Here is a 57,671-nt window from a genome sequence, read left to right on the forward strand (position 1 = left end):
GAGGCAAGTTCAAGCACTCCAGTTTCTGAAGCTTCTAACAGTGAAGTGATCTCAGAGTCTTCAGTTTCAGAAACACCAAAGAGTGAAGCAAGCTCAACTGCTCCAGCCTCTGAGTCACCAAAGAATGAGGAAACTTCAGTAGCTTCATCTACTAGTCAGGTTGACGTAGCAATTACTTCTGACAGCCCAGAGAAATCTCCAACTTCAGAAAGCACACAAAAAGATCCGATAAGTGAGGTTTCTTCAGAAGTTATTGAAAAAGGTTCAACAAGTCAGGTTGATGTCAAAGTTTCTGAATCTCCAACAATAGCACGTACATCTGAAGTTGTCAGCATCTTACCAAATAGTCAGGTCGCTTATAACAATGACCTAAAAATCTCTGTAACAAGCAGTCAGCTCGCCTCAGAAGCTATTCGCTATAATTCTCTTTTGAATGAGAAGTCTGTGGATATGATTGCAAGTAAAGTTATGGCGGTTATGGCCTCTGAAACATTAGCCTCAGAAGCGGCATCACTTACAAGCTCTGAAGGTGTTGCCAAAGAGATTAGCAGTGATTTGTCAGAATTGGCGGAAAGCAAGAAGGATGACACACCTAAGAATGTCGCTCGTATTGATAAAGCAACTGAGGCAAAACAGGTGGCCAAGAGTTCTGAAAGCCAAGCTAGCACTTCAAAAGAAAAAGGTAAGTCTAATACGACAACGGTCTTCCTTCTTGTCGGAGTTGCTGCAGCACTAAGTATATCTACAGTTTATCTTACAAAACAAGGTAAAAAAGCAGGTAAATAATAGGTAAGAAACATCCATTAAATTGGGTGTTTTTGTTTTTAAGCAAGCTCTAAGATACCTAATATCATTATTCTTTATTTTTAATCATCCACTTTGATTTGGTCCTGTATAATTAAAGTGATAAGAAAAATTAAGGAGTTAAGATGATGAAAGAAAAAAGAAATAGTAGGATTCGTTTATTTGCTCTTCTTGTTTTAGTATTTACTTTAGGATTCGGATTTTCATTTGATACTAGCAAACAATCTTCGGCTGTGAGCTCTCAAGTGGTTCAAGCGGATGAGAACAATGGTATCTTGACTTTTAATGGTCAAAAGCAGTTTGTCATGGAGGAGAAGGACCAGCTAGGACGTGCCCACAGTGCTCATATACAGTTACAAGATAAGGACGAGCCGAAGAATAAGCGTCCCGGTAAAATAAAATATGATCCTGTAGGATGGCATAACTATAAGTTTTATTATGGTGACGGTAAATCAAAATCTTGGCTAATGAATCGAGGGCATTTGATTGGCTATCAGTTTTCTGGTGTCAATGACGAGGGCAAGAATTTAGTACCTATGACTGCCTGGTTGAATTCTGGAAATTATAAAGGAACCGACGAAGGTAATCAGTCAGGAATGCTTTATTACGAGAATCGTTTGGATAACTGGCTAGCACTACACCCTAACTATTGGTTAGACTATAAGGTAACAGCTATCTACAGTGGAGACGAGTTGTTGCCTCGTCAAGTAGAACTTCAGTATGTTGGTATTGATAGTTCTGGAAATCTCTTGGAAATTAAACTTGGTGGAGATAAGGAGACTCTTGACAGTCAGGGAGTTACGCATGTTATCTTGGATAACCAATCACCAAATGCAGAAATCAATTATGCAGATGGGACAGCGACAAATACGGTTACTGAATTTACTGAAGCGCCATCTGAGCCTAGTTCTGAGAGTTCACAGGTGACTGAACAACCAAGTTCTGAGCCAGAGCCTGTGCAACCTGCACAAGAAGAAAGTCGAACAGTTTATGTGGCGCGTCATGGTACAGCAGATGTTTATTGGTATGACATCAACAGTATGCCTAGCAATACCAACAAAGCAAATGTCGTTACAATGACAGAAGCAGATGCCCTAGCCCAAGGTAAACGACACACGTCTAAAGAGTAATACAAAAACTGGACATCTTGTCCAGTTTTTTTGTAAAACGACTCACATTTTACCACTTTTATCTGAAAATTTGATATACTGAGACTATCAAAGATACTTGAAAGAGAGGTTAATTGACTCTTTTTCAGTACAAGAAAGGAATAAAAATATGATTTGGATTATTATTGCCATTATCGTTGTTCTTGTAATTTTTGTTATTGCAAGTTATAACGGCTTGGTTAAAAGCCGTATGCAGACTAAGGAGGCATGGAGTCAAATTGATGTTCAGTTGAAACGTCGTAATGACCTTCTTCCTAACTTGATTGAAACTGTTAAGGGATATGCGAAATACGAAGGTTCAACGCTTGAAAAAGTAGCAGAACTTCGTAATCAAGTAGCAGCTGCGACTTCACCTGCAGAAGCGATGCGTGCTAGTGATGAATTGACACGTCAGGTCTCTGGAATCTTTGCGGTTGCTGAAAGTTACCCTGACCTTAAGGCTAGTGCCAACTTCAGCCAGCTTCAAGAAGAGTTGACGAACACTGAAAACAAAATTGCCTATTCACGTCAACTTTATAACAGTGTGACAAGTAACTACAATGTGAAATTGGAAACATTCCCAAGCAATGTTATTGCTAAGATGTTTAGCTTTAAGGCTGCTGAATTCCTTGAAACACCAGAAGAAGAAAAAGCTGTTCCTAAGGTTGATTTCAGTGGACTAGGTAACTAATATGTTATTTGATCAGATTGCTCGAAATAAGAGAAAGACTTGGCTTTTGCTCCTGGTCTTTTTCCTCTTGTTGGGCCTTGTTGGTTACGGTGTCGGCTATCTTTGGTTAGGTTCAGGCTTCGGTGGTCTGATTCTTGCTCTAGTTATCGGTTTTATCTATGCCGTTACCATGATTTTCCAATCAACCAATGTCGTTATGGCTATGAATGGTGCACGAGAGGTTGACGAACAAACCGCTCCGAACCTTTATCATGTCGTTGAGGATATGGCTATGGTGGCACAAATACCGATGCCACGTGTCTTTATTGTCGATGATCCTTCAATGAATGCTTTTGCAACGGGATCTAGCCCTAAAAATGCTGCTGTAGCTGCTACAACAGGTCTTCTTGCGGTTATGAATCGTGAGGAACTTGAAGGAGTTATTGGACATGAAGTGAGTCATATTCGCAACTACGATATCCGTATTTCGACTATTGCAGTAGCCTTGGCATCTGCCATCACCATGCTAGCTGGTATGGCTCGCAATATGATGTTCTGGGGTGGAGGCCGTCGTCGTAATGATGATGACCGTAATGGAAGTAGTGGCTTGGAGATTATTCTTCTCATTATTTCCTTGATTGCCATTATCCTTGCGCCTTTGGCAGCTACCTTGGTTCAGTTGGCTATTTCACGTCAGCGTGAATTTCTAGCTGATGCTTCTAGTGTCGAATTAACACGTAACCCGCAAGGTATGATTAATGCTCTGCTTAAACTTGATCATAGTGAACCGATGCAACATCACGTGGATGATGCTAGCGCAGCTCTCTATATCAATGATCCTAAAAAGGAATCTGGTTTGCAGAAGCTCTTTTATACGCACCCACCAATTTCAGAACGGGTGGAACGCTTGAAACAAATGTAAAAAAAGTGAGACTGATGACACTTCTAAGGGTGTTTATCAGCCTCACTTTTTTAGTTTGATTCAATATAAAGGTTGCTAGCAACAGTTTCTGGAATTTGAATTTCTTTTCCATCAATATTCAGGCGGTAGAGTTGTGTAAAAGGGTCAAAGCCTTTCAAGGTAAAAGTTACTCCAATTTTAAGACCGACAGTTTCCAAATAATGGAGTAAATCAATTTGATCCTGAACTCGACGAAGTACATAGTCTCCAGGAGTTAAGTCTTGTGTAAAAGTCTGGTTGTAGATTTCCTCTATGAGCTGGCCTGACTTGGGGATTTGCCCACCGTGTGGACAGGTTTGGGGGTAATTGAGTAGGCGGTCAAGGGCATTGATAAAGTGATCAGAGACAGTATGCTCTAAAATTTCAGCCTCTTGATGAATTAGGTCGCAAGTATATTGCAAGTGGTCCACCAAAAAGACTTCGATGAGGCGATGTTTCCGATAGAGTTCAGCGACATTGATTTTACCAGTTTTCGTTAGAAGATAGCCCTTGACTTTGTCTTTGATGATGAGGTCTTCTGAAATCAATTTCTTAATCATTTCCGTCACAGCAGGTGGAGACACCTGCATACGGTTTGCGATTTCCTTATTGCTTATTTTACCTTCTTCAGTACCAATCTCATAGATACATTTGAGGTAGTCTTCTTTGTTAGGTGTCATTTCTCTTCCTTTGAAAATAGTCTCACCTTAGTATAACAGATTTATCATAAGAATACAGAATATTTCTTAGATAAGATTTTTACTGATTCAAGCCTTGGGAGATTTTATCCAGATTATATTTCATCATGTTGTAGTAGCTATCACCGTTTTGCCCTTTTTCAGCAATAGAATCTGTAAAGATCTTTGCATAAATAGGAATATTGGTATCCTTAGATACTGTTTTCATAGGGCGTTCATCGACACTAGATTCGACAAAGAGAGCTGGTACCTTTGTTTGACGTAGTTTTTCCACGAGTGTTTTGATTTGGTCTGGTGTGCCTTCTTCTTCTGTATTGATTTCCCAGATGTAGGCAGATGGTACGCCATAGGCTTTAGAGAAGTATTTGAAGCATCCTTCACTAGTGACAATCAGTTTTTTCTCATCGGGAATCTTGTTAAATGTCTCTTTAGCTTCTTGGTCCAGTTTACTAAGTTTGTCAGTATAGGATTTTAGATTCTTTTCGTAGTAGGTCTTGTTTTTAGGGTCCTTAGCAATCAGTTGCTTAGCAATATTTTGAGCATAAATAATCCCATTTTCCAGATTAAGCCAAGCGTGGGGATCTTCCTTACCTTTTTCTGATTGCCCTTCAAGGTAAATTACCTCAACACCATCACTAACTGCAAAATAATCTTTATTTTCTGTCTTATGAGCATTCTTGACTAACTTAGTAAACCAAGCATTTCCACCAGTTTCTAAATTGATGCCGTTGTAAAAAATCAAGTCAGCTTGTGAGGTCTTCTTTACATCATCAGGAAGAGGTTCGTATTCGTGAGGATCCTTACCAACGGGGACAATAGAGTGGAGAGTGATTTTATCTCCAGCAATATTTTTGGTGATATCGGCAATAATGGAATTGGTCGTAACGACTCGTAATTTATCCTTGCTACTGCCTTGTTTATTGGTACAAGCTGTTAGAGTAACTACCGCTAAAAGTAGTAGTACTATTGTTGATAGTATTTTTTTCATATTTTTTTCATCCTATTATTTTATTGTTTACAAGTTTTTTTCATGCCACTTTGTTTAGGGGCGATGAAAAAGCTGATGAGAAAGAGTAGAGCAGACGTTAATACAATGCTCGAACCAGCTGCAATATTAAAACTATAGCCGATAAAAAGACCTAGAACAGATGCCAGAGCCCCCAATCCTGATGAGAGAAGAATCATTGTTTTTAGGCTATGAGCATAAAGGTAGGCAGTCGCAGCCGGTGTAATTAAAAGTGCCACAATAAGAATAGTACCGACACTTTGCATGGCAGTTACAGCAACCAAGGTTAAAATAACCATCAGTAAGTAATGGTAGAAGGAGACTTTAACTCCCATTGACTTGGCCAAAATTGGATCAAAGGAAGTTAGGAGTAGAGGGCGAAAGAAGATTGTAATAGTTGCTAGTACGATCAGTGAAACGATAATCGTTATCCACATATCCATGTCTTGTACAGCTAGAATATTCCCGAAGAGAATATGAAAGAGATCTGTGGAACTATTAGCAACACCGATGAGAATAATACCGAGAGCTAGAAAGCTCGAAAAGGTAATCCCAATTGCCGTGTCACTCTTAATAATGGAATTGCTTTTGATATAGGTAATCATTGTAGAAGCTAAAAGTCCAAAGATGATGGCTCCTATGAAAAAGTTAATACCCAAGATAAAGGAAATGGCTACCCCAGGTAGAACCGCATGTGAAATTGCATCACCCATAAGTGACATCCCTCTTAGAATAATAAAACAACCAACAGCACCCCCGACAATTCCAATAACTAAAGCCGTTATAAGAGCATTTTGTAAGAAGTGGAAATTTAGCAAACCATCAATAAATTCAGAAATCATTTACATCTCCTTTATAAAATAAACTGTTACCGTAGGTTTTACGGAGATTATCCTCATTAAAAATAAGAGTAGTAGGCCCACTAGCAATCAGTTTACGATTGAGGAGGATAACTTGGTCAAAATAATGAGGAACTTTGCTCAAATCATGGTGGACAATAAGAATAAGCTTACCTTTGTCCCTAAGTTCTCTCAAGGTGTTCATGATAATATCTTCGCTAACGGAGTCAATCCCTACAAAAGGCTCATCTAATAAAATAATATCAGCCTCTTGTACAAGACAACGAGCGATTAGAACACGTTGAAATTGACCGCCTGATAATTGGCTTATTTGTCGATGAGCCAAATCATTTAGACCGAGTAGTGTTAAAGCATCTGTGACCTTAGACCAATCACTTTTAGATAGACGTTTAAAGAACTTGGTTTTGGGATAGAGTCCTAGAGAGATGCACTCTCTGACAGTAATCGGAAAGTTAAAATCAATATCAGCCTTCTGTGCAACATAGGAAATACGATTCAATTGCTGACGAATAGGTTGTTTATTGAAAAGGATTTTTCCAGAGTGAGGAATAATATCAATTAATGCTTTAATTAGAGTTGATTTACCAGCACCATTTGGTCCAATAATCCCAGTAATACTAGGGCCCTCCAAGTTTAAGGTGATATTATCCAGAGCTAATGTCTCTTTGTAAGACACATTAATATTTTCAATTTGAATCATTAGCTACCTCCTTGAGTTTAATATACTTTAAAATAATAATTAAGTCAAGTTAACTTTTGTAATTAACTTAACTGAATTATGTAGTGTTATCAAGATGACAGAGGATAGTGAATGAGAGTACACTTTTTATATCAAATATTCAGCCTGCTCAAACTGTTTGATATTTGGGAGAGGCAACAAGGAACGTTATTTTCTACAATTTGTACGATCTCAGTCTGTATTTCAAGAAATCTTTAGTTTTTATTTTTTAAAACTAGTCATATTTCCTTATTTCTGGCATAATAGATATATGAAATTAACGATTCAACGAATGGCTCGAATAGCCATTCTGTCAGCTCTGGCAGTAGGATTGCGGTCAGCATTTATAGGATTGCCAAATATTCAGCCTATTACAGCTATGTTTTTTGTGGCTGTTCTTTATTTGGGTTTGCTTGATGGTCTATTGATTATGGCTTTAACCATGTCCATCTCAGGATTCATCTTTGGTTTTGGTCCCTGGGTCTTTAATCAGATTCTGACCTTCGGCGTATTGATGGCTCTTTGGAGTTTGATTGCACCTAGGTTGTCACTTGTTTGGCAGATTGCTTTAGTAACTCTTTTGTCCTTTTTCTATGGGGTTCTTATGGATTACAGCTATGGCCTCCTATTTAAAAGTGGGATTACCTTTGTTATTTCTGGTCTACTTTACGACACCTATCATGCAGTATCGACGCTTCTATTTTATCCATTCATCCAGTCTATTTTTAGGAGGTTTTTGAAATGAAAAAATTATCGACCTATCTCTTTCTCGCCTTATCACTTGTTACCCTAGCAGCCTGCGGAAAAAATGAGGCAGCTAAACTTACTAGTAGCACAAACAATCATCAGTCTAAGGTTCAAGGTCAGGTGACTTTGATTTTGAAAACTGACAAGGAAAGTAAGAAAAAATCAGTAGAAATCCAAAAAGGGGATACAGTACTTGATGTCTTGGAAGAGGTCTATCCTGTTCAAGAAAACGATGGCTTCATCACTGAGATTGATGGTATTTCTCAAGATAAAGATAAGGGCATCTATTGGATGTTTGATGTTAATGGGAAACTTGGTGAAAAAGCAGCCAACCAACTTAAGGTTGAAGATGGCGATGAAATCAAATTCTATCAAAAAAAGTATAATTAAGATTCTGAACTCTGTTTCAGAGTCTTTTTTTTATAAAGTTCGGAAATAGACTTAAATAATTGTTTGAAAAAGTCGGAAAATTGCAAAATAACTGACGATTTAAAGGAAAATAGTTTACTTTTGTTTTAAAAGTGATATGATAAAAGGGTACTACATAAAGTAAGGAGAATACGGTTTGGCTTTTAACAAATTGGAAAGCAGTAACAACCAGGAAATCATCTCTGAAGAAGTTGGTATCTTGAAAGAATTGTTGGATGATGCAACACGAGGCATGGCTGGAGAGCAAGGTCTCACAACTATCCAACATTTGGTTGAACTTTATGATGAAGGTGACTATGTGGCCCTTACACAAGCCATTTCAGAAATGACGAATGACGATATGGTCGTTGCATCACGTTATTTCTCTTTGTTACCTCTCTTGATTAATATCTCTGAGGACGTGGATTTGGCTTATGAAGTCAACCACAAGAACAATATTGATGAATCTTATCTAGGTAAGTTGTCTGAAACCTTTGATGTTGTCGCTGAAAGTGATAATGCACGTGACATTCTTGAACATGTCAATGTCGTGCCAGTTTTGACAGCTCACCCAACTCAGGTTCAACGTAAAACTATGCTTGAATTGACTAACCACATTCACGAACTTCTCCGTAAGCATCGTGATGTTAAGGCTGGTCTTATTAACAAGGATAAATGGTATGCAGATTTGCGTCGTTATGTAGAAATTATGATGCAAACAGATATCATTCGTGAGAAAAAACTTAAGGTTAAAAATGAAATCACTAACGTTATGGAGTATTACAACTCCTCATTGATTAAGGCGATTACAAACTTATCGCATGAATTCAAACGTTTAGCGGTTGAAAAAGGTATTGAACTTGACAATCCAACACCTATTACTATGGGTATGTGGATTGGTGGTGACCGTGACGGGAACCCATTTGTAACAGCAGAAACTCTTAAACTTTCTGCAACAGTACAAAGTGAAGTTATCCTCAACTACTATATCGAAAAAGTTGATAATCTTTACCGTTCATTCTCCCTTTCATCACGCTTGACTAAGGTTTCAGATACAGTAGCAGAGATGGCGAAACATTCTCCAGATACATCTGTTTATCGTGAAAATGAACCTTACCGTCGTGCTTTCAGTTACATCCAGTCTAAGTTGATTCAAACACTTCTTTTCTTTAAAGAAGGAAACTTCAGCAAGGAAAGAGTTGCTAAACGCCTTTCTGAAAATGTTCGTCTGGGTTCGGCTTCAACAGGTGAAGTAGTAGCTGATTACGTGCAACAACGTCTCAGCCAAAGTCTTCAAGCTGTCTCACAACAAACAACAGAATTCTACGAAACAGCAGATGCCTTCCATGACGATCTTTTGGCGATCAAAAATTCACTTCTTGAAAATGACGATGCTGTCTTGATTTCAGGTGATTTCGAAGAGCTTCTTCAAGCTGTAGAAGTCTTTGGTTTCTATCTTGCTACAATCGATATGCGTCAAGATTCTAGTGTTCATGAAGCATGTGTAGCAGAGTTGCTTAAATCTGCAAATATTGTTGATAACTATAGTGAATTAACAGAGGTTGAAAAGGTTGCTGTTCTTCTTAAAGAATTGCAAGAAGATCCTCGTACCTTGTCATCAACTAATGTGCCTAAGTCTGAAACACTTGAAAAAGAATTGGCAATCTTCCGCACTGCTCGTCTTTTGAAAGACTATATCGGTGAAGATGTCATCAAACAACATATCATTTCTCACACTGAGAGCGTTTCTGATATGTTTGAGTTGGCTATCCTTCTTAAAGAAGTTGGCTTGGTTGATACAGAACGTGCGCGTGTCCAAATCGTTCCACTTTTTGAAACTATCGAAGACTTGGAAAACTCTAATGATATCATGAAACAATATCTTGGTTATGATATCGTTAAACGTTGGATCAAGAATAGCAACAACTACCAAGAAATCATGTTGGGTTACTCAGACTCTAACAAAGATGGTGGTTACTTATCTTCAGGTTGGACGCTTTACAAAGCTCAAAATGAATTGACTAAGATTGGTGAAGAGCGTGGCATTAAGATTACCTTCTTCCATGGCCGTGGTGGTACTGTCGGTCGTGGTGGTGGCCCATCATACGATGCTATTACGTCTCAACCATTTGGTACCATTAAAGACCGTATCCGTTTGACTGAACAAGGTGAAGTTATCGGTAATAAATATGGTAATAAGGATGCTGCCTACTATAATCTTGAAATGCTTGTTTCAGCTGCCCTTGACCGTATGGTAACACGTCAAATTGCGGACCCAGATGAATTGGTTGATTTCCGTGAAATTATGGACGGTATTGTTCATGATTCTAATGTTATCTATCGCGATTTAGTCTTTGGAAACGAACATTTCTATGATTACTTCTTTGAAGCAAGCCCTATTAAAGAAGTGTCAAGCTTGAATATCGGTTCTCGTCCAGCAGCTCGTAAGACTATTACTGAGATTTCTGGTCTTCGTGCGATTCCTTGGGTATTCTCATGGTCACAAAACCGTATCATGTTCCCAGGTTGGTATGGTGTGGGTTCTGCCTTTAATCGCTTTATCCAAGCTGAAGAAGGCAACCTTGAGAAACTTCAACATATGTTTGAAACATGGCCATTCTTCCGTTCACTTTTGTCAAACGTGGACATGGTTCTTTCAAAATCAGACATGAATATCGCCTTCCACTATGCACAATTGGCAGAGAGTGAAGAAGTACGTAGTGTCTTCAATATTATTTTGGATGAGTGGCAGTTGACTAAGGATGTTATTCTTGCTATTGAAAAACATGATGGCTTCCTTGATGAAAGTCCATCGCTTAAAGCAAGTTTGGACTTCCGTTTGCCATACTTCAATGTCTTGAACTACATCCAAATTGAATTGATTAAACGTCTTCGTAACAATGATTTGACCGATGACGAAATTAGCCTTATTCACATTACCATCAACGGTATTGCAACAGGCCTTCGTAACTCTGGTTAATAAAGTAAAGCTCATCACTTTGGTGGTGGGCTTTTTGTTATGGTGAAAATTCTGTTATAATAAAACCATGATTGCTATGGAAACGATTGAAAAGCTGTCCAAAGAAAAGCTCCCCATGATAACGGTCTTGGCGGGCGAGGATTTAGGGCAGTATAGTCAAGCTAAAGAAAAATTTTTAAAACAAATTGGTTTTGATCCCGGTGACTTAACCTATTCTTATTTTGATATGTCAGAGACTGATTATCAAGATGCTGAGCTCGATTTAGAAAGCATGCCTTTTTTTGCAGATGAAAAGGTGGTCATTTTTGATCATTTCGCAGATATGACTACTGCTAAAAAATCGTATCTGGATGAGAAAGAGTTGAAGCGCCTTGAAAATTATCTTGAGTCTCCTGTTGAAACAACACGTCTTGTCTTAATGTCTGCAGGAAAGCTAGATGGAAAGCGGCGTTTAGTCAAACTTCTCAAACGTGATGCCATGGTGCTTGAAGCCAGTCCCTTAAAAGATGCAGAACTTAGAACCTATTTTCAAAAGCAGGCGCATCAAGAGGGGCTTACATTTGATACAGGAGTCTTTGAGGAACTTTTGATTAAGTCAAATTTTGACTTTTCAGATGTTCAAAAAAACTTAGCTTTTCTAAAGGGGTATAAAACAGAAGGAAATATCTCATCACAGGATATTGCTGATGCCATTCCTAAAAGTTTGCAAGATAATATTTTTGATATGACGCAACTTCTTTTGCGAGGCCAGATTCAGAGTGTTCGTGAATTGGTTCATGATTTACGGCTTCAGGGTGAAGATGAGATTAAGTTGATTGCTGTGATGTTGGGACAATTTCGTACCTATTTACAGGTTAAACTCTTATCTGCTCAAGGCAAAAGTGAGCAGCAGATTGTTTCAAGTCTGTCAGATTATTTAGGGCGTAAAGTCAATCAATTTCAGGTTCGTTTTGCACTGAGAGATAGCCGTCCTTTGTCAGTAGCATTCTTAAAAAAGACGATTAAGATTTTAGTAGAGACAGATTACCAGATAAAAACAGGAACTTTAGATAAAGATTACTTGTTTGATTTAGCACTTTTAAAAATCATATCAAACCGCTAGAAATTTGGAGTTTTCTTTGATTTTGTAAGCAAAATTTTTGAAAGCTCTACCACTTTACGGTAAAATGAAGAAAAAATGAAAAGAGGACCTTTACTATGGCAATTATCCTTCCAGACCTTCCTTACGCTTACGACGCTTTGGAACCATACATTGATGCTGAAACAATGACTCTTCACCACGACAAACACCACGCAACTTATGTAGCAAATGCTAATGCTGCTCTTGAAAAACACCCAGAAATTGGTGAAGACCTTGAAGCACTTTTGGCTGATGTGGAACAAATTCCAGCAGATATCCGTCAAGCACTTATTAACAATGGTGGTGGACACCTTAACCACGCACTTTTCTGGGAACTCTTGTCTCCTGAAAAACAAGAACCAACTGCAGAAGTAGCAGCTGCTATTAACGAAGCTTTTGGCTCATTTGAAGCTTTCCAAGAAGCTTTCACAGCAGCAGCAACAACTCGTTTTGGTTCAGGTTGGGCATGGCTTGTTGTTAACGCTGAAGGTAAGCTTGAAGTCGTTTCAACAGCTAACCAAGACACTCCTATCTCAGATGGTAAGAAACCAATCTTGGCACTTGATGTTTGGGAACATGCATACTACCTAAACTACCGTAACGTACGTCCAAACTACATCAAAGCTTTCTTTGAAATCATTAACTGGAATAAAGTTGCTGAGCTTTATGCTGCAGCTAAATAAGTTTAAAATTATCCTCACTATTGGGGATAATTTTTTTGTAATATGATTGTAAAATCTCCTTGATTTTTAGTGAATTATAGCTTAAACTATAATTGTTATGAAAAAAAAGAAAAAACATTCAAGCAAAAAGTATAGTGGAAGCCGCCGAAAAACTAAAGAAAAAAAGAAAGATTCGGTAAAACAAGACCTTCAAAAAGACACTAAAGATACTAAAAAAGATGTCAAAAAAGACGCTAAGAAAGACAACAAAAAAGCATCGAAAAAAGATGCTAAAAAGACTTCTAAAAAATCAGTAGACAAGAAGTCAGCTGAGGAAACAGTAGTACCAGTTGAACACAAGGAAAACGAAGCAAAAACTGAAACCTTGGCACTTAGAAGTAAGCGTTCTAAGAAATCTAAAGCTAAATCAAAATCATCTCGTGATGATAAAAAAGCTTATCTTATCTTAGCCTTCCTAGGTGTTTTGGTAATTCTTTTGTTTGTTGCCATGCTTGCTTTAGCAGGACGTGGTAAACAAGCTGGTCACACTGGTGGCCTTGGAAATATCTTCGGATCTAGTTCTAAAGTCACTAAAAAAGAAGACAAAGAAAAAGAGGAAAAGGTAACTCCAACTAATAAATCAGCCGAAGCTAAACAAGCAGTTATGGAAGCAGATGCAGATACTATGTATGGTAATGGCTTGTATTATGATTATGCTAACATGACATTGAACCAAGTGGTTGAAGCATTTATGGCTGACCAAGGAATCGAGTCTAGCCAAATTGCCTTTTCATATAAAAATACCAAGACAAATGAGCAATTCTCTATGAATGATACTCAGCCAATGACTGCAGGATCAACTTATAAATTGCCACTAAACATGCTTGTCATGGATGAGGTTAACAAGGGTAAACTTTCTTTAACTGAACGTTTTGATATTACTAATACTGAGTATGAATACCAAGGTGAACATGATAATTATGTTGCTGCTTTCGGTGGTTCAATGACTATTCCAGAGATGCAAGAATATTCTCTTGTATACTCTGAGAATACTCCTGCCTACGCTTTGGCGGAGCGTCTTGGTGGTATGGAAAAATTCTATGGCATGCTCGATAAATACGGTAAATCAAAAGGTGAAGTGAAGACTATCCAAATGCATGGTAATAAGACAACAACGGATTATTACATCCAAGTTTTGGATTATCTCTGGAAACATCAAGATAATTACAAGGATATCCTTCACTACATTGGTGAGTCATTCCCTAATGAGTACTACAAGACATATCTTCCTAATCTGACAATTTATCAAAAACCAGGTTATGTCCGTGAAGCACTTAACGTTGATGCTATCGTTATGGAAGATACACCTTATATGGTTGCAATCTATACACGTTACCTTGGTGGATCAACTGAAAATTCAGATGAAATCAGCGGTTGGGGTCTCCAACAATTAGGAATGCTCTCTTATGTCATTAATGAGTGGCACCGTGTCAATATGAACTAATAAAGAAAAGCCGAATTTATCGGCTTTTTTCTATATAATTGAACAAAAAGTAAGAAGTACTATCCCTAGAAAAAGAAATGGGACAAATGCGATGCATTCCTTAAGATTTCTTCGTAGAAGGAAGTAAGCTAGTCCTAATAGGCAGGCAATTTCGATAATAAGTAGTATTTTTGAAAATGGGAAAATAAGGGAGGCACTTGCTAAATAGAGAAAATCTCCTTCCCCAATATTTAGATGTTTCATATAAGAAAGGGTAGCGATGGTAATCCCCAAGGCAAATGTGAGGTAGTAGTTGCCCATGAATAAGAGTGGGACTGTTCCAACTATCCAAATCAGAAGCGGATAGGATTTATGTCTCAAATCAAAAATTGATAGACAAAGGCTGAAGTAAAGAAAGTAGGTTACTTCAAGACTTAAAAAGTCATAAAAATATAGAAGGCATATTACTCCACAAAATAGTTCCATAAAGAGGTAACGAAGAGGGATAGGAGTCTGACATGAACGACATCGAGATCTTAAGAAAAGTTGTGAGAGGATAGGGATCATCTCGAAAAAACACAACTGATGCTTGCAGTGACTACAGTGACTACTAGGAAAAATAATCGACTTTTCAGGAAAACGATCACAAATTAGTCCGATAAATGAACCTAAAGAGGCTCCTAGAAAAAAATAAATAATACTTAACATACCTAATTATTCGAAAAAGAGTGAGAAAAAGCATTTTACTTGCATCTTATTTAGAAATATTCTAAAATAAAAGTATAAATAATAGTAATTCTAAATAAGGAGAATTAATATGGTAGATTCAATTAAAGAAACAATCAATGAAACAGTTAACCAACAAGCTGAAACACCTTCATATACAAAAACTAAAGCAGTTTTGAATCAAGCAGTTGCTGATTTGTCTGTAGCGGCTTCAATTGTTCACCAAGTTCATTGGTATATGCGTGGTCCTGGTTTCCTCTATCTTCATCCAAAAATGGATGAATTGATGGATAGTTTGAATGCTCATCTTGATGTTGTTAGTGAACGTTTGATTACTATTGGTGGGGAACCATACTCAACTTTGGTAGAATTTTCATCTAATTCAGGCTTGACTGAAACTACTGGTACATTTGATAAACCAATGTCTGATCAAATCCAATTATTGGTTGATACATACAAATATTTGTCAGTATTGTTCCAAGTTGGTTTGGATATCACAGATGAAGAAGGAGATGCTCCTTCAAATGATATCTTCACTGCAGCTAAATCTGAAATTGATAAGACAATCTGGATGTTGACTGCAGAACTTGGACAAGCTCCAGGCTTGAGATAAGCATTTTTGAGTTAAGATGATTGTCAAGAGTTCCTCTAAAAGTGTATAATAGACGTAAAATACTTTTAGAAGAGGGGAGGCGGCGATATGTCTGAGCATCGACGTAGTCTAGGCGTTTATGAAGATGTCCTAAATCAGTTAAAAGCTAAAGGAATTCGGTTGACGGAATCTCGTAAAGCTGTTATTCGCTATTTGATGATGTCTGATCAACACCCTAGTGCAGATGTGATATATTATGACCTACTCCCTGACAATCCTGGGATGAGTTTGGCGACGGTCTATAACAACCTGAAGGTGTTGGTTGAAGAAGGAATTGTCTCTGAAATCAAGGTTAATAATGATAATACAACCTATTATGATTTTATGGGACATGACCACTTAAACATTGTTTGTGAAAAATGTGGTCACATTACTGACTTAGACTTACCGATTCCGTCTTTCAAGGAAGAGGTAGAATCACAAACTGGATTTCGCATTACTCGTGAACAGATGATTTTACATGGGATTTGCCCGAATTGTCAATAACCTGAGTCTAAATGACTTAGGTCTTTTTTGAAGTATACAATAATCTGTAAAGGTTTTCAAAACTATCTTGTCATGGCAGAAGCTTTTTGCTAAAATATTGCTATGAAAACTTTATATGACGTTCAACAGTTGTTGAAACAGTTTGGCATAGTAGTTTACCTGGGAAAAAGGCTCTATGATATCGAAATGATGAAGATTGAATTAGAAGCCCTCTACCAGAATGGTTTGGTGGACAAGGACAGCTACCTTACTGCTGAAATGATTTTACGACGTGAACATCGCATTGAAATGGAGAAAGAAAATGAGCAAAAAACTCTTGGGAATTGACCTTGGTGGAACAACTGTTAAATTTGGTATTTTGACTTCAGAAGGTGAAGTCCAAGAAAAATGGGCGATTGAAACAAATACGCTTGAAAATGGTCGTCACATCGTCCCTAACATCGTGGAGTCTTTGAAACACCGTTTGGAAATGTACGGACTTACTGCAGAAGATTTCATTGGAATTGGTATGGGTTCTCCAGGAGCTGTTAATCGTGAAAATAAAACGGTCACTGGTGCTTTCAACTTGAACTGGGCAGAAACTCAAGAAGTTGGATCTGTCATCGAAAAAGAACTCGGTATTCCATTTGCAATTGATAATGATGCTAACGTTGCTGCCCTCGGTGAACGTTGGGTTGGTGCTGGTGCTAACAATCCTGATGTTGTCTTTGTGACATTAGGAACAGGAGTTGGTGGCGGCGTTATCGCTGATGGTAACTTGATCCATGGTGTTGGCGGTGCTGGTGGTGAAATTGGCCACATTATCGTTGAGCCTGAAACAGGATTTGAATGTACTTGCGGAAACAAAGGATGCTTGGAAACTGTAGCTTCTGCAACAGGTGTCGTACGTTTGGCACGTCATTTAGCAGAAGGATATGAAGGTGACTCTTCTATTAAAGCTGCTGTAGATAATGGTGAGCAAGTAACAAGTAAAGATATTTTCGTTGCCGCTGCCGAAGGCGACAAGTTTGCCGATAGCATCGTTGACAAGGTCTCTGAATACCTAGGACTTGCAACAGCAAATATCTCAAATATTCTTAACCCAGATTCAGTTGTCATCGGTGGTGGTGTTTCAGCAGCTGGTGAATTCTTGCGTAGCCGTGTCGAAGGATACTTTACACGTTATGCATTCCCACAAGTTCGCCGTACAACAAAAGTGAAATTAGCAGAGCTTGGAAATGATGCTGGTATCATCGGAGCTGCTAGCCTTGCACTTACAATTGATAACTAATGAATGACAGAAGGTGTGTCTGACCAATTATAGGTGGACAGCACCTTTTTCTTGTTGAAAAACGTTTACAATCAGCTGAGCTCTGCCATTTTGTTGAAAATGTGGTATACTTTAAAAGTTGAAATAAAAATTAAAGAGGAAAAAATGACTAAACTTAGAGAAGATATCCGTAACGTAGCCATCATTGCCCACGTTGACCACGGTAAAACAACACTTGTTGATGAATTGTTGAAACAATCACACACTCTTGACGAGCGTAAAGAGCTTGATGAGCGTGCAATGGACTCAAACGATCTTGAAAAAGAACGTGGAATTACCATCCTTGCCAAAAATACAGCCGTTGCTTATAACGGTACGCGTATCAACATCATGGATACACCAGGTCACGCGGACTTTGGTGGAGAAGTTGAACGTATCATGAAAATGGTTGATGGGGTTGTCCTTGTTGTCGATGCCTATGAAGGTACAATGCCTCAAACACGTTTTGTGTTGAAAAAAGCGCTTGAGCAAAACTTGACACCTATCGTTGTTGTTAACAAGATTGATAAACCATCAGCTCGTCCTGAAGAAGTTGTTGATGAAGTTCTTGAACTCTTCATCGAGCTTGGTGCCGATGATGATCAGTTGGAATTCCCAGTTGTGTATGCTTCAGCGATTAACGGAACATCATCATTGTCAGATAACCCTGCTGATCAAGAGCACACTATGGCTCCAATCTTTGACACTATTATTGACCACATCCCAGCTCCTGTAGATAACTCAGATGAGCCTCTTCAATTCCAAGTGTCACTTCTTGACTACAATGATTTCGTTGGACGTATCGGTATTGGACGTATCTTCCGTGGAACTGTAAAAGTTGGTGACCAAGTTACCCTTTCAAAACTTGATGGAACAACAAAGAACTTCCGTGTTACAAAACTTTTCGGTTTCTTTGGTTTGGAACGTCGTGAAATTGAAGAAGCAAAAGCTGGTGATTTGATTGCCATCTCAGGTATGGAGGACATCTTTGTTGGTGAAACAATTACACCAACTGATGCTGTTGAACCATTGCCAGTTCTTCGTATTGACGAACCAACACTTCAAATGACTTTCTTGGCTAATAACTCACCATTTGCAGGTCGTGAAGGTAAACACGTGACATCACGTAAGGTTGAAGAGCGTCTTTTGGCAGAGTTGCAAACAGACGTATCTCTTCGTGTTGATCCAACTGATTCACCAGATAAATGGACTGTCTCAGGTCGTGGGGAATTGCACTTGTCAATCCTTATCGAAACAATGCGTCGTGAAGGATACGAACTTCAAGTATCTCGTCCAGAAGTTATCATCAAAGAAATTGATGGTGTGAAATGTGAGCCATTTGAACGTGTTCAAATTGATACTCCAGAAGAGTACCAAGGTTCTATCATCCAAGCTCTTTCAGAGCGTAAAGGTGATATGCTTGATATGCAAATGGTTGGTAACGGTCAAACACGTCTTATCTTCCTAGTACCAGCTCGTGGTCTTATCGGATTCTCAACTGAATTCTTGTCTATGACACGTGGTTACGGTATCATGAACCATACCTTCGACCAATACTTGCCAGTTGTTGCTGGTGAAATTGGTGGACGTCACCGTGGTGCCCTCGTATCTATCGATACAGGTAAAGCGACAACTTACTCAATCATGCGTATTGAAGAACGCGGTACAATCTTTGTTAACCCAGGTACTGAAGTTTATGAAGGTATGATTGTTGGTGAAAATGCTCGTGAAAATGACCTTGGTGTCAATATCACTACAGCAAAACAAATGACAAACGTGCGTTCAGCAACTAAGGACCAAACGGCTGTTATCAAGACTCCACGTATCTTGACTCTTGAAGAATCACTTGAATTCTTGGATGACGATGAGTACATGGAAGTAACGCCTGAATCTATCCGCTTGCGTAAACAAATTTTGAATAAAGCAGAGCGTGATAAAGCCAATAAACGTAAGAAAAAAGCAGCAGAAGCTGAATAATATATAGAGAGGAGAAGAGATGTTTTATCTGATTGTTGCTATATTGATTGCATCATTCTATTTCTTTATTGCACCAAAGTCGGTAAAAAACACCATGAATCTTCTCTTTGTCATGGCTACCTTAGCATTGCTCCTACTTTTAGCAGTGCTATCAATCATTAAATTCTTCAGTTTACCTGGTGAGTTCTTTGTTACGGTGGGAATGCTTGTATTGAGCTATTTCACCTTGAAAGATTTTTTCGCTATGTCAGAGCTTAATCATGAAAAAGCTGAACATGAAGATAAATAAGTAGTATGAGATTAAAAGTCAATCGAATAGATTGGCTTTTTCTTTTGCCAAGAAGAGGTAACTCCTTGAAATAGCTTGGGATAAAGGGTAAAATGATTATGATACAATTTGAGAGAATGGACGAATTATGAAATCAGTAACACAATTTGAAAATAAAAAAGTTTTGGTCCTTGGTTTGGCTAAATCTGGTGAAGCAGCTGCCCGCCTATTGGCTAAGTTGGGTGCTATTGTCACAGTAAATGATGGGAAACCATTTGAGGAAAACCCATCAGCACAGGCGCTTCTTGAAGAAGGAATTAAGGTTGTCTGTGGCGGGCATCCTCTTGAACTTTTGGATGAAAATTTTGAATTAATGGTGAAAAATCCTGGAATTCGTTATGACAATCCAATGGTAGCTCGTGCACTTGAAAAAGGCATTCCTGTTTGGACTGAAGTGGAATTAGCTTACCTAGTATCTGAAGCACCTATTATCGGTATTACAGGCTCAAATGGTAAGACAACAACGACAACTATGATTGCTGATGTCCTAAACCATGGTGGCAAATCGGGTGTCTTGTCTGGAAATATCGGTTTCCCTGCATCAGAAGTTGCACAGTCAGTAACTGATCAAGATATCTTAGTTATGGAATTGTCTTCTTTCCAATTGATGGGGATTGATAGCTTCCATCCACATATTGCTGTGATTACTAACTTGATGCCGACACATATTGACTATCATGGTAGTTTTGAAGAATATGTGGCTGCCAAATGGAATATTCAAAATCAGATGACTGCGGATGATTTTGTTGTTTTGAACTTCAATCAAGACTTGGCTAAGGAATTAGCTACACAAACTAAAGCACAAGTAGTACCATTCTCAACAGTGGAAAAAGTAGATGGTGCCTATCTTGAAAATGGTGACCTCTACTTCAAAGGTGAATTGGTGATGCAAGCTGATGAGATTGGTGTTCCTGGTAGTCACAATGTTGAAAATGCCTTGGCAACTATAGCTGTAGCAAAATTGTCAGGTATCTCAAACCAAGCTATCAAGGAAACGCTCGCAAGCTTTGGTGGGGTTAAGCACCGTCTCCAATTCGTTGACACTATCAATGAAGTAAGATTCTACAATGACAGTAAGTCAACAAATATTTTAGCGACACAAAAAGCACTTTCTGGTTTTGATAATAGTAAAGTCATTTTGATTGCTGGCGGTTTGGACCGTGGTAATGAATTTGATGAACTCATTCCTGACATTACTGGTCTTAAGAAAATGGTGATTTTAGGGGAATCTGCTCCTCGTGTCAAACGTGCTGCTGATAAAGCGGGCGTGACTTATGTCGACGCCAAAGATGTGGCAGATGCGACACGTATTGCTTTTGATCAAGCCAGTGCAGGAGATGTTGTCTTGTTGAGCCCTGCAAATGCAAGCTGGGATATGTACAAGAATTTCGAAGTGCGTGGTGACGAATTTATCACAACTGTTGAGCAATTGAAGGGATAGTCTATGGCAAAAGCGAAAAAGATTGTTTTTACCGGTGGTGGAACCGTTGGACATGTGACTTTAAATCTTATCTTAATTCCAAAATTTCTCAAAGATGGATGGGAAGTGCACTATATCGGTGACAAGCACGGGATTGAACATGAGCAGATTGATAAATCTGGCTTAGATGTGACTTTCCATAGTATTGCTACAGGTAAACTACGTCGTTATTTCTCATGGCAAAACATGTTGGATGTCTTTAAAGTTGGTTGGGGGATTCTACAGTCTATTGCAATTGTTGCCAAGATTCGTCCCCAAGCACTCTTTTCAAAAGGTGGCTTTGTCTCAGTGCCACCGGTCATTGCTTCTAAATTATTAGGAGTTCCTGTATATGTGCATGAGTCTGACCTTTCTATGGGCTTGGCCAATAAAATTGCCTATAAATTTGCGACTACTATGTTTACGACTTTTGAACAATCAAAAGGATTGGCGAAGACAAAACATGTAGGTGCTATTACAAAGGTAGGAATGGGGACACCCAATCAGTCTGATGCCCTTGAAAAGATTAAAGAACAGTTTGATGACAACTTAAAAACTGTCCTTTTCATTGGTGGTTCAGCTGGTGCAAAGGTATTTAATGATTTTATTAGTAATACTCCACAACTGACGGAAAAATATAATGTCATTAATATTTCTGGGGACTCTTCATTGAATACCTTAGAACGTCATCTTTATAGAGTTGATTATGTGACAGATTTGTACCAACCTCTTATGGATACGGCAGATTTAGTTGTAACTCGCGGTGGCTCAAATACGATTTTCGAATTGTTGGCTATGAAAAAACTTCATTTAATAATTCCTTTAGGGAAAGAAGCTAGCCGAGGAGACCAACTTGAAAATGCTGCTTATTTTGAACGAAAAGGTTACGCACGTCAATTACAGGAAACAGAATTAAGTTGGGAAACCTTAAATCATGAGCTTGAACAACTTGTTGAACATGCAGAGACTTACAAAGAAGCGATGGCTAAATCTGAGGAAATCACTTCTCCTGATGATTTTTATAACCTATTAGTGACTAGTATTTCAAAAAAATAAAGGAATTTCATGGCAAAAAAGGATCAAGAATCACAAGAAAAACAAGTTCTCACAGAGTGGCAGAAGAGAAACCTCGAATTTTTGAGAAAAAAAGAAACCGAAGATTCTGAAGAATTTGCGAATGGAAAGGTCGTTCATTCACAAGAAGCGACTTCAAATGAGAGCCAGCCACCAGTGAAAAAGAAGGTTAAAAAGAAAAAAAAGACCAAAAGGAAGAAACGAAAAAAAGGTAATACAACTAGTAATATTCCAATTGCACAACAAAATCTTGCAGGACTAGTTGTTTTTATCGCTGCACTCCTAATCGTATTTTCACTTTTCTTTATTTCACCTTGGTCAAAACAAAAGGTTCTCACTGTATCAGGAACAAAAAATGCTTTACCAGAAGATGTGAAAGTTGCAAGTGGTATTCTTGATACAGACTACATTACTCATGTCTTTTTCAACCAAGGAAAGGTTGCATCAACTGTTGAAAAAACCAATGTTTGGGTTAAAAAGGCTACAGTAACATATAGTTTTCCAAATCAATTTAATATTGCAGTAAAAGAATACCCAATCGTGGCTTATCGTCAAACTACAAATGGTTATGTTTCTATTCTTCAAAGTGGTAAGACAGGAGGAACGGTTTCAACTAGCAATCTACCTGATAAATTTATCACTTTAAAAATGGATGACGAGAAGAAAATCGAAGAGTTAGTAAAAGAATTAAATAAACTTGATACAAAAATTAAGAATAATATTCAAATTATTAATCTTACGCCTACTAAAGCAACTTCAGATTTACTAACGATTGAGTTGTATGATGGCAATTCCATTCGTGTTCCTCTTTCTCAATTAACAGTTAAGCTTCCTTACTACGAGAAAATTAAGAGTCAACTTTCAGATGGAAGTATTGTAGATATGGAAGTTGGACTTTATACAACGACTCCTGAAGTTGAATCATCAAAAACTGATGGGGATAAAAAGAAAGACAAAGATAAGACTGATAAAAAAGAAGAAAATGCAACTTCTGAAGAAGGTCAAGATACTACAACATCAACGGAACAGCATTCTGAAGAAGAAACTAATTCTGAAAATTCAGGTATCCAACCAGAAGAAAAACCAAGTGTTGGTCAGGAAACAACTCTTCGGACTTCCCCTGCTCAAGGCTAATATTGAATAATAAAAAACGTAAAATGCTGACATTTTACGTTTTTTTATGGTACAATAGTATCCGAATAATTCTGTTTTTATACAGTTTACAAAGATATTGAATGGAAAGATTGAGAGGTCGAGTGAATGGCTAGAGATGGCTTTTTTACAGGATTAGATATAGGAACTAGCTCGATTAAGGTTCTTGTTGCTGAGTTTATTGATGGATCAATGAATGTCATCGGAGTAAGTAATGTTAAGAGTTCTGGTGTGAAAGATGGCATCATTGTTGACATTGACGCTGCAGCGAAATCAATCAAAACAGCTATTGAACAAGCAGAAGAAAAAGCTGGGATTGTTATTGAGCAAGTGAACGTTGGGCTTCCAGCTAATCTTCTTCAAATTGAGCCTACACAAGGTATGATTCCAGTAACAAGTGAATCAAAAGAAATCAAAGATGAAGATGTTGAAAGTGTTGTTCGCTCAGCCTTGACAAAGAGCATTACACCTGAGCGTGAGGTTATCTCACTAGTTCCTGAAGAGTTTATTGTTGATGGCTTCCAAGGAATTCGTGATCCTCGTGGAATGATGGGGATTCGTCTTGAAATGAGAGGTCTCATTTACACAGGTCCAACAACAATTCTTCACAACCTTCGTAAGACAGTTGAACGTGCGGGTATTCAAGTAGAGAATATTATCATCTCTCCTCTTGCTATGACACGTGCTGTACTAAATGAAGGTGAACGTGAGTTTGGTGCTACTGTTATTGATATGGGTGGCGGTCAAACAACTGTTGCAAGCATGCGTGCTCAAGAACTTCAATTTACCAATATTTATTCTGAAGGTGGCGAGTACATCACTAAAGATATTTCAAAAGTTTTGAAGACTTCAATGCAGATTGCTGAAGCGCTTAAGTTCAATTTTGGTAATGCAGATATTGAAGAAGCAAGCGAAACAGAAACTGTCCAAGTAGAAGTTGTAGGTGAGAATTCACCAGTTGAGATTACAGAAAAATACCTTGCTGAGATTATCTCAGCTCGTGTGAAGCATATCCTTGATAGAGTTAAACAAGACTTGACTCGAGGACGTCTACTTGATTTGCCTGGTGGCATTGTCCTTGTAGGTGGAACAGCCATCATGCCAGGTGTGGTTGAAGTTGCTCAAGAAATTTTTGAGACAAATGTTAAACTTTACGTGCCAAATCAAGTTGGTATTCGTAATCCAATGTTTGCAAATGTGATTAGTCTTGTTGAGTATGTTGGTCTTCTTACAGAAGTTGATATCATCGCACAACAGGCTGTGTCTGGTGAAGAGTATCTTCGTCGTAAACCAATCGACAATGAGGCTCCTGCCTTGAGTTTTGATAGAACTCCTACTCCAGCACCTCGAGTGGCTCCTCAGCCAAATCCTGTTCCAGTTGAGAACACCATTGAGGTACCTCTGCCAGTTGAAGAAGAAAATCATGAACAAAAACAAAAACTTGGTGATCGTGTTCGTGGTATTTTCGGCAGTATGTTTGATTAATTGAATCTAGTAAAAGCGAGGAAATAAAATGAGTTTTTCATTTGATAGCGCATCAGTTCAAGGTGCGGTAATTAAAGTTATCGGTGTCGGTGGAGGTGGCGGAAACGCCATCAACCGAATGATTGAAGAAGGTCTTGCTGGTGTTGAATTTATTGCAGCTAATACTGATATTCAAGCACTCAGCTCTTCTAAAGCAGAAACAGTAATCCAATTGGGTCCTAAATTGACTCGTGGCCTTGGTGCCGGAGGTCAACCTGAAGTTGGTCGTAAGGCAGCTGAAGAAAGTGAAGAAACACTTACAGAAGCACTTACAGGAGCTGATATGGTCTTTATCACTGCTGGTATGGGTGGTGGCTCTGGTACAGGGGCAGCACCAGTTATTGCACGTATTGCGAAAAGCTTGGGTGCATTGACAGTTGCAGTTGTGACACGTCCATTTGGATTTGAAGGTAACAAGCGTGGTGCCTTCGCTGTCGAAGGTATTCAAGAGTTGCGTGAGCAAGTTGATACCCTTCTTATTATCTCTAACAATAACCTTCTTGAAATCGTTGACAAGAAAACACCACTTCTTGAAGCTCTTAGTGAAGCAGATAATGTTCTTCGTCAAGGGGTCCAAGGTATTACAGACCTTATCACTAACCCAGGTTTGATTAACCTCGACTTTGCCGATGTGAAAACAGTTATGGCAAATAAAGGTAATGCACTTATGGGTATTGGTATTGGTTCAGGTGAAGAACGTATTGTTGAAGCTGCGCGCAAAGCAATCTATTCACCACTTCTTGAAACTACTATTGATGGTGCAGAAGATGTTATCGTTAACGTAACTGGTGGTCTTGATATGACGCTTACAGAAGCAGAAGAAGCATCTGAAATTGTTGGTCAAGCAGCTGGTAGCGGTGTTAACATTTGGCTTGGTACATCAATCGATGATACATTGAAAGATGAAATCCGTGTAACTGTTGTTGCAACTGGAGTTCGTCAAGATCGTGCTGAAAAAGTATCTGGTATGAAAGCTCAGCCACGTAAAGTGACTACAGCTCCTTCACAACCATCAGCTCCTACTCAGCAAGTTGCTCAAGAAGAGCAACGTCCAGTTTCTCAACCTTCATTTGAACGTCAACCAAATTTTGACTATAATGAAACACCTTCAATGCCTCAAGCAGGAGTTCGTCCTGCAGCCGCAGCTCCTCAACAAGAGCAGTCAGCTTTTGGTAATTGGGATTTGAGACGTGATAATATCTCTCGTCCTGAAACTGGTCAACTAGATAGTCAATTGACTATGTCTACATTCTCAAGTGATGTTGAAGATGATGATGAATTGGAGACACCACCATTCTTTAAAAATCGTTAATAATGACTATAGAAGAGAATAAAAATAATGTTTATCAAGCGGTAAAAAGAGCTTGTGAAAAGGCTAATCGCTCTAGCGATGACGTCAATATTATTGCCGTAACCAAATATGTTTCAAGTGATGTCGCTGAAGAATTGGTTAAAACGGGAATCAAGCACATTGCTGAAAATCGCGTTGATAAATTCCTAGATAAGTATCAAGCTTTAAAAAATTATGATTTGACTTGGCACCTTATTGGTACCTTGCAACGTCGTAAAGTAAAGGATGTTATTAATTTAGTTGATTATTTTCATGCTTTGGATTCTGTTAAATTGGCAGAGGAAATTCAAAAGCGTGCCGATTACACCATTAATTGCTTCCTACAAGTTAATGTTTCAGGTGAAGAGTCAAAACATGGTTTTTCACCTGAAGAACTTGATACTGTTCTAAAACAAATTGAAAATCTTGATAAAATTTGTATAGTTGGACTCATGACTATGGCTCCAATTGATGCAGATGCTCAAGAACTTGATAAGATTTTTGCTGAGACAAATGAACTTAGACAATCAATTCAAGAGAAAAAACTAAAGAATGTTCCTTGTGATCAGTTAAGCATGGGGATGAGTCGAGACTATGACATGGCTATTCAGAATGGATCAACCTTTGTCAGAATAGGCAGTGCATTCTTTAAAGAGAACGGAGAATAACCTTATGGCATTAAAAGACGCAATTGATAAAATTGTTTCATATTTTGATACCGACGAAGTAACAGATTATGAAGATGCTGCTAAAGAAGAGGCTAAAGAACGTCCAGTGAAAGCACAGAAACCTGTGCAGACACCACCTCCTCGTCAGCAACGTCAACCTGAGCGTTCTCAGGCAACAGTCCCTCCTCGTCGCCAACATGTTCATTCAGACTTACAGGAAACTCAAGTCCTTCGTAGTTTACCTCTGAGTCGTTCACAAGCAAATCAGGGACCACAACAGATGAATACAACTAAAACAACAATTGCAATTAAATATCCTAAAAAGTATGAAGATGCTCAGGAAATTGTAGAACTATTGATTGAAAACGAATGTGTTTTAATCGATTTTCAATATATGTTGGAAGCGCAAGCTCGTCGTTGTCTTGACTTTATTGATGGTGCTAGCAAGGTACTTACAGGCAACTTGCAAAAAGTTGGCTCTTCAATGTATTTGCTTACGCCAATTAATGTCGTTGTTGACATCGAAGAGATTGGGTTGGCTCATGGCAACCAAGAAGCTAATTTTGACTTCGACATGAAGAGACGTTAAGCGATGTCTGTATTACTTTATGTTATTTGGGCACGTGTTGTTAACGTGATAGAGATTCTTCTTGTAGTCTATGCTTTGTTGTCCTGGTTTCCAGGAGCTTATGATACTAGCCTTGGAAGAATCATTAGACAAATTGTTCAACCGATTCTCGCACCATTTCGTCGCCTGAATTTATCTTTTGCTGGTATTGATTTTTCAATATTGGTAATTGTACTTCTACTAAACTTTTCACTTAGAATTCTTAGATTTATTCTACTCTGATGTCAGATATTAAAAATATTGAACAGCATTACTCGTTAGATGAACGCCCTTTTCTAGAGAAGGTTAGGGGATTTTGTCAATTAGTTGATGAAAGGTACAGTCCTTACTTAACTGATTTCTTGAATCCTCGTGAAATTCAGATTGTTGAAGAGTTAGCTCATTACTACAATTTAAAATTTTTTGTGAGTTCTACTCCTGAATCTGAAGAATATGGAAGAGTTATTCTTGCTCCCGAATATTACGAGCTTGATGACGAAGACTTTGAAATTAAACGCCTAGAAATCTCTTATGCGAGACAGTTCAATAAATTGACACACCCAAAAGTTTTGGGAGCACTGATTAATCAACTTGGTCTTGATCGTCAAGTATTTGGAGATATTATTCTTGATGAAGAAGGACGTGTTCAATTTTCCATTGCTTCTCATTTAGCAAGTTATGCGATAATGACGATTACTAAGATTGGAAATGTTTCGGTTACTCTAAAAGAAGTAAGCAAAGACGATTGGATTTCAAATCAAGAAAACTATTCACAATCTTTTGTTTTACTTTCCAGTATGCGTCTTGATAATGTGTTGGCGACGGTACTAAACCTATCCCGTTCTAACGCCTTAAAACTTATTGCTTCTGGAAAAGTTAAATTAAATTATAGACAAATTGAGAAGGCTAATCAGACGGTTATGATTGGTGATATGATTTCGGTTAGAGGTTATGGTCGATTTCGACTAGCTCAACAAGACGGATTTTCAAAGTCCGGGAAAGCTAAAATCGTTATTGAAAGTCTGTTAAGACGGAGAAAAAAGTAGTTATTTAATTTAAACCATCAGATATGGTAATGAAAAATAAAGGAGGCCTGTAATGGCTATTACAGCACTTGATATTAAAGATAAACAGTTTACAACTAAATTTCGTGGATATAATGAGCAAGAAGTTGATGAATTTCTTGATATTATTGTAGATGATTACGAAGATTTGGTTCGTGATAATCGTGAACTTGCTGCTCGTGTAAAAGAGCTTGAAGAAAAATTGGCTTATTTTGATGAAATGAAAGAATCATTGAGTCAATCAGTTATTTTGGCTCAAGAAACAGCTGAAAAAGTTAAAGCTTCAGCGGCTGACGAATCAGCTAACTTGATTAATAAGGCTAACTTCAATGCTACTCATTTGGTTGAAGAAGCTAAATCTAAGGCATCTGAAATTCTTCGTGATGCAACAGATGAAGCCAAACGTGTTGCCATCGAAACGGAAGAACTTAAACGTCAAAGTCGTGTCTTCCACCAACGCCTATTGGCTGCAGTTGAAGGTCAGCTTAGCCTAGCAAGTGCTCCAGAATGGGGTGAATTGTTGCAACCAACAGCTATTTATCTTCAAAATTCAGATGCTGCCTTTAAAGAAGTTGTTGAAAAAGTTTTGGATGAGCATGTACCTGATTCAAATGATGCAGCTTCATTTGATGCAACTCGTCAATTCACTCCTGATGAAATGGCTGAACTTCAACGTCGTGTTGCTGAAAGTAATAAGCAAGTTGAAGATTTCTCTAGTCCAGAAGTTGATGAAACAAACGAAGTGGTTTCAACTCCTGTTGATTTTGGTATTCCAGATACTTTCGAGAGTGAAGTAGCAGATTTCCCAACTTCAGCACCAGTAGATGAAGATTTTGATTTGCAACCTGAGTCAACAGGTGAAATTAATCTTAACGAAACACAAACGTTTAAATTGAATATTAGCGAATAAGAAAAATACAACTTACCAAGTATATTAACAGCGAGTGGGAGATGGTGTGAGTCCCACATTCCCTATTTGGATAGTTATCATTTTCAAGCATTCTAACTGAACTAAGTAAGTTAGAAGGATGGTCCTCCTTACGGACATATGAGGGAGCAAATGTTTTTTTGCTCTGAATTAAGGTGGTACCACGAGCTTTCGTCCTTTTTGATGAAGGCTCTTTTTATTTAGTAAATTAATTTAAAGAGGAGATATAATGAAACTCAAAGAAACCTTAAATCTAGGTAAGACAGCTTTTCCAATGCGAGCTGGACTTCCTAACAAAGAACCAATCTGGCAAAAAGAGTGGGAAGATGCTAAGATGTATCAACGTCGTCAAGAGTTGAACCAAGGTAAACCTCACTTCACTCTTCATGATGGTCCTCCGTATGCCAATGGTAATATTCACGTTGGACATGCGATGAATAAAATTTCTAAGGATATCATTGTTCGTTCAAAATCAATGTCTGGTTTCTATGCTCCTTACGTTCCTGGTTGGGATACGCATGGTCTTCCAATTGAGCAAGTGTTGGCAAAACAAGGTGTGAAACGTAAAGAACTTGATCGTGCTGAATACCTTAAGATGTGTCGTGATTATGCACTTTCACAAGTTGACAAACAACGTGAAGATTTCAAACGTCTTGGTGTTTCGGCTGATTGGGATAACCCATATGTTACTTTGACACCAGACTATGAGGCTGCACAAATCCGTGTATTTGGTGAGATGGCTAAAAAAGGTTACATCTATCAAGGTGCAAAACCAGTTTATTGGTCATGGTCATCAGAATCAGCACTTGCTGAAGCTGAAATCGAGTACCATGATTTAGTTTCAACTTCACTTTACTATGCCAATAAGGTTAAGGATGGTAAAGGAGTACTAGATACAGATACATATATCGTAGTTTGGACAACAACACCATTTACAGTAACAGCTTCACGTGGTTTGACTGTTGGTGCTGATATTGAATATGTTCTCGTAAAACCTGCCGGAGAAGACCGAAAATTTGTCGTTGCTTCTGAATTACTTAATAGTCTTTCAGAGAAGTTCGGTTGGACAGATGTGGAAGTATTTCAGTCATACCGTGGTGAAGAATTGAATCAAATCGTCACTGAACACCCATGGGATACAGAAGTTGATGAGCTTGTTATCCTTGGTGATCACGTAACTACAGATTCAGGTACAGGTATCGTCCATACGGCTCCTGGTTTTGGTGAGGATGACTATAACGTAGGTATTGCTAATGGCCTTGAAGTTGCCGTAACCGTTAATGAGCGTGGTATCATGATGGAAAATGCTGGCCCTGATTTTGAAGGTCAGTTCTACGATAAAGTGGCGCCAATCGTTATGGAAAAACTTGGTGATTTGCTCCTTGCTAAAGAAGAAATCTCACACTCATACCCATTTGACTGGCGTACGAAGAAACCAATCATTTGGCGGGCTGTGCCACAATGGTTTGCCTCTGTTTCTAAATTCCGTCAAGAGATTTTGGATGAGATTGAAAAAGTTAAATTCCATTCTGAGTGGGGTAAAGTTCGTCTTTACAACATGATTCGTGACCGTGGTGACTGGGTAATCTCTCGTCAGCGTGCTTGGGGTGTGCCACTCCCAATCTTCTATGCTGAAGATAAAACACCAATCATGACTGAAGAAACAATCGAACATGTGGCTAAACTTTTCGAAGAGCATGGTTCAGTTATCTGGTGGGAACGTGATGCCAAAGATCTTCTTCCAGAAGGCTTTACACATCCAGGTTCACCAAACGGAGAGTTTACTAAAGAAACTGACATTATGGACGTATGGTTTGACTCAGGTTCATCATGGAATGGTGTCGTTGTTAACCGTCCTGAGTTGACTTATCCAGCTGACCTCTATCTCGAAGGTTCAGACCAATATCGTGGATGGTTTAACTCCTCACTTATCACATCTGTTGCTAATAATGGTGTTGCACCATACAAACAACTCTTGTCTCAAGGTTTTGCGCTTGATGGTAAGGGTGAAAAGATGTCTAAATCCCTCGGTAATACTATTGCTCCTAGTGATGTTGAGAAACAATTTGGTGCTGAAATTCTGCGTCTTTGGGTAACAAGTGTTGATACAACTAATGACGTTCGTATCTCAATGGATATCCTTAGCCAAGTATCAGAATCTTATCGTAAGATTCGTAACACACTTCGTTTCTTGATTGCTAATACATCTGACTTCAATCCAACAACTGATGCAGTAGCCTTTGAAGACTTGCGTTCTGTAGATCAGTACATGACTATTCGATTTAACCAATTAGTTAAGACTATTCGTGATGCCTATGCAAACTTTGAATTCTTAACTATCTACAAAGCCTTAGTTAACTTTATTAACGTTGAGTTGTCTGCTTTCTATCTTGATTTTGCTAAAGATGTTGTTTACATTGAAAGTGCAGAATCACTTGAACGTCGTCAAATGCAAACAGTCTTCTACGATATTCTTGTCAAGATTACAAAACTATTGACACCAATTCTTCCTCACACTGCAGAAGAAATTTGGTCATATCTTGAATTTGAAACAGAAGACTATGTTCAATTGTCAGAGTTGCCAGAAGCAGAAGAATTCGCTGGTCAAGATGCACTTCTTGAAAAATGGAATGCCTTCATGGATTTCCGTGGCCAAGCTCAAAAAGCTTTGGAAGAAGCGCGTAACGAAAAAGTTATCGGTAAATCGCTTGAAGCTCATTTGACAATCTATCCTGATGCTGAAGTCAAAGAACTTCTTGAAGGTTTGAATACTAACCTTGCTCAACTTTTGATTGTTTCAGCATTGACTATTGCTGAAGGAGATGCTCCTGAGTCTGCTGTAAGCTTTGAAGGTGTAGCATTCACAGTAGAACGTGCTGAAGGTGATGTCTGTGATCGTTGCCGTCGTATCGATCCAACTACCAAAGAACGTAGCTACAATGCGACTATCTGTGATCACTGTGCTAGCATTGTTGAAGAAAACTTTGCTGAAGGTGTAGCAGAAGGTTTTGAAGTAAAAGCAAAATAAAATAAAAAGAGTTCAATTTGAACTCTTTTTCTATTTGTTTTTCGAATATAGTATTGAAGACAATAAAAAAACTAGCTCAGCTAGTTTTTTCTTATAGTCCGTAGTTATAATCATCATCTTGCATGGCTTCAACAGTCCCTAGAAGGTAACCATTACCAACTTGAGAGAAGAAGTCGTGGTTAGATGTTCCTGTAGAAATACCATTCATAACGATTGGGTTAACATCGTTCGCACTATCTGGGAAGAGTGGATCTTGTCCCAGGTTCATGAGAGCCTTGTTGGCATTATAACGTAGGAAAGTCATGACTTCCTCAGTCCATCCAACACCATCATAAAGAGATTTAGTGTAGAGTTCTTCATTTTCATACAATTGGTAGAGAAGATCATACATCCATTCACGGAAACTTTCTTGCTCCTCTTCAGGTAATTCGTTGAACCCTAGTTGGAATTTATAGCCAATATAAGTTCCGTGAACAGATTCGTCACGGATAATGAGCTTAATGATTTCAGCGACATTAGCCAGCTTGTTATTACCAAGATAATAGAGTGGAGTGAAGAACCCTGAATAGAAAAGGAATGTTTCAAGATATGTTGAAGCAACCTTTTTCTGAAGAGGCGTTCCATTTTCATAGATATCGTTAATGATTTTCGCCTTGGTTTGGAGGTATTCGTTACTGTTAGTCCACTCGAAAATTTCTTCAATTTCAGATTTAGTATTCAAAGTTGAGAAGATTGAAGAGTAAGATTTCGCGTGAACAGATTCCATGAACTGAATGTTGTTCAATACAGCTTCTTCATGAGGTGTACGGACGTCTGCACGAATGGCTTCAACACCAGTTTGAGATTGCATGGTATCTAGCAAGGTTAAACCACCGAAAACTTTTCCAACCAAATCCTTTTCTTCAGCTGAAAGTTTACGCCAGTCATCAAGGTCATTTGAAAGTGGGATACGTGTATCTAGCCAAAATTGTTCGGTCAATTTTTCCCAAGTAGATTTATCAATCGCATCTTCGATTTCATTCCAGTTAATGGCTTTGTAGTAAGTTTCCATTAGAAACCTCTTTCTTTATTGATATCGTTACTATTTTATCATAATTCAAAATCATGATATAGTTTTTTGAGTTGATCTATTAAAAAAGTCGGCGAACCGACCTTTTAATGCATTTTGTAAATAAGACTAGTGAGGTTGTTATCGTTAAATCACTATCTTAGATGACACAGCTTTCACATTGGTTAGAACCAACCTCTTCACCGTCATCTGTATAAGTACGGATGTAGTAGATTGATTTAATTCCCTTGTTAAAGGCGTAGTTACGAAGGATAGAAAGGTCACGAGTCGTTTGTTTATTTTCTGTTTTCCATTCGTAAATTTCTTTTGGTAACTCACTACGCAAGAATAGGGTTAATGACAAACCTTGATCAACGTGTTCAGTTGCAGCGGCATAAACGTCGATAACTTTACGCATGTCCATGTCGTAGGCTGAAGTGTAGAAAGGAATTGTGTCTGTTGAAAGACCGTTGGCTGGATAGTAGATTTTTCCGATTTTCTTTTCTTGACGTTCTTCAATACGTTGTGTGATTGGATGGATAGAAGCCGAACAGTCGTTAATGTAAGAGATTGAGCCATTTGGCGCAACAGCCAAACGGTTTTGATGGTAGAGTCCATCTTTCTTAACGAGTTCACGGAGTTCTTCCCAATCTTTGGCTTGTGGGATGAAGTGGCCATCGAAAAGTTCTTTGATACGGTCAGATTTAGGAACGTATTGGCCTGTAACGTATTTGTCAAAGTAAGAACCATCAGCATATTTTGATTTTTCAAAACCGACAAAGGTTTCTTGACGTTCACGGGCAATGTTGTTAGATTCAACTAAAGTCCAGTAGTTCATAAGCATGAAGTAGATATTAGTGAATTCAACAGATTCAGGGCTACCATACTCGATATGGTGTTTAGCGAGGTAAGAGTGAAGCCCCATAGCTCCCAAACCAAAGGTATGAGCTTGTTGGTTACCATTTTTGATAGATGGTACAGCATCGATACTTGAGCTATCTGTAACAAAGGTAAGCGCACGTGTCATAGCTCTAATCGAACGACCAAAGTCAGGTGAGGTCATCATGTTAAGGATATTAGTTGATCCAAGGTTACATGAAATGTCTGTACCGAGTTTAACAAACTCTTGTGCATCGTTAAGTTCACTTGGTGTTTGAACTTGGAGAATTTCAGAACAGAGATTGGACATGATAATCTTACCATCGATTGGATTGTGTCGATTGGCTGTATCAACATTGACGATATATGGATAACCTGATTCTTGTTGGAGTTTAGAAATTTCGGTTTCTAGCTCACGGGCATTAATCTTGCTTTTTGTGATATTTGGATTGGCAACCAACTCATCGTACATAGCTGTAATATCAATGTAGTTATATGGTTTACCGTACTCTTTTTCGACTGAGTAAGGACTGAAGAGGTACATATCTTCATTATTACGTGCCAACTCGTAGAATTTATCTGGAACTGTAACACCAAGTGACAGTGTCTTAACACGCACCTTCTCATCAGCATTCTCTTTCTTAGTAGAAAGGAAGGCAAGGATATCTGGGTGGAAAACATCCAAATAAACAACACCAGCACCTTGACGTTGGCCAAGTTGGTTTGAGTAAGAGAAGCTATCTTCGAAAAGCTTCATAACAGGCACGACACCAGAGGCTGCCCCAGCATATCCTTTGATAGGAGCACCAGCTTCACGAAGGTTAGACAAGCTAATACCTACCCCACCACCAATACGTGATAACTGGAGGGCAGAGTTGATAGAACGTCCGATAGAATTCATGTCATCTGTTACTTGAATAAGGAAACATGACACGAGTTCACCACGACGACTACGTCCAGCATTTAAAAATGAAGGAGTAGCAGGTTGGTAACGTTGGTGAATCATTTCGTTGGCAAGGTCACTAGCTAGGTTTTCATCACCATCAGCAAAGTAAAGGGCGTTGAATAGAACACGATCTTCAATACTTTCGAGGTAAGACTCGCCATCGTTTGTTTTGAGGGCATATTGTTGGTAGAACTTGTAGGCTGCCATGAAAGATTGGAAGCGGAATTTTTGAGAATGAATTTCTGCAGACAATTTTTCGATGAAAGCAGGCTCGTATTTACCGATGAATTCAGACTCAATATAATCGTTCTCAATCAAATAATTAATTTTATCTGTGATGCTGTTGAATGCCATTGAATTTGGCTTAACGTTTTCAAGGAAGAAGGCACGAAGTGCTTCTTTGTCCTTATGCAAAGGAATTTGACCGTTAACAGGACGATTAATTTCGTTGTTGAGGCGGAAGTATGAGACATCGCCAAGATTTTTTAAAGACATAATACAGATACCAGGCTCAGTTTAATAGTATATTAAGGTTGAAACATTAAACTAAGCAAACAAGTTCCTTTCTATATAAAAACTTGATAATTAAAGGATTTCTTTAAGTTTAGCAGGTTGAAAACCTGAAAAGACGATATCGCCGGCTTCAATAACTGGAGCAGCAGTGAAACCGAGGCTTTTAACGTAATCGATTTTTTCTGGCTGTTCATCAATGTTGATTTCTTCGAAATCAGCACCTTCCTTTTCCAAGAATTTTTTAGTCATTTTGCACTGCATGCAGTTGTTTTTAGAAAACAATGTAATCTTTGCCATTGCAAATACTCCTTTATAAAAAGATTTTAAGTGGCCAAGAGCCACTTTTCAACTCTAATAGAATACCCAAAATATTGGGAAAAATCAAGCTAAATATCTTAAGGAAATACAAGATTTTGTGTTTAGTATTGAAACACAACCCTATATCTTGTGTTTTAAAGGCTTTTTTAAGTTTCCTAAATTAAATAGGATTAGTGTATGGAATTGACTAAAAAAGAAACATCTAACCATACATGTTATATAACATAACATCAAAATGCCAATTCTATTTGTTTTTCCAAAAAAAACAGTGTAGAATAAAGAAAATTTTTAACTAATGGAGGTTCAAGTATGCAAGAATACTGTTCAAATCTAACTGTAAATGGTAAGATATTCTCTTTCTATGATCTCGAAAAAGCAGCAAAATCTCATGATGTTAAGGTCGGAGAACTACCTTATACCATTCGAATACTACTTGAAAGTCTCCTCCGAAAAAAAGATGGCGTCGATGTTAAGGAATCTCACATTTCTGACCTGATGAAATTTCCGAATTTTCCGACAGTTTCCGAAGTGCCTTTTAAACCAAGTCGTGTTATCTTACAAGATTTTACAGGAGTTCCTGTTGTTGTTGATTTAGCTTCAATGCGTGATGCTATAGTGGCTAATGGTGGTAAAGCAGAATTTATTAACCCTGAGATTCCAGTAGATTTGGTCATCGACCACTCTGTCCAAGTGGATTCATACGGATGTGATACTGCTCTTGAAGATAATATCAATCTCGAGTTTAAACGTAATAACGAGCGCTATGAATTTCTTAAGTGGGCCGAACAATCTTTTGAAAATTACCGTGCGGTTCCACCAGCTACAGGGATTATTCACCAGGTTAATATTGAATTTTTGAGCGATGTCATTATTGAAAAAGATGGGTTACTCTATCCTGATTCTATGTTTGGTACAGATAGTCACACGACTATGATTAATGGTATTGGCGTTCTTGGTTGGGGTGTTGGCGGAATTGAAGCTGAAGCAGCTATGCTCGGTGAAGCATCTTATTTCCCAATTCCAGAGGTTATTGGTGTATATCTGACGGGAGAGTTGCCTAAAATTGCAACGGCAACAGATTTGGCTCTCAAGATTACTCAGGTGCTTCGTTCTGAAAATGTGGTTGGTAAATTCGTTGAGTACTTTGGACCTGGTTTGAAGAGTTTATCTCTAGCTGACCGTGCTACAGTCGCTAATATGGCACCAGAATATGGTGCGACCTGTGGTTATTTTCCTATTGATGACGAGACTCTTAACTACATGCGTTTAACTAACCGTGATGAGGAACATATCCAAGTCACTGAAGCCTATACGAAAGCCAATCATCTTTTCTATGATCCAAGTAAAGAAGCCAAGTATACTAAGATTGTTGAAATTGATTTGTCATCTATTAAACCTTCTATCTCAGGTCCTAAACGTCCACAGGATTTGATTCTCTTATCAGATGCTAAGCAAGAATTCCAGGATGCAGTGGTACGAGAAGCAGGTGTCCGTGGCTTTGGTTTGGATAAGGAAGAGTTAGCAAAAACTGCAAAAGTTGACTTTGAGGATCATTCAGAAACAATTCAAACAGGTCATGTGGCCATTGCAGCAATCACATCATGTACCAATACCTCTAATCCTTACGTTCTTATGGCAGCCGGTCTTTTAGCCAAAAATGCGGTTGAGAAAGGATTAAAAGTATCTCCAACAGTGAAGACATCTTTGGCACCAGGTTCTAAGGTTGTTACTGGTTATCTCAAAGCTTCAGGCTTACAAACCTATCTAGATAAGCTTGGCTTTAACTTGGTAGGTTACGGTTGCACAACCTGTATTGGGAACTCAGGAGACTTACGTCCTGAGGTGGCTAAGGCTATTGCAGACACTGATTTATTAGCGAGTGCCGTTTTGTCAGGAAATCGTAATTTTGAAGGGCGTATTAATCCACTTGTTAAAGCGAATTTCTTGGCTAGCCCACCATTGGTTGTTGCTTATGCTTTAGCTGGTAACACGAATATTGATTTGACAACTGAACCTTTAGGTTTTGACGACAATGGTCAAGCTGTTTATTTAGAGGATGTTATGCCATCCCGTGATGAAATTGAGACTTATGTTGATAAATACGTCACTCGTCAACTCTTCCAAGATGAATATGCCAGTGTCTTTTCTGATAGCGAGAAGTGGAATGCTATTCCTACTGAACAAAGTCAAAATTATAAATGGAATCAAAACTCTACCTATATTCAAAACCCACCTTACTTTGATGCTTTAGGAGATGATTTGAGCATTAAACCATTGAAAGATTTGAAGGTTTTGGCTAAATTCGGAGATACGGTTACAACAGACCATATTTCTCCAGCGGGTAATATTGCTAGAAATAGTCCAGCAGCTCGTTATTTGACTGAGAATGGTGTTGATTATCAAGAATTCAATTCTTATGGTAGCCGTCGTGGAAATCACGAAGTCATGATGCGAGGAACCTTTGCTAATATTCGTATCAAGAATGAGCTAGCAGATGGAAAAATTGGTGGATATACTAAATATGATGGTGACATTCTACCTATATATGATGCTGCTATGAAATATAAAGAAGCTAATCAAGATACGCTTGTAATTGCCGGTAAGGATTATGGTATGGGCTCAAGTCGTGACTGGGCGGCTAAAGGTGCTAATCTTCTTGGTGTAAAAGTAGTGCTTGCTGAGAGTTTTGAGCGTATTCACCGTTCAAATCTCGTTATGATGGGGATTTTACCAGTCCAATTTATGGAAGGAGAAAATGCTGAAAGTCTTGGATTGACAGGACATGAGACCTTTAGCTTTGACCTTTCAGAAAATCCAGGTGTCCATGATGTTATCACTGTTAAAGCTTCAACACCTGAACAAACCAAAACCTTTAAAGCCTTGGTACGCTTCGATGCAGATGCTGATATTCGCTACTATAAAAATGGTGGTATCTTGCCAATGGTTGTAAGAAAAAAATTGAAGGGGGCCTAATATGACAACAGTTGAAATTAATGGACTTAAGGATATGATTGCCTGTAATACTAGGATTTCATCTATTATTGATGACCATTTATCGTATTCGGGATATGATATTTCCGAGTTTATGGAAAATAAAGCGTCTTTTGAGGAAGTGATTTATCTCTTGTGGAATGGTCATCTTCCTACGCAAATGGAACTTAAGTATTTTGAAGCTGAGTTGCGTAAGAACTATGATATTTCTGATGCTGTAGAGCAATGTATTCTTATCCAGTCTCGTCCACATTTGCACCCAATGAGTGTTTTACGTTCAACAGTCTCCCTTCTTGGGGTTTACAATGTGGACGCCGAGGAAAGATCCATGGAGGCGATTTATCAGCAAAGTATTGAATTGATGGCTAAATTGCCTACAATTATTACGACTTTTGCACGCTTACGTACTGGTAAAATGCCCCTCAAACCAAGAGAAGATTTAGGTTTTGCAGCTAATTTTCTCTACATGCTGAATGGTGTTGAACCTTCTGAAATTGAAATTGAAGCTATGAATAAGGCTTTAATTCTTCATGCTGATCATGAGTTGAATGCCTCAACTTTTGCAGCGCGTGTTTGTGCCTCGACTCTGACAGATATCTATTCTTGTGTCACAACAGCTATTGGTGCCCTAAAAGGTCCCCTGCATGGTGGAGCTAATGAACGCGTCTTTGATATGCTTAAAGAAATCCGTGAATCTGGTGATGTTAATGCTTACTTGCAGGAAAAACTTGACTCTAAAGAAAAAATCATGGGATTTGGACACCGTGTATACAAGAAACAGGATCCTCGTGAAATTTTCTTAAGAGATATGGCTAAAAAGTTGACAGAGGGTACTGAGAATGAAGAATTCTTTAATATGTCTCAAGAAATTGAAGAATTCATGAAAGATAAGAAGGGATTGATTCCCAATGTGGACTTTTATTCAGCTACCGTATACCATACTCTAGGAATTGACAGCGATATCTTCACCCTTATCTTTGCTATGAGTCGTGTTGCCGGCTGGATTGCTCATATTCAAGAGCAGCAAAAAAATAATAAATTGATTCGTCCACGTTCGCAGTACATCGGACAAGAAAATATGACTTATATTCCTTTAGAAAAACGCTAGGGAGGAAAGCTATATGGCAGAAAAAATCGTAATGAAAAATGGACAGCTTCAAGTTTCTGATTCTCCAATTATCCCTTTTATTGAAGGGGATGGTGTTGGACATGATATCTGGAAGAATGCCCAAGCAATCTTTGATAAAGCAGTAGAAGTAGCCTATGAAGGAAAGCGTCATATTGAGTGGCAAGAGCTTTTAGCTGGTAAGAAGGCTTATGATAAAACTGGTGAATGGTTGCCGAAAGAGACTTTGGAGGCTATTCGAGAAAGTTTAGTAGCTATTAAGGGACCGCTTGAGACGCCAGTAGGTGGTGGTATCCGTTCATTAAATGTAGCTTTACGCCAAGAACTTGATCTCTACGCTTGTGTTAGACCTGTTCGTTACTTTGAAGGAGTAGCAAGTCCACTTAAAGAACCAGAAAAAACAAATATTACTATCTTCCGTGAAAATACCGAAGATATTTATGCGGGGATTGAATGGGAAGCAGGAACGGCAGATGTCAAGCGCGTGATTGAGTTTCTCCAGACAGAAATGAATGTTAATAAAATTCGCTTCCCAGAATCAAGTAGTATCGGAATCAAGCCAATTTCAATAGAAGGAAGTAAACGTCTCATTCGCTCTGCTATCGACTATGCTCTCAAGAACAATCTAAAGAAAGTGACATTGGTTCATAAAGGGAATATTCAAAAATTCACAGAAGGTGGCTTCCGTAAATGGGGTTATGAAGTAGCTCAGGAAGACTATAAAGAAGAATTGCTGGCTGGTCGTTTAGAGATTAATGATATAATCGCTGATAACTTTCTCCAACAGATTCTTTTAAATCCAGAAAAATTTGATGTTGTTGCCTTAACCAACTTGAATGGTGATTATGCCAGTGATGCCTTGGCTGCACAAGTTGGTGGTATCGGCATCTCCCCTGGAGCCAACATTAACTATCAAACAGGCCATGCTATTTTTGAAGCAACACATGGAACAGCTCCGGATATTGCAGATCAAGATAAGGCTAATCCTTGCTCAGTTTTATTATCTGGCTGCATGCTTCTAGATTATATTGGTTGGACTGAGGCAGCTCAACTGATTACAAGTGCTATTGAGAAGACATTTAAAGCTGATATCTTTACAGCTGACTTAGCGTTTGGGAAACAAGCTTATTCAACGAGTGCCTTTAGCAATCAAATTCTTTCAATTATGTGATTGTTTTTGCTCGAAAATGAAAATTAACGATTGAAAACACCATGAAAGAAATTTTCTGAAAATGTTGTAAATAACTAGAGACTAGTATTTGCTTATGTTTTGAAAAATGAAAATGAGCAGTAAAATGAGAGACAAGCTTTCGAAAAACTTGTAGAAAGTACGTTTTAACCTTGCTAATCTCAATTAGCTATGTTATAATTCTAAATTGTAAGGGTTATCATTGATAACTCAAATATTCCAAATGAAGAAGGAGAATCCATTATGGCTTCTAAAGATTTCCACATTGTTGCAGAAACAGGTATCCACGCACGTCCAGCTACTTTGCTTGTTCAAACAGCTAGCAAATTTGCTTCAGATATCACTCTTGACTACAAAGGTAAAGCAGTTAACCTTAAATCTATCATGGGTGTTATGAGCCTTGGTGTTGGTCAAGGTGCTGACGTAACTATCTCTGCAGAAGGTGCTGATGCTGATGACGCAATCGCAGCAATCGCAGAAACAATGACAAAAGAAGGATTGGCATAAGAATATGACAGAAATGCTTAAAGGAATCGCAGCATCTGACGGTGTTGCAGTTGCTAAGGCATATCTGCTTGTTCAACCGGACTTGTCATTTGAAACTGTAACAGTTGAAGATACAAGTGCAGAAGAGGCTCGTCTAGATGCTGCTCTAGCGGCGTCACAAGACGAGCTTTCTGTTATCCGTGAAAAAGCAGTTGAAAGCCTTGGTGAAGAAGCGGCAGCCGTTTTTGATGCTCACTTGATGGTTCTTGCTGACCCAGAAATGACTGGTCAAATTAAAGAAACTATCCGTGCTAAACAAGTTAATGCTGAAGCTGCTTTGACAGAAGTAACAGACATGTTTATCGCTATTTTTGAAGGTATGGAAGACAATCCATACATGCAAGAACGTGCAGCGGATATTCGTGACGTTACAAAACGTGTGCTTGCTAACTTGCTTGGTAAGAAATTGCCTAACCCAGCAACAATCAACGAAGAATCAATCGTTGTTGCTCATGACTTGACACCATCTGATACAGCTCAGTTGAACAAAAAGTACGTAAAAGCTTTTGTTACTAATATCGGTGGACGTACTAGTCACTCTGCAATCATGGCTCGTACACTTGAAATCGCAGCCGTTCTTGGTACAAATAACATCACAGAACTTGTCAAAGATGGCGACATTTTGGCGGTTTCAGGTATTACTGGTGAAGTTGTTATCAACCCAACTGAAGAGCAAATTGCTGAGTTTAAAGCAGCTGGTGAAGCTTACGCTAAACAAAAAGCTGAATGGGCTCTCCTTAAAGATGCTCAAACAGTTACTGCTGATGGAAAACATTTCGAATTGGCTGCTAACATCGGTACACCTAAAGACGTTGAAGGTGTTAATGATAACGGTGCAGAAGCTGTTGGTCTTTATCGTACGGAATTCTTGTATATGGATTCTCAAGACTTCCCAACTGAAGATGACCAATATGAAGCATACAAAGCAGTTCTTGAAGGTATGAACGGTAAACCTGTTGTCGTTCGTACAATGGATATCGGTGGGGATAAAGAACTTCCTTACTTCGATCTTCCTAAAGAAATGAACCCATTCTTGGGTTACCGTGCTTTGCGTATTTCTATCTCTGAAACTGGTAACCAAATGTTCCGTACACAATTGCGTGCCTTGCTTCGTGCATCTGTTCACGGTAAATTGCGTATCATGTTCCCAATGGTTGCTTTGTTGAATGAGTTCCGTACTGCTAAAGGTATTCTTGAAGAAGAAAAAGCTAAATTGGTTGCTGAAGGTGTTGCCGTTGCAGACGATATCGAAGTGGGTATCATGATTGAAATCCCTGCTGCAGCTATGCTTGCTGACCAATTTGCTAAAGAAGTTGATTTCTTCTCAATTGGTACAAATGACCTTATCCAATATACTATGGCTGCTGACCGTATGAACGAACAAGTATCATACCTTTACCAACCATATAACCCATCAATCCTTCGTTTGATTAACAATGTTATCAAAGCGGCTCATGCTGAAGGTAAATGGGCTGGTATGTGTGGTGAAATGGCCGGTGACCAAACTGCTGTTCCACTTCTTGTCGGAATGGGCTTGGATGAGTTCTCAATGTCAGCGACATCTGTTCTTCGTACACGTAGCTTGATGAAGAAACTTGACACAGCTAAAATGGAAGAATACGCTAACCGTGCGCTTACTGAATGTTCAACAATGGAAGAAGTTCTTGAACTTTCAAAAGAATACGTTAACGTAGACTAATCATAAAAAGTGGAGGCTTAGGCTTTCACTTTTTTTATAGCTAAACAGAGACAAAATAATTGACTCATTCTTTGGTTAGGAGTAGAATACGGCTAACCTAGGTTAATAATTAAAACTATTTTTTGTCAAAATTTTCTGAATAATTCTCGTTTAAATCTTGGATTATTTCTAAAAAAATGATAAAATAGGTCTTATAATAGATAAAAGGAGTTACTATCTTGGCTAAACAATACAAAAACTATGTCAATGGTGAGTGGAAAACATCTGAAAACGAAATTACTATTTACGCACCTGCAAACGGTGAGGAACTTGGATCAGTTCCAGCGATGAGCCAAGCTGAAGTAGACGAAGTCTACGCAGCAGCTAAAGCAGCACTTCCAGCATGGCGTGCGCTTTCATATGCTGAACGTGCAGCTTACCTTCATAAAGCAGCAGATATCTTGGAACGTGATGCAGAAAAAATCGGACAAGTTCTTTCTAAAGAAATCTCTAAAGGTTTGAAATCTGCAATCGGTGAGGTTGTTCGTACTGCTGAAATCATCCACTATGCAGCTGAAGAAGGTTTGCGTTTGGAAGGTGAAGTACTTGAAGGTGGTGCGTTTGACGCTGGTAGTAAGAAAAAAATCGCTGTTGTTCGTCGCGAACCAGTAGGTCTTGTCCTTGCTATCTCTCCATTTAACTACCCAGTAAACTTGGCTGGTTCTAAAATTGCTCCTGCCTTGATTGCTGGTGACGTTGTTGCCTTCAAACCACCAACACAAGGTTCTATCTCAGGTCTTCTTTTGGTTGAAGCATTTGTTGAAGCTGGTATCCCTGCAGGTGTCTTGAACTCTATCACAGGTCGTGGTTCTGTTATCGGTGACTACATCGTTGAACACAAAGCAGTTGATTTCATCAACTTCACAGGTTCAACACCAGTTGGTGAAAACATCGGTCGTTTGGCAGCTATGCGTCCAATCATGCTTGAACTTGGTGGTAAAGATGCCGCTATCGTTCTTGAAGATGCTGATCTTGACTTAACTGCTAAAAACATTGTTGCTGGTGCCTTTGACTATTCAGGTCAACGTTGTACAGCTATCAAACGTGTTCTTGTAATGGATAGTGTTGCAGATGAATTGGTAGAAAAAGTAACTGCTTTGGTAGGTAATATCACTGTTGGTATGCCTGAAGAAAGCGCAAGCGTTACACCACTTATCGATACAAAAGCAGCTGACTTCGTTCAAGGTTTGATTGATGATGCCGTTGAACAAGGTGCTACTGCTAAAACTGAATTGAAACGTGAAGGTAACCTTATCTACCCAGCTGTCTTTGACCATGTGACAACTGACATGCGTCTTGCTTGGGAAGAACCATTTGGTCCAGTATTGCCATTCATCCGTGTATCTTCAGTTGAAGAAGCAATCAAGATTTCTAACGAATCTGAATTTGGTCTTCAAGGTGCAGTCTTCACTCAAGACTACCCACGTGCGTTTGCAATTGCTGAACAACTTGAAGTTGGTACAGTTCACATCAACAACAAAACACAACGTGGTACAGATAACTTCCCATTCCTTGGTGTTAAAGGATCTGGTGCCGGAACTCAAGGTGTGAAATACTCTATCGAAGCTATGACTCGTGTGAAATCAACAGTATTTGATATCGCAAACTACTAAGAGTTTAGCTATTCAATCATTAAAAAAGTGTAAAGAGTCCCCATTATAGGGGCTCTTTTTCTTTTAAAATATGGTATAATAGAACTAAATTTCGAATATAGAGAGTTTTCTGACAATGAATAAATCTTATTTTTACTTGGTTATGAAGACGCATGAGTTAGAGGTGCCATACACTGGGAAACTCCGTCGTGTGCGTGTTCTTCTACCTAAGAACTATGAAACGGATACAGATCGTTCTTACCCTGTCGTGTATTTTCATGATGGTCAGAATGTTCTTTATAGTAAGGAGTCATTTTCTGGCTATTCTTGGAAGATTATCCCAACAATCAAGCGTAATCCTGATATTTCGCGTATGATTGTTGTAGCCATCGATAATGATGGTCCTGGCCGTATGAATGAGTATTCTGCGTGGAAGTACCAAGAATCGAATATCCCTGGTGTTCAGTTTGGAGGCAAGGGAGTGGAGTATGCAGAGTTTGTCATGGATGTGGTTAAACCCTTTATTGACAAGGAGTACCGTACCCTCTCAGATCGTCAGCATACAGCTATGATTGGTTCATCCCTTGGTGGTAATATCACTCAGTTTATGGGGCTTGATTATAAGGAGCAGATTGGTTGTCTTGGAGTGTTTTCTTCAGCTAACTGGTTGCATCAAGATGCCTTTGATCGTTATATGTCGCGTCAAAAGCTCGATGCAGATCAACGTGTCTACATTTATGTAGGTACTGAGGAAGCTGATGATACTGACAAGACCTTGATGGCTGGTAACATTAAGCAGGCTTACATTGACTCTTCATTGAGCTATTACCATGATTTGATAGCTCGTGGGGTTGATTTGGAGAATATCAAGATTCACATTCAATCTGGTGCTGAGCATAATGAAGAGGCTTGGGCTGAGAATTTACCAGACTGTCTTCGCTTTTTCGCTGAAAAGTGGGACTAGTCTTTATTAATGTAAAATATTTTTAATTTAGGAAAAGGAATATAAATATGAATATCGAACATCTTAGCCACTGGAGTGGTCAACTTAATCGTGAAATGTATGTTAACCGTTATGGGCACGCTGGTATCCCTGTTGTGGTTTTTGCCTCATCAGGTGGTAGTCATAACGAATACTATGACTTTGGTATGATTGATGCTTGTGCACGTTTTATCGAAGAAGGACGCGTACAATTCTTTACGCTGTCAAGTGTGGATAGTGAAAGCTGGCTTTGTGATTGGAAAAATCCACACGATCGTGCTGAAATGCACCGTGCCTATGAACGCTATGTTATTGAAGAAGCTATTCCATTTATCAAACACAAAACTGGTTGGTTTGATCCAATGATGACAACAGGATGTTCAATGGGTGCTTACCATGCGCTTAATTTCTTCTTGCAACACCCTGATGTTTTCAATAAAGTGGTAGCCCTTAGTGGTGTCTACGATGCTCGTTTCTTTGTGGGTGAGTTTGGAGGGGATGAAGCTATTTACCAAAATTCCCCATCAGATTATATCTGGAACCAAAATGATGGTTGGTTCATCGACCGCTACCGTCAAGCTGAAATCATCGTATGTACAGGTCTTGGTGCTTGGGAACAAGATGGTCTTCCATCTTACTATAAACTTAAGGAAGCCTTTGAACAAAAGAATATTCCAGCTTGGTTCTCTGAGTGGGGCCATGATGTCGCTCACGATTGGGAATGGTGGCGTAAACAAATGCCTTATTTCCTTGACAATATGAACCTATAATTTCTTTGTCTATCCTATCTAAATAACTATAAAAGAGGAATCACTAATGAATTATCTTGTTATTTCACCATACTATCCACAAAACTTCCAACAGTTTACAGTTGAACTTGCAAATAAGGGAATCACTGTTCTTGGTATTGGTCAAGAGCCTTATGAACAGTTAGATCAACCTTTGAAAGATGCTTTGACTGAGTACTTCCGTGTAGACAATTTGGAAAACTTAGATGAAGTTAAACGTGCGGTAGCCTTTCTTTTCTACAAACATGGTCCAATCGATCGCATCGAATCTCATAATGAATACTGGTTGGAATTGGATGCTGCTCTTCGTGAACAGTTCAATGTTTTTGGTGCTAAACCAGAAGACCTCAAGAAGACTAAATTCAAGTCTGAAATGAAGAAACTCTTCCAAAAAGCTGGAGTTCCAGTTGTTCCTGGTGCTGTCATTAAAACTGACGAAGATGTGGATAAAGCTGTGAAAGAAATTGGTCTTCCAATGATTGCTAAGCCAGATAATGGGGTTGGTGCAGCTGCAACCTTCAAACTTGAAACAGAAGATGATATCAATCACTTTAAGGCTGAGTGGGATCATGAAACAGTTTATTTCTTTGAAAAATTTGTAACTTCAAGCGAAATCTGTACTTTCGATGGTTTGATTGATCATGATGGTAATATTGTCTTCTCGACAACTTTTGATTATGCCCACACACCACTTGACTTGATGATTTACAAGATGGATAATTCTTATTACGTTCTTAAGGAAATGGATCCTAAGTTACGTAAGTATGGTGAGGCAATTGTCAAAGAATTTGGTATGAAGGAACGTTTCTTCCATATTGAGTTCTTCCGTGATGGTGACGATTATATTGCTATTGAATATAACAACCGTCCAGCAGGTGGTTTCACAATCGACGTATATAACTATGCTCACTCTTTCGATTTGTACAAGGGGTATGCGGATATCGTTGCTGGCGAACCATTCCCAGCTTCTCAGTTTGAGCCACTTTACTGTTTGGCGACTTCACGTCGTGCAAGCTCTCACTATGCTTATTCAGAAGAAGAACTTTTTGATAAGTATCGTGAACAACTTAAAGTTAAGAAAATCATGCCTGCAGCCTTTGCAGAGTTGCAAGGTGACTTCCTCTATATGTTGACAACTCCAAGTCGTGAGGAAATGGAACAAATGATTGAGGACTTTGGTAAAAAAGCCTAATCTGTATATGTTAAAAGCACTTCAGAGTAAACTGAAGTGCTTTTGTAATGCCTTATTTTTCGTGAAGTTCTTGATTTTTAAGAACCAGTTCTGAAACTTTGGCGAATTTTTTAAGTTTTTTGAGGTCTTCTGGATGGGTTACAAAGCTAATGACGCTACCTTCATTTCCCATACGACCAGTACGTCCTGCACGGTGAGTATAGGCTTCGCGATCTCGAGGAATATCGAAGTTGATGACTACCTCTAGATTTTCAATATCGATGCCGCGTGCCAAGAGGTCAGTACCGAGTAAGAGTGAAATCTCATGATTTTTGAATTTTTCCAAGATAACCTTACGGAATTTGACGTTGATGTCACTAGCCAATGATACCGCTGAAGCCCCGTTAAATTGGAGGCGTTCTTCAGTAGCCCCAAGGTCAGATAGACTGTTAAAAAAGACAAGGCCACGGAAGTCAGGGATATTGGAGAACTTACGAAGAAGTTCGACACGGTTACGTTTATCAACACTGATAAAATAATGTTTGATGGTGTCAAGTTCTTGATCAGATAGGTCATAAACGATGGTATTTTCGACAAGATTTTGATCATCAATTTTGTTGGTTGCCGAAATATAAATCATTTGATGGTCACGAGGAACATGGTGGCTGATTTTTGTCACAAAGTGGTATTGGCTATCACTGAGAAGCTCATCAAATTCATCTAGGACGATGGTGTTGACATTCATCATCTTGATCTTTTTGAGTTTAATCAGCTCAAAGACACGGCCAGGTGTTCCGATGAGAATTTCCGGTCCTTTCTTCAGGCGTTCAATTTGTCTCTTTTGACTAGAGCCAGAAAGGAAGAGTTGGGCAGTGAGTCCTAGTGGCTCAGCCCATTGTTTGGTCACATCAAAAATCTGTCCAGCAAGCTCTGAATTGGGTGCTAGGATAAGCAATTGCTGGGATTTTTTGGGCTTGAGTGAGAGGAGCAATGGGAGAAGGTAGGCTAGAGTCTTACCTGTTCCTGTAGGACTGATACCTAGGATATTGTCTCCTTCAGTGATTGGTGCAAAGAGTTCTTTTTGAATGGCAGTCTCTGTAGTGATTCCTTTTTCTTTAAGGAGGTCTTGCCATTGTTCAGGAAAGTTTTTAAACATAAAAGTCTCATTTTCTATATGGATTTGCTTTTATTATATCATGATTTAGTGTAGAATAAATAAGAAAGACTATATTAGATAGGAATTTACCATGCCTAAAAAACCGATTATTATTGGGGTTACGGGTGGCTCTGGTGGAGGTAAGACCAGTGTTTCTCGTGCCATTCTATCAAATTTTCCAGATGAGAAAATTGCTATGATTGAGCATGATTCTTATTATAAGGATCAGTCACATTTGACTTTTGAAGAGCGTGTGTCAACTAACTACGACCATCCCTTTGCCTTCGATACAGATCTTATGATTGAACACATCAATGAGCTGATTGCTGGGCGTCCAGTGGATATTCCGATTTATGACTACACTCAACACACTCGTAGTGAAAAGACCTATCGTCAGGAACCACAGGATGTCTTCATTGTTGAAGGGATTTTGGTACTTGAGGATAAACGCTTGCGTGATTTGATGGATATCAAGCTTTTTGTAGATACTGATGATGACATTCGTATTATCCGTCGTATCAAGCGTGACATGGAAGAGCGTGGCCGTAGCTTGGATAGTATTATTGAGCAATATATCAGTGTGGTTAAACCTATGTACCACCAGTTTATCGAACCTACGAAACGCTACGCAGATGTGGTGATTCCTGAAGGTGTCACAAATACTGTTGCTATCGATTTGATTAATACTAAGGTAGCAAGCATTTTGAAAGAAAGTCAGAAAGCCTAAGCAGGAGCTTGGCTTTTTTGGTATAATTGAAACGTTATGATTATTTTACAAGGAAACAAGATTGAGCGCTCTTTCTCAGGGGATGTGCTCTTTGATAATATTAATATTCAGGTAGATGAACGCGATCGTATTGCCCTTGTTGGACGCAACGGTGCTGGGAAATCAACCCTATTGAAAATTTTGGTTGGAGAGGAAGCGCCGACAAGTGGTGAAATCAACACAAAACGTGATTTGAATTTGTCTTACTTAGCTCAGGATAGTCGCTTTGAGTCTAGCAATACCATCTATGCGGAAATGTTAAATGTTTTTGCAGGTCTTCGTGCAGACGAAAAACGCCTTCGTGACATGGAAATGAAGATGGCTGAGTTAACTGGGTCAGACTTGGACAAGTTAATGACTGACTATGATCGCCTTTCTGAGGATTTCAGACAGCGAGGTGGTTTTACCTATGAATCTGATATCAGAGCCATTCTCAATGGTTTTAAGTTTGATGAAAGCATGTGGGAGATGCCTATTTCAGATCTTTCTGGAGGGCAAAACACGCGCTTAGCTTTGGCGAAAATGCTGCTTGAGAAGCCTGAACTCTTGGTACTGGATGAACCGACTAACCACTTGGATATCGAAACCATTGCCTGGTTGGAGAATTACCTGGTCAATTATCAGGGAGCTCTAATCATTGTCAGTCACGACCGTTATTTTTTGGATAAGGTGGCGACAGTAACCCTGGATTTGACCAAACATAGTTTAGATCGTTATGTCGGAAACTATTCAAAATTCATGGACCTTAAGGCTGAAAAGTTGGCCACTGAAGCAAAGAACTTCGAAAAACAACAAAAGGAAATTGCTAAGTTGGAGGACTTTATTAATCGTAATATTGTCCGTGCTTCTACAACTAAGCGTGCTCAAGCCCGTCGCAAACAGCTAGAGAAAATGGAACGCCTAGATAAGCCAACAGAAGGTCAGAAGTCGGCAAATATGACCTTTCATGCGGACAAGGTCTCTGGAAATGTGGTCTTGACAGTGAGGGATGCTGCTATTGGTTATGACGATGAGATTCTCTCAGAGCCTATTTCTCTGGATGTTAAGAAGATGGATGCCATTGCCATTGTGGGACCTAATGGTATCGGAAAAACAACCTTTATCAAGTCGGTAGTAGGTAAACTGCCATTTATCAAGGGAACATCAACTTATGGTGCCAATGTTGAAGTGGGTTACTATGACCAAACCCAATCTGCCTTGACACCGTCAAACACTGTTCTTGATGAGTTATGGAATGATTTTGCGACAACTCCTGAAGTTGAGATTCGTAACCGTCTGGGAGCTTTTCTCTTCTCAGGTGATGATGTCAAAAAGTCGGTTTCCATGCTTTCAGGTGGTGAGAAGGCTCGGCTGCTCTTAGCTAAATTATCAATGGAAAACAACAACTTCCTCATCCTAGATGAGCCGACCAACCATTTGGACATTGATAGTAAGGAAGTCTTGGAAAATGCTCTCATTGACTTTGATGGAACGCTTCTCTTTGTCAGCCATGACCGTTACTTTATCAACCGTGTGGCAACCAAAGTGATGGAAATTTCTGAGGATGGGGCAGCCATTTATCTTGGAGATTACGATTACTACCTTGAGAAGAAGGCGGAGCTTGAAGAGTTGGCACGACTTGAGGTAGAGGAAAATCAAGTATCAGAGGAAGTCCAAGTAGCTTCAGCGGGAGCTAGTGATTATCAAGCTCAAAAAGCCAATCAAAAAGAGATGCGTAAACTAAGTCGACGCATAGAGCAGATTGAAAATGAGCTAGAGACGATTGAGGAACGCTTGGAGGAAATTTCTGCTGCCATGCTTGAAACAAATGATGTGGCAGAATTGTCTGACTTGCAGAAAGAGCTGGATGACTTAACAGATTCTCAAGAGGCTCTAATGGAAGAGTGGAGTGACTTATCAGAACAAATGGAAGGTTAAGGGATGATGAGAACCTTTTCATGTTTTGAGTTGTGAAAGGCTTACATTGTTGGTATAATGGTCTTAGTATATAAAAGGAGACTAACTTTATGAACAAAGTAAAGAAAAAAGTGTATCGTAACACAACATCTTTCAACATGATGGCATGGGGATCATTTGCCTTCTTCGTAATCTTGATGTTGGTAGGCCTCTATACCCTTAAAGAGCCTTTGATGGTTAAGGGTTACTACCTCATGGGATGTGTTGGCTTGATTTCATCTTCCTTTACAGTATCTAAGGTTGTCCGTGATAATCAAGAAGATGAAGAAAACTATAACAAACTCATCGCACAACAAACTTTCGAACAATAAGAAGAGAAGCCTGAAAAGGCTTTTTCTTTTTGCAGAAAATGCACAAATATTCGGACTCTTCCCTAGTGGAAGTGTTATAATGGAGTGAAGAGGGTTAGATGATTTTGGAATGAGTAAGTCCAATTCATCAGCCTCAATGCCTTATAAGACTAATTATCGTATAAGAATGCGTTAGTGAAAAGGTAGGTAATATTATGGAATTCAAAGTGAAAGATGGTCAAATCATCTATTATCGTGATCTCGGTAAGGGCTTTCCAATTGTTTTTTTGCATGGCAATAATTTGTCAGGAAATTACTTTGGTAAGCAAGGAATTCTGTATCGAGACTATCGTTTAATTTTCATTGATAGTCGTAATCACGGCAGGTCCAGTCGTCAGAGTGTTAAGATGACCTTTGAACAGATGGCTGCCGATTTGGAGGAAATTTTGCAATATTTGAATATCAAGAAGGCCTTATTTGTCGGTCATAGTGACGGTGCCAATTTGGCTATGGTTTATGCTAGTCGTTATCCTGACCGGATCGCAGGGCTCTTACTTAATGCGGGAAATATGACCTTTAATGGGTTGACGAGACGCTCAAGATTCGCGGTCTATATACAATATCTTTGCTTAAAAGCCTTGTCACCATTTTCATCTAAAATGGATATCATGGCTCAGGTAACGGGGCTTATGCTTCATGACTTGCCACTAGATAGGGAACGTCTACATCAGGCTGCCTATCCTGTTTGGGTAGTTATGGGGCAAAGGGATGTTATCAGTATCAGGCATTCTAGGGAGATTTCGGAACTCTTTCCAATTCATAAGCTCTATGTCCAACGTCGAGAAGGGCATCGTCTAGCTCAACGTAAATATAAGATTTTCAATCAAATGATTCGTGAGCTTGTGAGAATTAGTCGAAAAGAGGTGGTGGCATGAAGCGTCTTTTAGAGAGACTTCAACCTTTAAAAGCGGCCGTTAAATCTATCTTCTTTATCTCGATTACGGTTCTTGTAGTCATAGAATTGGTTCGCCTCAAACGAACCATCACTCTAGAGTCACTTGAGTCAGCCCTGGCCGGTTTGTCTATTTGGCATCTTGTTTTGATGGCTATTATCGGACTAGTCGCTGTCTCCCCTATGCTCTTTTATGACATCATACTGAATAAGGAGCTAGAAACGGATTATTCCAGATCCTATATCTTAGAAACAAGTTGGGCTGTTAATACCATTAATAATTTAGCTGGTTTTGCTGGTTTGGTCGATGTGGGTCTGCGATATTCCTTTTATTCTGAGGATGGGCAGGAAAAGACAGGTGTTAAGGCACTTTCTCGCTTATTGCCTTACTTTATGTCGGGCTTATCCCTTTTAAGTGGTTTGGTATTCGCTGTCTTTTGGTTCTTCCCTCTAAGTCCAGATTTAAGAAAGTATTGGTTACTGTTATTGGGGATTTTCCTTTATCTACCTTTTATTTTCTTTGTTTCTAGTCGGGAAAAATTAGCCTATTTTGGTCAAGTACCATTGAAAACGAGGCTAAGTCTTCTTTTAGCTTCGACAGCTGAATGGGGAACGGCCCTTGGGAGCTTTGTAAGTGTAGCTTATTTAATGGGCTTACATGTTCCTCTTTATAATCTGATTCCTCTTTATTTCCTAGCGGTTATTATTGGTATCTTCTCAATGATTCCAGGTGGGATTGGTAGTTTCGATTTGATTGTGATTACCGGTCTGACCTCTATGGGGGTTAGCAATGCTCTTGCGGTTAGTCTGCTCTTGCTTTTTCGTTTAACCTACTACATTATTCCTTTCTTGTTAGGTGTTGTCTTCTTTTTCAAACACATGGGAGGGCGTATCAACGAGAAATACTTCAAACTTTCTTCACGAGTATTTGGTGGAAGTCTCCACCGTTTTCTCGTCTATTTGCTACGTTTTTTAGGGATTTTCTTGATTTTGTCTGCCTTAATCCCTGAACGCTTGGCTAATGTCTACTTTATTAGCCGTTTTGATCCTATTCAGGAGCAGTTGATTTGGCAATTCCCAAGTATCCTATTTGGAACCCTATTTATTTTCATGGCTCGTCTCATTAGACGTCGGGTTAAGGGTGCTTTTGTTGCCTCCTTGATAACCTTTGTCTTGGCCTTAATTTATGTCAATCTCAATGGTATTTCATGGGCCATGTCTTTCCTAATTTTACTCTCTTTGGTGCTTATGTTGATCATCAGAAAGAGGTTGTATCATCGTTACTTTGTTTATAGTTGGGAAGACAAAACCAAGGATTTCCTTTTCCTAGCCTTTACGATTCTGGTTCTCCTCGTTTTGGGTGGCAGCGGTTTTTGGTCTCATTTATTGCCACCTAAGAATCGGGATGTCCTTGGACATTTTGTTCATATTTGGTTTGATATTTTACTGGCATCAGTTATCATTGCAACTATTGTTTGGGGAGTCTTGAGAATTTTGGCACCCCGCAGGCCTTTTGGTCAAAGCATGGATGATGAGCGCTTCACAGCTCTCCTTGAGAAATATGGAGGTGCATCAGAAAGTGCCCTGGCTTATTTACATGATAAACGCCTCTTTTGGTATCGTGTCGATGGACAAGACCAGGTAGTTTTCCAATTTGCACAAACCAGTAACAAGTGTGTGGTTATGGGAAATCCGATAGGTAATGAAAACTATTACCGAGTAGCTTGGGAATCTTTCTTGAAGACCTTATCGGATTGGAATTTACAAGCCTTGTTTTATGAGGCAGATGAGAGTATTACCCTGATGCTTCATGATTATGGCTTTGATTTTATGAAATTTGGGGAAAATGCCATGGTTGATTTGACGTCATTTTCTGTTGATGGTAAACATGGTAAGAAGTTCCGTAAGCCAACCAATCGTGTTGAAAAAGCAGGTTTCCAGTTTAAGTTACTTGACCCTCCATTTTCAGAGACTCAGATGCAAGAAATGAAGGCTGTCTCAGATATTTGGCTTAACGGTCGTAAGGAGAAGGGCTTCTCCCTTGGTTTCTTTGATGAAGCCTATCTGCAGCAAGCACCGATTGCTATTGTTGAGAGTGAGGAGGGAGAAATTGTAGCCTTTGCCAACATCATGCCAACCAAAAACAAACGGGTGGCGACGATTGACCTTATGCGTTATGACTTTGAAAGGCACCCGAAGGTATCATGGATTACCTCTTTGTGAAACTCTTCCAGTACTTCCAAGCAGAAGGAAAGCAGTATTTTGATATGGGAATGGCTCCACTCGCGAATGTGGGTACTGAAGAAGATAGTTTTTTGGAAGAGAAGGTTGCCAATTTGGTCTATGTCTTTGCGCAGCGTTTTTACTCTTTTAGTGGGCTCCAACGTTATAAGGAGAAGTTCTCTCCAATTTGGTCTCCCAAATACATTGTTTATCCTAAACGAACTTGGCTCTTGTTTGATATGATTGCCATTCTAAGGATTGATAATCGAAAAATTGAAGACAGATTGAAGAAAAGACGACTTTGGAAATAGATATGAAAAAATAGCGAAACCCTTAGGGTTTCGCTATTTTGCTATGTCATAGAATTATTTTTCAAATTCTGCTTTTGATTTAGTATCTGCGTATTCTTCAGCGACTTCGCTTGAAAGAATGTCATTGTAACTTGGCAATTTAATGTCTTGGCCATATTTGTTACGAAGGGCAGTAGTGACCAAACGGTAGGTCAGGTTGGCGTTACGAGAAAGAATTGGTCCATGGAAGTAGCTACCATAAACATTTTTATAGTGGACACCCTCAGAACCGTCTTCCTTGTTATTACCATTACCGTAGACCACTTTTCCAAGTGGTTTTTCATCATCAGAGAGGAAGGTGCGCCCTTGGTGATTCTCAAAGCCATAGTAAGTTTCATCGAACTCTTCGTTATGGATCTTGATGTCACCAATATAACGGTTATTTTCTTGATTGAGGGTATAGTGGCCCATAACACCGATACCATCAATGCGGACACCATTAGCCTGGATGTAATATTGACCAAGAAGTTGGAAACCACCACAGATGGCAAGAATTACTTTGTTATCTTGGATGAATTGACCAATAGCCTCACGCTTAGTTGGGAGGTCTTTAGCAACGATGGATTGTTCGTAGTCTTGACCACCTCCAAAGAAGACCATGTCGTAGTGGTCCTTGTCGAAGTCATCACCAACTGAAACGATGTCGAAGGTCATCTTAGCACCAAGTTTTTCACCCACGTATTTGATCATAAGGACATTTCCGTTGTCACCGTAGGTATTGAGTAGATTACCATAAAGGTGGGCAACATTTAGGTCATAGGTGTAGTCACGATTTTCTGGAGATTTAAGTGAAGTATAAGTCATTAGTTCATCTCCTTTCCGACAGCATGACGTTGAGCAAGAATATCACGGAATTCAAGCATGGCAGTATAGGTCGCTAAGATATAGGCATGATCGCAATCTTGTTTTTCAATCAATGCCATAATATCTTCAAGTTTTTCTGCTTGCGTAATCTTTTCTTCTGGATAGCCGGTTACACGAAGACGGCGGGCAATTTCAGAATGGCGAACACCACCAGCGTTAATCTCAGGGATATCCATCTCGATAATGCTTTCAAAGTTGGCATCCCAAATCCAGCTAGTATCAATACCATCAGCATAATTGGCGTTAAGAAGGACTGACAAGCTAAACGGATAATCTGCAAGTTTAATCATATCGAGAGCTTGGCTGGCTCCTACTGGATTCTTAATTAGTACGAGAGTACATGATTTGTCACCAATCTTAAAGGTTTCTTGGCGTCCAAAGACAGCACGACTCTTATCAAAACCAGCTTTGATTTGCTCTGGAGCCACTCCGAAGAATTCAGCGACAGAGACGGCAGCAAGGGCATTGTAGATGTTATAAAGACCACCGACATTAATCTTGTAATCTTGTCCATCAATGACAAATTCAGAAGTAGTGTTAGTGATTTTAGTCAACTCTGTTAGCTTATAGTCTAATTCTGGACGGTGGAAGTCACAGTTGAGGCATACATAGTCACCCAGATTAGCATAAGTATTGAGGCGATACTGAAGAATGCTCTCACATTTAGGGCAGACAATTCCTTCGGTATTATAATGTGCCAGCTCTGGAGAGTGTTTTTCAGTGTCAAAACCATAGAAGCGTACAGGATTGAC

Annotated in this window: 50 protein-coding genes, 2 pseudogenes and 1 other annotated feature (1 of these 53 only partly in view); of the genes and pseudogenes, 41 read left to right on the plus strand and 11 right to left on the minus strand. The window is 39.0% G+C overall.

Annotation, left to right across the window (positions count from 1 at the left end):
• From HMPREF2979_RS10430 to htpX, 4 genes and pseudogenes are all read left to right on the plus strand, one after another.
• Positions 1-786 (plus strand): annotated as a pseudogene (locus tag HMPREF2979_RS10430) (alpha-1,3-glucanase); the annotation flags it as partial.
• Positions 787-929: 143 nt separating this feature from the next.
• Positions 930-1,934: a DNA/RNA non-specific endonuclease gene (locus HMPREF2979_RS03815; RefSeq protein WP_002884037.1), complete on the plus strand. Its 1,005-nt coding sequence runs from the start codon at positions 930-932 to the stop codon at positions 1,932-1,934.
• 148 nt (positions 1,935-2,082) lie between these two features.
• A complete protein-coding gene (locus tag HMPREF2979_RS03820) occupies positions 2,083-2,643 on the plus strand; it encodes a LemA family protein (RefSeq protein WP_002884070.1) in 561 nt (186 codons plus the stop codon).
• Between the two features lies 1 nt (position 2,644).
• The gene (gene htpX / locus HMPREF2979_RS03825; protein ID WP_002884129.1) at positions 2,645-3,544 is read left to right on the plus strand and encodes a zinc metalloprotease HtpX; all 900 of its coding nucleotides are present in this window, start codon (positions 2,645-2,647) and stop codon (positions 3,542-3,544) included.
• A gap of 50 nt (positions 3,545-3,594) precedes the next feature.
• On the opposite strand, the gene HMPREF2979_RS03830 is transcribed toward htpX, so the two are convergent.
• The 4 genes from HMPREF2979_RS03830 to HMPREF2979_RS03845 form a co-directional block, all read right to left on the minus strand.
• A complete protein-coding gene (locus HMPREF2979_RS03830) occupies positions 3,595-4,242 on the minus strand; it encodes a metal-dependent transcriptional regulator (protein WP_037600899.1) in 648 nt (215 codons plus the stop codon).
• A 79-nt stretch (positions 4,243-4,321) separates the two neighbouring features.
• A complete protein-coding gene (locus HMPREF2979_RS03835; protein ID WP_070655222.1) occupies positions 4,322-5,248 on the minus strand; it encodes a metal ABC transporter substrate-binding protein in 927 nt (308 codons plus the stop codon).
• 20 nt (positions 5,249-5,268) lie between these two features.
• Positions 5,269-6,108 carry a metal ABC transporter permease gene (locus HMPREF2979_RS03840; protein WP_070655224.1) on the minus strand — a complete coding sequence of 280 codons (840 nt, stop codon included), beginning with the start codon at positions 6,106-6,108 and terminating at the stop codon, positions 5,269-5,271.
• Positions 6,098-6,826, minus strand: coding sequence for a metal ABC transporter ATP-binding protein (locus HMPREF2979_RS03845; protein WP_070655226.1), 729 nt, complete (start codon positions 6,824-6,826; stop codon positions 6,098-6,100). Before HMPREF2979_RS03845 ends, HMPREF2979_RS03840 begins: the two co-directional genes overlap by 11 nt.
• A gap of 289 nt (positions 6,827-7,115) precedes the next feature.
• Between HMPREF2979_RS03845 and HMPREF2979_RS03850 the strand changes: the two genes are divergently transcribed.
• The 6 genes from HMPREF2979_RS03850 (at position 7,116) to HMPREF2979_RS03875 (ending at position 14,265) form a co-directional block, all read left to right on the plus strand.
• A complete protein-coding gene (locus tag HMPREF2979_RS03850; RefSeq protein WP_070655228.1) occupies positions 7,116-7,589 on the plus strand; it encodes a hypothetical protein in 474 nt (157 codons plus the stop codon).
• Entirely contained in the window at positions 7,586-7,981 is a 396-nt protein-coding gene (locus HMPREF2979_RS03855; RefSeq protein ID WP_070655230.1) for a DUF4430 domain-containing protein, read from the plus strand. The genes HMPREF2979_RS03850 and HMPREF2979_RS03855 overlap by 4 nt, the downstream gene beginning before the upstream one ends.
• A 175-nt stretch (positions 7,982-8,156) precedes the next feature.
• Complete coding sequence (gene ppc, locus HMPREF2979_RS03860) at positions 8,157-10,979, plus strand: phosphoenolpyruvate carboxylase (protein ID WP_021144379.1); 2,823 nt, start codon at positions 8,157-8,159, stop codon at positions 10,977-10,979.
• Positions 10,980-11,046: 67 nt separating this feature from the next.
• Positions 11,047-12,081 (plus strand): DNA polymerase III subunit delta, encoded by a 1,035-nt coding sequence (gene holA / locus HMPREF2979_RS03865; protein WP_070655232.1) that lies wholly within the window; start codon positions 11,047-11,049, stop codon positions 12,079-12,081.
• A gap of 95 nt (positions 12,082-12,176) precedes the next feature.
• Positions 12,177-12,782: a superoxide dismutase SodA gene (sodA, locus tag HMPREF2979_RS03870; RefSeq protein ID WP_004182735.1), complete on the plus strand. Its 606-nt coding sequence runs from the start codon at positions 12,177-12,179 to the stop codon at positions 12,780-12,782.
• Positions 12,783-12,879: 97 nt separating this feature from the next.
• On the plus strand, positions 12,880-14,265 hold the full coding sequence (locus HMPREF2979_RS03875) for a serine hydrolase (RefSeq protein WP_073689707.1): 1,386 nt from the start codon (positions 12,880-12,882) through the stop codon (positions 14,263-14,265).
• Positions 14,266-14,295: 30 nt separating this feature from the next.
• On the opposite strand, the gene HMPREF2979_RS10065 is transcribed toward HMPREF2979_RS03875, so the two are convergent.
• Entirely contained in the window at positions 14,296-14,952 is a 657-nt protein-coding gene (locus HMPREF2979_RS10065; protein WP_073689708.1) for a prepilin peptidase, read from the minus strand.
• Positions 14,953-15,061: 109 nt separating this feature from the next.
• On the opposite strand from HMPREF2979_RS10065, the gene HMPREF2979_RS03880 reads away from it, so the two are divergent.
• The 17 genes from HMPREF2979_RS03880 to ileS all read left to right on the plus strand — a co-directional run bounded on the left by HMPREF2979_RS03880 (position 15,062) and on the right by ileS (position 32,535).
• Positions 15,062-15,583 carry a Dps family protein gene (locus HMPREF2979_RS03880; RefSeq protein WP_014634248.1) on the plus strand — a complete coding sequence of 174 codons (522 nt, stop codon included), beginning with the start codon at positions 15,062-15,064 and terminating at the stop codon, positions 15,581-15,583.
• A gap of 87 nt (positions 15,584-15,670) precedes the next feature.
• Entirely contained in the window at positions 15,671-16,108 is a 438-nt protein-coding gene (locus HMPREF2979_RS03885) for a Fur family transcriptional regulator (protein WP_002884117.1), read from the plus strand.
• A 102-nt stretch (positions 16,109-16,210) separates the two neighbouring features.
• Positions 16,211-16,435: a YqgQ family protein gene (locus tag HMPREF2979_RS03890; protein WP_070655234.1), complete on the plus strand. Its 225-nt coding sequence runs from the start codon at positions 16,211-16,213 to the stop codon at positions 16,433-16,435.
• Positions 16,410-17,378, plus strand: a complete 969-nt coding sequence (locus tag HMPREF2979_RS03895; RefSeq protein ID WP_013990790.1) for an ROK family glucokinase — start codon at positions 16,410-16,412, stop codon at positions 17,376-17,378. Before HMPREF2979_RS03890 ends, HMPREF2979_RS03895 begins: the two co-directional genes overlap by 26 nt.
• A 144-nt stretch (positions 17,379-17,522) precedes the next feature.
• Complete coding sequence (typA, locus tag HMPREF2979_RS03900) at positions 17,523-19,373, plus strand: translational GTPase TypA (protein ID WP_002884130.1); 1,851 nt, start codon at positions 17,523-17,525, stop codon at positions 19,371-19,373.
• Between the two features lie 19 nt (positions 19,374-19,392).
• The gene (locus HMPREF2979_RS03905) at positions 19,393-19,662 is read left to right on the plus strand and encodes a DUF3165 family protein (RefSeq protein WP_002884134.1); all 270 of its coding nucleotides are present in this window, start codon (positions 19,393-19,395) and stop codon (positions 19,660-19,662) included.
• Positions 19,663-19,789: 127 nt separating this feature from the next.
• On the plus strand, positions 19,790-21,142 hold the full coding sequence (gene murD, locus HMPREF2979_RS03910) for a UDP-N-acetylmuramoyl-L-alanine--D-glutamate ligase (RefSeq protein ID WP_070655236.1): 1,353 nt from the start codon (positions 19,790-19,792) through the stop codon (positions 21,140-21,142).
• A gap of 3 nt (positions 21,143-21,145) precedes the next feature.
• Positions 21,146-22,216, plus strand: a complete 1,071-nt coding sequence (locus HMPREF2979_RS03915) for a UDP-N-acetylglucosamine--N-acetylmuramyl-(pentapeptide) pyrophosphoryl-undecaprenol N-acetylglucosamine transferase (RefSeq protein WP_070655238.1) — start codon at positions 21,146-21,148, stop codon at positions 22,214-22,216.
• A gap of 9 nt (positions 22,217-22,225) precedes the next feature.
• Positions 22,226-23,368: a cell division protein FtsQ/DivIB gene (locus HMPREF2979_RS03920; protein WP_070655241.1), complete on the plus strand. Its 1,143-nt coding sequence runs from the start codon at positions 22,226-22,228 to the stop codon at positions 23,366-23,368.
• A 126-nt stretch (positions 23,369-23,494) separates the two neighbouring features.
• Positions 23,495-24,871 (plus strand): cell division protein FtsA, encoded by a 1,377-nt coding sequence (ftsA, locus tag HMPREF2979_RS03925; protein ID WP_014633299.1) that lies wholly within the window; start codon positions 23,495-23,497, stop codon positions 24,869-24,871.
• 28 nt (positions 24,872-24,899) lie between these two features.
• On the plus strand, positions 24,900-26,222 hold the full coding sequence (gene ftsZ, locus HMPREF2979_RS03930; protein WP_070655243.1) for a cell division protein FtsZ: 1,323 nt from the start codon (positions 24,900-24,902) through the stop codon (positions 26,220-26,222).
• 2 nt (positions 26,223-26,224) lie between these two features.
• A complete protein-coding gene (locus HMPREF2979_RS03935) occupies positions 26,225-26,908 on the plus strand; it encodes a YggS family pyridoxal phosphate-dependent enzyme (protein WP_070655245.1) in 684 nt (227 codons plus the stop codon).
• A gap of 4 nt (positions 26,909-26,912) precedes the next feature.
• On the plus strand, positions 26,913-27,497 hold the full coding sequence (locus HMPREF2979_RS03940; protein WP_038675734.1) for a cell division protein SepF: 585 nt from the start codon (positions 26,913-26,915) through the stop codon (positions 27,495-27,497).
• 3 nt (positions 27,498-27,500) lie between these two features.
• Entirely contained in the window at positions 27,501-27,758 is a 258-nt protein-coding gene (locus HMPREF2979_RS03945; protein ID WP_014634256.1) for a YggT family protein, read from the plus strand.
• On the plus strand, positions 27,758-28,561 hold the full coding sequence (locus tag HMPREF2979_RS03950; protein WP_014634257.1) for a YlmH family RNA-binding protein: 804 nt from the start codon (positions 27,758-27,760) through the stop codon (positions 28,559-28,561). The genes HMPREF2979_RS03945 and HMPREF2979_RS03950 overlap by 1 nt, the downstream gene beginning before the upstream one ends.
• Positions 28,562-28,613: 52 nt before the next feature.
• Positions 28,614-29,489 (plus strand): DivIVA domain-containing protein, encoded by an 876-nt coding sequence (locus HMPREF2979_RS03955; RefSeq protein ID WP_002884119.1) that lies wholly within the window; start codon positions 28,614-28,616, stop codon positions 29,487-29,489.
• Positions 29,476-29,689: a binding site (T-box leader), on the plus strand. It overlaps the preceding gene by 14 nt.
• A 47-nt stretch (positions 29,690-29,736) precedes the next feature.
• Complete coding sequence (ileS, locus tag HMPREF2979_RS03960; RefSeq protein WP_014634258.1) at positions 29,737-32,535, plus strand: isoleucine--tRNA ligase; 2,799 nt, start codon at positions 29,737-29,739, stop codon at positions 32,533-32,535.
• A gap of 91 nt (positions 32,536-32,626) precedes the next feature.
• On the opposite strand, the gene nrdF is transcribed toward ileS, so the two are convergent.
• The 3 genes from nrdF to nrdH form a co-directional block, all read right to left on the minus strand.
• Complete coding sequence (nrdF, locus tag HMPREF2979_RS03965; RefSeq protein WP_014633295.1) at positions 32,627-33,586, minus strand: class 1b ribonucleoside-diphosphate reductase subunit beta; 960 nt, start codon at positions 33,584-33,586, stop codon at positions 32,627-32,629.
• Positions 33,587-33,743: 157 nt separating this feature from the next.
• A complete protein-coding gene (nrdE, locus tag HMPREF2979_RS03970) occupies positions 33,744-35,903 on the minus strand; it encodes a class 1b ribonucleoside-diphosphate reductase subunit alpha (protein ID WP_070655246.1) in 2,160 nt (719 codons plus the stop codon).
• A gap of 90 nt (positions 35,904-35,993) precedes the next feature.
• Positions 35,994-36,218 (minus strand): glutaredoxin-like protein NrdH, encoded by a 225-nt coding sequence (nrdH, locus tag HMPREF2979_RS03975; protein ID WP_003096895.1) that lies wholly within the window; start codon positions 36,216-36,218, stop codon positions 35,994-35,996.
• A gap of 330 nt (positions 36,219-36,548) precedes the next feature.
• On the opposite strand from nrdH, the gene acnA reads away from it, so the two are divergent.
• The 9 genes from acnA (at position 36,549) to HMPREF2979_RS04020 (ending at position 48,383) form a co-directional block, all read left to right on the plus strand.
• On the plus strand, positions 36,549-39,212 hold the full coding sequence (acnA, locus tag HMPREF2979_RS03980; RefSeq protein WP_070655248.1) for an aconitate hydratase AcnA: 2,664 nt from the start codon (positions 36,549-36,551) through the stop codon (positions 39,210-39,212).
• A gap of 1 nt (position 39,213) precedes the next feature.
• Complete coding sequence (locus tag HMPREF2979_RS03985; protein WP_014634261.1) at positions 39,214-40,338, plus strand: citrate synthase; 1,125 nt, start codon at positions 39,214-39,216, stop codon at positions 40,336-40,338.
• A gap of 13 nt (positions 40,339-40,351) precedes the next feature.
• On the plus strand, positions 40,352-41,527 hold the full coding sequence (gene icd / locus HMPREF2979_RS03990) for an NADP-dependent isocitrate dehydrogenase (protein WP_070655250.1): 1,176 nt from the start codon (positions 40,352-40,354) through the stop codon (positions 41,525-41,527).
• A gap of 261 nt (positions 41,528-41,788) precedes the next feature.
• Complete coding sequence (locus HMPREF2979_RS03995; protein WP_002884015.1) at positions 41,789-42,052, plus strand: phosphocarrier protein HPr; 264 nt, start codon at positions 41,789-41,791, stop codon at positions 42,050-42,052.
• A gap of 4 nt (positions 42,053-42,056) precedes the next feature.
• A complete protein-coding gene (ptsP, locus tag HMPREF2979_RS04000; protein WP_013990779.1) occupies positions 42,057-43,790 on the plus strand; it encodes a phosphoenolpyruvate--protein phosphotransferase in 1,734 nt (577 codons plus the stop codon).
• A 218-nt stretch (positions 43,791-44,008) separates the two neighbouring features.
• Positions 44,009-45,442 (plus strand): NADP-dependent glyceraldehyde-3-phosphate dehydrogenase, encoded by a 1,434-nt coding sequence (locus HMPREF2979_RS04005; protein WP_002890682.1) that lies wholly within the window; start codon positions 44,009-44,011, stop codon positions 45,440-45,442.
• Between the two features lie 115 nt (positions 45,443-45,557).
• Positions 45,558-46,385: an alpha/beta hydrolase gene (locus HMPREF2979_RS04010; RefSeq protein ID WP_002884105.1), complete on the plus strand. Its 828-nt coding sequence runs from the start codon at positions 45,558-45,560 to the stop codon at positions 46,383-46,385.
• Between the two features lie 47 nt (positions 46,386-46,432).
• A complete protein-coding gene (locus HMPREF2979_RS04015) occupies positions 46,433-47,173 on the plus strand; it encodes an esterase family protein (protein ID WP_002884014.1) in 741 nt (246 codons plus the stop codon).
• 46 nt (positions 47,174-47,219) lie between these two features.
• Entirely contained in the window at positions 47,220-48,383 is a 1,164-nt protein-coding gene (locus tag HMPREF2979_RS04020; protein ID WP_013990778.1) for an ATP-grasp domain-containing protein, read from the plus strand.
• Positions 48,384-48,435: 52 nt separating this feature from the next.
• Here the strand turns inward: HMPREF2979_RS04020 and HMPREF2979_RS04025 are convergent, their stop codons facing one another.
• Positions 48,436-49,518: a DEAD/DEAH box helicase gene (locus tag HMPREF2979_RS04025; protein ID WP_070655253.1), complete on the minus strand. Its 1,083-nt coding sequence runs from the start codon at positions 49,516-49,518 to the stop codon at positions 48,436-48,438.
• 91 nt (positions 49,519-49,609) lie between these two features.
• Here HMPREF2979_RS04025 and udk point away from each other — a divergent pair, with 91 nt between their 5' ends.
• From udk to mprF, 5 genes and pseudogenes are all read left to right on the plus strand, one after another.
• Positions 49,610-50,245: a uridine kinase gene (udk, locus tag HMPREF2979_RS04030; RefSeq protein WP_002890688.1), complete on the plus strand. Its 636-nt coding sequence runs from the start codon at positions 49,610-49,612 to the stop codon at positions 50,243-50,245.
• Between the two features lie 36 nt (positions 50,246-50,281).
• Positions 50,282-52,201 carry a ribosomal protection-like ABC-F family protein gene (gene abc-f, locus HMPREF2979_RS04035; protein WP_070655254.1) on the plus strand — a complete coding sequence of 640 codons (1,920 nt, stop codon included), beginning with the start codon at positions 50,282-50,284 and terminating at the stop codon, positions 52,199-52,201.
• An 89-nt stretch (positions 52,202-52,290) separates the two neighbouring features.
• On the plus strand, positions 52,291-52,551 hold the full coding sequence (locus HMPREF2979_RS04040; RefSeq protein WP_002883990.1) for a YiaA/YiaB family inner membrane protein: 261 nt from the start codon (positions 52,291-52,293) through the stop codon (positions 52,549-52,551).
• A gap of 194 nt (positions 52,552-52,745) precedes the next feature.
• Positions 52,746-53,465: an alpha/beta fold hydrolase gene (locus HMPREF2979_RS04045; protein ID WP_013990774.1), complete on the plus strand. Its 720-nt coding sequence runs from the start codon at positions 52,746-52,748 to the stop codon at positions 53,463-53,465.
• Positions 53,462-56,016: pseudogene (mprF, locus tag HMPREF2979_RS04050) on the plus strand (bifunctional lysylphosphatidylglycerol flippase/synthetase MprF). Before HMPREF2979_RS04045 ends, mprF begins: the two are co-directional and overlap by 4 nt.
• Before the next feature lie 54 nt (positions 56,017-56,070).
• On the opposite strand, the gene gatD reads toward mprF, so the two are convergent.
• Together gatD and murT are read right to left on the minus strand one after the other, a co-directional pair.
• Positions 56,071-56,859 carry a lipid II isoglutaminyl synthase subunit GatD gene (gene gatD / locus HMPREF2979_RS04055; RefSeq protein ID WP_070655255.1) on the minus strand — a complete coding sequence of 263 codons (789 nt, stop codon included), beginning with the start codon at positions 56,857-56,859 and terminating at the stop codon, positions 56,071-56,073.
• Positions 56,859-57,671: the 3' portion of a lipid II isoglutaminyl synthase subunit MurT gene (gene murT, locus HMPREF2979_RS04060; protein ID WP_070655257.1), read on the minus strand. Its footprint extends 531 nt past the window's final position; only the last 813 of its 1,344 coding nucleotides appear in the window; its start codon lies beyond the right edge, outside the window; it ends in the stop codon at positions 56,859-56,861. Before murT ends, gatD begins: the two co-directional genes overlap by 1 nt.

Source organism: Streptococcus sp. HMSC078H12 (genome assembly GCF_001814615.1).
In the GTDB taxonomy this organism is placed as follows: Bacteria; Bacillota; Bacilli; order Lactobacillales; family Streptococcaceae; genus Streptococcus; species Streptococcus salivarius_F.

Coding starts and splice junctions, on each gene's coding strand:
- HMPREF2979_RS03815 (WP_002884037.1), top strand. CDS start 930: ATGATGAAAGAAAAAAGAAATAGTAGGATTCGTTTATTTGCTCTTCTT.
- HMPREF2979_RS03820 (WP_002884070.1), top strand. CDS start 2,083: ATGATTTGGATTATTATTGCCATTATCGTTGTTCTTGTAATTTTTGTT.
- htpX (WP_002884129.1), top strand. CDS start 2,645: ATGTTATTTGATCAGATTGCTCGAAATAAGAGAAAGACTTGGCTTTTG.
- HMPREF2979_RS03830 (WP_037600899.1), bottom strand. CDS start 4,242: ATGACACCTAACAAAGAAGACTACCTCAAATGTATCTATGAGATTGGT.
- HMPREF2979_RS03835 (WP_070655222.1), bottom strand. CDS start 5,248: ATGAAAAAAATACTATCAACAATAGTACTACTACTTTTAGCGGTAGTT.
- HMPREF2979_RS03840 (WP_070655224.1), bottom strand. CDS start 6,108: ATGATTTCTGAATTTATTGATGGTTTGCTAAATTTCCACTTCTTACAA.
- HMPREF2979_RS03845 (WP_070655226.1), bottom strand. CDS start 6,826: ATGATTCAAATTGAAAATATTAATGTGTCTTACAAAGAGACATTAGCT.
- HMPREF2979_RS03850 (WP_070655228.1), top strand. CDS start 7,116: ATGAAATTAACGATTCAACGAATGGCTCGAATAGCCATTCTGTCAGCT.
- HMPREF2979_RS03855 (WP_070655230.1), top strand. CDS start 7,586: ATGAAAAAATTATCGACCTATCTCTTTCTCGCCTTATCACTTGTTACC.
- holA (WP_070655232.1), top strand. CDS start 11,047: ATGATTGCTATGGAAACGATTGAAAAGCTGTCCAAAGAAAAGCTCCCC.
- sodA (WP_004182735.1), top strand. CDS start 12,177: ATGGCAATTATCCTTCCAGACCTTCCTTACGCTTACGACGCTTTGGAA.
- HMPREF2979_RS03875 (WP_073689707.1), top strand. CDS start 12,880: ATGAAAAAAAAGAAAAAACATTCAAGCAAAAAGTATAGTGGAAGCCGC.
- HMPREF2979_RS10065 (WP_073689708.1), bottom strand. CDS start 14,952: ATGTTAAGTATTATTTATTTTTTTCTAGGAGCCTCTTTAGGTTCATTT.
- HMPREF2979_RS03880 (WP_014634248.1), top strand. CDS start 15,062: ATGGTAGATTCAATTAAAGAAACAATCAATGAAACAGTTAACCAACAA.
- HMPREF2979_RS03885 (WP_002884117.1), top strand. CDS start 15,671: ATGTCTGAGCATCGACGTAGTCTAGGCGTTTATGAAGATGTCCTAAAT.
- HMPREF2979_RS03890 (WP_070655234.1), top strand. CDS start 16,211: ATGAAAACTTTATATGACGTTCAACAGTTGTTGAAACAGTTTGGCATA.
- HMPREF2979_RS03895 (WP_013990790.1), top strand. CDS start 16,410: ATGAGCAAAAAACTCTTGGGAATTGACCTTGGTGGAACAACTGTTAAA.
- typA (WP_002884130.1), top strand. CDS start 17,523: ATGACTAAACTTAGAGAAGATATCCGTAACGTAGCCATCATTGCCCAC.
- HMPREF2979_RS03905 (WP_002884134.1), top strand. CDS start 19,393: ATGTTTTATCTGATTGTTGCTATATTGATTGCATCATTCTATTTCTTT.
- murD (WP_070655236.1), top strand. CDS start 19,790: ATGAAATCAGTAACACAATTTGAAAATAAAAAAGTTTTGGTCCTTGGT.
- HMPREF2979_RS03915 (WP_070655238.1), top strand. CDS start 21,146: ATGGCAAAAGCGAAAAAGATTGTTTTTACCGGTGGTGGAACCGTTGGA.
- HMPREF2979_RS03920 (WP_070655241.1), top strand. CDS start 22,226: ATGGCAAAAAAGGATCAAGAATCACAAGAAAAACAAGTTCTCACAGAG.
- ftsA (WP_014633299.1), top strand. CDS start 23,495: ATGGCTAGAGATGGCTTTTTTACAGGATTAGATATAGGAACTAGCTCG.
- ftsZ (WP_070655243.1), top strand. CDS start 24,900: ATGAGTTTTTCATTTGATAGCGCATCAGTTCAAGGTGCGGTAATTAAA.
- HMPREF2979_RS03935 (WP_070655245.1), top strand. CDS start 26,225: ATGACTATAGAAGAGAATAAAAATAATGTTTATCAAGCGGTAAAAAGA.
- HMPREF2979_RS03940 (WP_038675734.1), top strand. CDS start 26,913: ATGGCATTAAAAGACGCAATTGATAAAATTGTTTCATATTTTGATACC.
- HMPREF2979_RS03945 (WP_014634256.1), top strand. CDS start 27,501: ATGTCTGTATTACTTTATGTTATTTGGGCACGTGTTGTTAACGTGATA.
- HMPREF2979_RS03950 (WP_014634257.1), top strand. CDS start 27,758: ATGTCAGATATTAAAAATATTGAACAGCATTACTCGTTAGATGAACGC.
- HMPREF2979_RS03955 (WP_002884119.1), top strand. CDS start 28,614: ATGGCTATTACAGCACTTGATATTAAAGATAAACAGTTTACAACTAAA.
- ileS (WP_014634258.1), top strand. CDS start 29,737: ATGAAACTCAAAGAAACCTTAAATCTAGGTAAGACAGCTTTTCCAATG.
- nrdF (WP_014633295.1), bottom strand. CDS start 33,586: ATGGAAACTTACTACAAAGCCATTAACTGGAATGAAATCGAAGATGCG.
- nrdE (WP_070655246.1), bottom strand. CDS start 35,903: ATGTCTTTAAAAAATCTTGGCGATGTCTCATACTTCCGCCTCAACAAC.
- nrdH (WP_003096895.1), bottom strand. CDS start 36,218: ATGGCAAAGATTACATTGTTTTCTAAAAACAACTGCATGCAGTGCAAA.
- acnA (WP_070655248.1), top strand. CDS start 36,549: ATGCAAGAATACTGTTCAAATCTAACTGTAAATGGTAAGATATTCTCT.
- HMPREF2979_RS03985 (WP_014634261.1), top strand. CDS start 39,214: ATGACAACAGTTGAAATTAATGGACTTAAGGATATGATTGCCTGTAAT.
- icd (WP_070655250.1), top strand. CDS start 40,352: ATGGCAGAAAAAATCGTAATGAAAAATGGACAGCTTCAAGTTTCTGAT.
- HMPREF2979_RS03995 (WP_002884015.1), top strand. CDS start 41,789: ATGGCTTCTAAAGATTTCCACATTGTTGCAGAAACAGGTATCCACGCA.
- ptsP (WP_013990779.1), top strand. CDS start 42,057: ATGACAGAAATGCTTAAAGGAATCGCAGCATCTGACGGTGTTGCAGTT.
- HMPREF2979_RS04010 (WP_002884105.1), top strand. CDS start 45,558: ATGAATAAATCTTATTTTTACTTGGTTATGAAGACGCATGAGTTAGAG.
- HMPREF2979_RS04015 (WP_002884014.1), top strand. CDS start 46,433: ATGAATATCGAACATCTTAGCCACTGGAGTGGTCAACTTAATCGTGAA.
- HMPREF2979_RS04020 (WP_013990778.1), top strand. CDS start 47,220: ATGAATTATCTTGTTATTTCACCATACTATCCACAAAACTTCCAACAG.
- HMPREF2979_RS04025 (WP_070655253.1), bottom strand. CDS start 49,518: ATGTTTAAAAACTTTCCTGAACAATGGCAAGACCTCCTTAAAGAAAAA.
- udk (WP_002890688.1), top strand. CDS start 49,610: ATGCCTAAAAAACCGATTATTATTGGGGTTACGGGTGGCTCTGGTGGA.
- abc-f (WP_070655254.1), top strand. CDS start 50,282: ATGATTATTTTACAAGGAAACAAGATTGAGCGCTCTTTCTCAGGGGAT.
- HMPREF2979_RS04040 (WP_002883990.1), top strand. CDS start 52,291: ATGAACAAAGTAAAGAAAAAAGTGTATCGTAACACAACATCTTTCAAC.
- HMPREF2979_RS04045 (WP_013990774.1), top strand. CDS start 52,746: ATGGAATTCAAAGTGAAAGATGGTCAAATCATCTATTATCGTGATCTC.
- gatD (WP_070655255.1), bottom strand. CDS start 56,859: ATGACTTATACTTCACTTAAATCTCCAGAAAATCGTGACTACACCTAT.